Annotated in this window: 46 protein-coding genes; 31 read left to right on the plus strand and 15 right to left on the minus strand. The window is 66.5% G+C overall.

The window, feature by feature from the left end; all coding sequences use genetic code 11:
- Window positions 1-470 precede the first annotated feature (470 nt).
- Together AC1DS3_RS03235 and AC1DS3_RS03240 are read right to left on the minus strand one after the other, a co-directional pair.
- The gene (locus AC1DS3_RS03235) at window positions 471-788 is read right to left on the minus strand and encodes a hypothetical protein (RefSeq protein WP_441639870.1); all 318 of its coding nucleotides are present in this window, start codon (window positions 786-788) and stop codon (window positions 471-473) included.
- Window positions 789-803: 15 nt separating this feature from the next.
- Window positions 804-1,730: a hypothetical protein gene (locus tag AC1DS3_RS03240; RefSeq protein ID WP_477126679.1), complete on the minus strand. Its 927-nt coding sequence runs from the start codon at window positions 1,728-1,730 to the stop codon at window positions 804-806.
- Window positions 1,731-2,241: 511 nt separating this feature from the next.
- On the opposite strand from AC1DS3_RS03240, the gene AC1DS3_RS03245 reads away from it, so the two are divergent.
- Together AC1DS3_RS03245 and AC1DS3_RS03250 are read left to right on the plus strand one after the other, a co-directional pair.
- A complete protein-coding gene (locus AC1DS3_RS03245; protein ID WP_441639868.1) occupies window positions 2,242-3,675 on the plus strand; it encodes a TldD/PmbA family protein in 1,434 nt (477 codons plus the stop codon).
- Window positions 3,675-5,003: a TldD/PmbA family protein gene (locus AC1DS3_RS03250; RefSeq protein ID WP_477126680.1), complete on the plus strand. Its 1,329-nt coding sequence runs from the start codon at window positions 3,675-3,677 to the stop codon at window positions 5,001-5,003. The genes AC1DS3_RS03245 and AC1DS3_RS03250 overlap by 1 nt, the downstream gene beginning before the upstream one ends.
- Before the next feature lie 166 nt (window positions 5,004-5,169).
- Here the strand turns inward: AC1DS3_RS03250 and AC1DS3_RS03255 are convergent, their stop codons facing one another.
- On the minus strand, window positions 5,170-6,072 hold the full coding sequence (locus tag AC1DS3_RS03255) for a LysR family transcriptional regulator (RefSeq protein WP_477126681.1): 903 nt from the start codon (window positions 6,070-6,072) through the stop codon (window positions 5,170-5,172).
- Window positions 6,073-6,280: 208 nt separating this feature from the next.
- On the opposite strand from AC1DS3_RS03255, the gene AC1DS3_RS03260 reads away from it, so the two are divergent.
- The 7 genes from AC1DS3_RS03260 (at window position 6,281) to AC1DS3_RS03290 (ending at window position 12,294) form a co-directional block, all read left to right on the plus strand.
- The gene (locus AC1DS3_RS03260) at window positions 6,281-7,273 is read left to right on the plus strand and encodes a Bug family tripartite tricarboxylate transporter substrate binding protein (RefSeq protein ID WP_477126682.1); all 993 of its coding nucleotides are present in this window, start codon (window positions 6,281-6,283) and stop codon (window positions 7,271-7,273) included.
- Window positions 7,274-7,331: 58 nt separating this feature from the next.
- Window positions 7,332-8,333: a tripartite tricarboxylate transporter substrate binding protein gene (locus tag AC1DS3_RS03265; RefSeq protein WP_441639864.1), complete on the plus strand. Its 1,002-nt coding sequence runs from the start codon at window positions 7,332-7,334 to the stop codon at window positions 8,331-8,333.
- 86 nt (window positions 8,334-8,419) lie between these two features.
- The gene (locus AC1DS3_RS03270; protein WP_441639885.1) at window positions 8,420-9,334 is read left to right on the plus strand and encodes an SDR family NAD(P)-dependent oxidoreductase; all 915 of its coding nucleotides are present in this window, start codon (window positions 8,420-8,422) and stop codon (window positions 9,332-9,334) included.
- Window positions 9,335-9,338: 4 nt separating this feature from the next.
- Window positions 9,339-10,202, plus strand: coding sequence for a MaoC/PaaZ C-terminal domain-containing protein (locus AC1DS3_RS03275; RefSeq protein WP_441639863.1), 864 nt, complete (start codon window positions 9,339-9,341; stop codon window positions 10,200-10,202).
- Complete coding sequence (locus tag AC1DS3_RS03280) at window positions 10,199-11,443, plus strand: CaiB/BaiF CoA transferase family protein (protein ID WP_477126683.1); 1,245 nt, start codon at window positions 10,199-10,201, stop codon at window positions 11,441-11,443. Before AC1DS3_RS03275 ends, AC1DS3_RS03280 begins: the two co-directional genes overlap by 4 nt.
- A gap of 161 nt (window positions 11,444-11,604) precedes the next feature.
- Entirely contained in the window at window positions 11,605-11,823 is a 219-nt protein-coding gene (locus tag AC1DS3_RS03285; RefSeq protein WP_441639861.1) for an HP1242/YdcH family protein, read from the plus strand.
- Between the two features lie 36 nt (window positions 11,824-11,859).
- Complete coding sequence (locus AC1DS3_RS03290; protein WP_174423784.1) at window positions 11,860-12,294, plus strand: universal stress protein; 435 nt, start codon at window positions 11,860-11,862, stop codon at window positions 12,292-12,294.
- A gap of 139 nt (window positions 12,295-12,433) precedes the next feature.
- Here the strand turns inward: AC1DS3_RS03290 and AC1DS3_RS03295 are convergent, their stop codons facing one another.
- The gene (locus AC1DS3_RS03295; protein ID WP_441639860.1) at window positions 12,434-13,612 is read right to left on the minus strand and encodes an AraC family transcriptional regulator; all 1,179 of its coding nucleotides are present in this window, start codon (window positions 13,610-13,612) and stop codon (window positions 12,434-12,436) included.
- A gap of 335 nt (window positions 13,613-13,947) precedes the next feature.
- On the opposite strand from AC1DS3_RS03295, the gene AC1DS3_RS03300 reads away from it, so the two are divergent.
- From AC1DS3_RS03300 to AC1DS3_RS03340, 9 genes are all read left to right on the plus strand, one after another.
- Window positions 13,948-14,952, plus strand: coding sequence for a tripartite tricarboxylate transporter substrate binding protein (locus tag AC1DS3_RS03300; protein ID WP_441639859.1), 1,005 nt, complete (start codon window positions 13,948-13,950; stop codon window positions 14,950-14,952).
- 64 nt (window positions 14,953-15,016) lie between these two features.
- Window positions 15,017-16,009 (plus strand): Bug family tripartite tricarboxylate transporter substrate binding protein, encoded by a 993-nt coding sequence (locus AC1DS3_RS03305; RefSeq protein ID WP_441639858.1) that lies wholly within the window; start codon window positions 15,017-15,019, stop codon window positions 16,007-16,009.
- A 60-nt stretch (window positions 16,010-16,069) separates the two neighbouring features.
- Window positions 16,070-17,812 carry a long-chain fatty acid--CoA ligase gene (locus tag AC1DS3_RS03310; protein ID WP_441639857.1) on the plus strand — a complete coding sequence of 581 codons (1,743 nt, stop codon included), beginning with the start codon at window positions 16,070-16,072 and terminating at the stop codon, window positions 17,810-17,812.
- Between the two features lie 57 nt (window positions 17,813-17,869).
- Complete coding sequence (locus AC1DS3_RS03315; RefSeq protein ID WP_441639856.1) at window positions 17,870-18,856, plus strand: Bug family tripartite tricarboxylate transporter substrate binding protein; 987 nt, start codon at window positions 17,870-17,872, stop codon at window positions 18,854-18,856.
- A 60-nt stretch (window positions 18,857-18,916) separates the two neighbouring features.
- Window positions 18,917-19,696, plus strand: a complete 780-nt coding sequence (locus tag AC1DS3_RS03320; protein ID WP_477126684.1) for an enoyl-CoA hydratase/isomerase family protein — start codon at window positions 18,917-18,919, stop codon at window positions 19,694-19,696.
- Window positions 19,697-19,770: 74 nt separating this feature from the next.
- On the plus strand, window positions 19,771-20,958 hold the full coding sequence (locus AC1DS3_RS03325; RefSeq protein ID WP_477126685.1) for an acyl-CoA dehydrogenase family protein: 1,188 nt from the start codon (window positions 19,771-19,773) through the stop codon (window positions 20,956-20,958).
- Window positions 20,959-21,379: 421 nt separating this feature from the next.
- Window positions 21,380-23,302 (plus strand): PrkA family serine protein kinase, encoded by a 1,923-nt coding sequence (locus tag AC1DS3_RS03330; RefSeq protein ID WP_477126686.1) that lies wholly within the window; start codon window positions 21,380-21,382, stop codon window positions 23,300-23,302.
- 37 nt (window positions 23,303-23,339) lie between these two features.
- On the plus strand, window positions 23,340-24,617 hold the full coding sequence (locus tag AC1DS3_RS03335; protein ID WP_459374817.1) for a YeaH/YhbH family protein: 1,278 nt from the start codon (window positions 23,340-23,342) through the stop codon (window positions 24,615-24,617).
- Between the two features lie 90 nt (window positions 24,618-24,707).
- Window positions 24,708-26,234 carry a SpoVR family protein gene (locus AC1DS3_RS03340; protein WP_309406016.1) on the plus strand — a complete coding sequence of 509 codons (1,527 nt, stop codon included), beginning with the start codon at window positions 24,708-24,710 and terminating at the stop codon, window positions 26,232-26,234.
- Here the strand turns inward: AC1DS3_RS03340 and AC1DS3_RS03345 are convergent.
- Complete coding sequence (locus tag AC1DS3_RS03345) at window positions 26,143-26,586, minus strand: hypothetical protein (RefSeq protein WP_441639852.1); 444 nt, start codon at window positions 26,584-26,586, stop codon at window positions 26,143-26,145. The two genes, AC1DS3_RS03340 and AC1DS3_RS03345, sit on opposite strands and share 92 nt — an antisense overlap.
- A 530-nt stretch (window positions 26,587-27,116) precedes the next feature.
- Here AC1DS3_RS03345 and AC1DS3_RS03350 point away from each other — a divergent pair.
- The gene (locus AC1DS3_RS03350) at window positions 27,117-27,782 is read left to right on the plus strand and encodes a TetR/AcrR family transcriptional regulator (RefSeq protein ID WP_441639851.1); all 666 of its coding nucleotides are present in this window, start codon (window positions 27,117-27,119) and stop codon (window positions 27,780-27,782) included.
- Window positions 27,783-27,816: 34 nt separating this feature from the next.
- On the opposite strand, the gene AC1DS3_RS03355 is transcribed toward AC1DS3_RS03350, so the two are convergent.
- From AC1DS3_RS03355 to AC1DS3_RS03370, 4 genes are all read right to left on the minus strand, one after another.
- Window positions 27,817-28,818 carry an acyl-CoA dehydrogenase family protein gene (locus AC1DS3_RS03355; RefSeq protein ID WP_477126687.1) on the minus strand — a complete coding sequence of 334 codons (1,002 nt, stop codon included), beginning with the start codon at window positions 28,816-28,818 and terminating at the stop codon, window positions 27,817-27,819.
- A gap of 13 nt (window positions 28,819-28,831) precedes the next feature.
- Window positions 28,832-29,992: an acyl-CoA dehydrogenase family protein gene (locus tag AC1DS3_RS03360; protein WP_441639849.1), complete on the minus strand. Its 1,161-nt coding sequence runs from the start codon at window positions 29,990-29,992 to the stop codon at window positions 28,832-28,834.
- A 19-nt stretch (window positions 29,993-30,011) separates the two neighbouring features.
- Complete coding sequence (locus tag AC1DS3_RS03365) at window positions 30,012-30,473, minus strand: MaoC family dehydratase (protein ID WP_477126688.1); 462 nt, start codon at window positions 30,471-30,473, stop codon at window positions 30,012-30,014.
- Window positions 30,474-30,542: 69 nt separating this feature from the next.
- Window positions 30,543-31,751, minus strand: a complete 1,209-nt coding sequence (locus AC1DS3_RS03370) for a CaiB/BaiF CoA transferase family protein (RefSeq protein WP_441639847.1) — start codon at window positions 31,749-31,751, stop codon at window positions 30,543-30,545.
- A 156-nt stretch (window positions 31,752-31,907) separates the two neighbouring features.
- Between AC1DS3_RS03370 and AC1DS3_RS03375 the strand changes: the two genes are divergently transcribed.
- On the plus strand, window positions 31,908-32,798 hold the full coding sequence (locus AC1DS3_RS03375) for a LysR substrate-binding domain-containing protein (RefSeq protein ID WP_477126689.1): 891 nt from the start codon (window positions 31,908-31,910) through the stop codon (window positions 32,796-32,798).
- Here the strand turns inward: AC1DS3_RS03375 and AC1DS3_RS03380 are convergent.
- Complete coding sequence (locus AC1DS3_RS03380; RefSeq protein ID WP_477126690.1) at window positions 32,795-33,946, minus strand: helix-turn-helix transcriptional regulator; 1,152 nt, start codon at window positions 33,944-33,946, stop codon at window positions 32,795-32,797. The two genes, AC1DS3_RS03375 and AC1DS3_RS03380, sit on opposite strands and share 4 nt — an antisense overlap.
- 330 nt (window positions 33,947-34,276) lie before the next feature.
- Complete coding sequence (locus tag AC1DS3_RS03385) at window positions 34,277-36,550, minus strand: mechanosensitive ion channel domain-containing protein (RefSeq protein WP_477126693.1); 2,274 nt, start codon at window positions 36,548-36,550, stop codon at window positions 34,277-34,279.
- A 391-nt stretch (window positions 36,551-36,941) separates the two neighbouring features.
- Between AC1DS3_RS03385 and AC1DS3_RS03390 the strand changes: the two genes are divergently transcribed.
- From AC1DS3_RS03390 to AC1DS3_RS03415, 6 genes are all read left to right on the plus strand, one after another.
- Window positions 36,942-37,358, plus strand: a complete 417-nt coding sequence (locus tag AC1DS3_RS03390) for a signal protein (RefSeq protein WP_441639844.1) — start codon at window positions 36,942-36,944, stop codon at window positions 37,356-37,358.
- Between the two features lie 31 nt (window positions 37,359-37,389).
- A complete protein-coding gene (locus AC1DS3_RS03395) occupies window positions 37,390-37,635 on the plus strand; it encodes a GlsB/YeaQ/YmgE family stress response membrane protein (RefSeq protein ID WP_441639843.1) in 246 nt (81 codons plus the stop codon).
- 211 nt (window positions 37,636-37,846) lie between these two features.
- Window positions 37,847-38,629, plus strand: a complete 783-nt coding sequence (locus AC1DS3_RS03400) for an SDR family NAD(P)-dependent oxidoreductase (protein WP_477126691.1) — start codon at window positions 37,847-37,849, stop codon at window positions 38,627-38,629.
- A 64-nt stretch (window positions 38,630-38,693) separates the two neighbouring features.
- Window positions 38,694-40,271 carry a fatty acid--CoA ligase gene (locus AC1DS3_RS03405; protein WP_477126694.1) on the plus strand — a complete coding sequence of 526 codons (1,578 nt, stop codon included), beginning with the start codon at window positions 38,694-38,696 and terminating at the stop codon, window positions 40,269-40,271.
- Window positions 40,272-40,675: 404 nt separating this feature from the next.
- A complete protein-coding gene (locus AC1DS3_RS03410; RefSeq protein WP_441639842.1) occupies window positions 40,676-41,386 on the plus strand; it encodes a helix-turn-helix transcriptional regulator in 711 nt (236 codons plus the stop codon).
- A 27-nt stretch (window positions 41,387-41,413) separates the two neighbouring features.
- Complete coding sequence (locus tag AC1DS3_RS03415) at window positions 41,414-41,728, plus strand: DUF7696 family protein (protein WP_441639841.1); 315 nt, start codon at window positions 41,414-41,416, stop codon at window positions 41,726-41,728.
- A gap of 6 nt (window positions 41,729-41,734) precedes the next feature.
- On the opposite strand, the gene AC1DS3_RS03420 is transcribed toward AC1DS3_RS03415, so the two are convergent.
- On the minus strand, window positions 41,735-42,970 hold the full coding sequence (locus tag AC1DS3_RS03420) for an acyl-CoA dehydrogenase family protein (RefSeq protein ID WP_441639840.1): 1,236 nt from the start codon (window positions 42,968-42,970) through the stop codon (window positions 41,735-41,737).
- A 47-nt stretch (window positions 42,971-43,017) separates the two neighbouring features.
- Window positions 43,018-44,163 (minus strand): acyl-CoA dehydrogenase family protein, encoded by a 1,146-nt coding sequence (locus AC1DS3_RS03425; protein ID WP_477109505.1) that lies wholly within the window; start codon window positions 44,161-44,163, stop codon window positions 43,018-43,020.
- 323 nt (window positions 44,164-44,486) lie between these two features.
- Between AC1DS3_RS03425 and AC1DS3_RS03430 the strand changes: the two genes are divergently transcribed.
- A complete protein-coding gene (locus AC1DS3_RS03430; RefSeq protein WP_441639838.1) occupies window positions 44,487-46,031 on the plus strand; it encodes an AMP-binding protein in 1,545 nt (514 codons plus the stop codon).
- 218 nt (window positions 46,032-46,249) lie between these two features.
- A complete protein-coding gene (locus AC1DS3_RS03435) occupies window positions 46,250-49,021 on the plus strand; it encodes a winged helix-turn-helix domain-containing protein (protein ID WP_477109504.1) in 2,772 nt (923 codons plus the stop codon).
- Window positions 49,022-49,194: 173 nt separating this feature from the next.
- Here the strand turns inward: AC1DS3_RS03435 and AC1DS3_RS03440 are convergent, their stop codons facing one another.
- Complete coding sequence (locus AC1DS3_RS03440) at window positions 49,195-49,866, minus strand: nitroreductase (protein ID WP_441639836.1); 672 nt, start codon at window positions 49,864-49,866, stop codon at window positions 49,195-49,197.
- A gap of 28 nt (window positions 49,867-49,894) precedes the next feature.
- The gene (locus tag AC1DS3_RS03445; RefSeq protein WP_441639835.1) at window positions 49,895-50,782 is read right to left on the minus strand and encodes a crotonase/enoyl-CoA hydratase family protein; all 888 of its coding nucleotides are present in this window, start codon (window positions 50,780-50,782) and stop codon (window positions 49,895-49,897) included.
- 129 nt (window positions 50,783-50,911) lie between these two features.
- Here AC1DS3_RS03445 and AC1DS3_RS03450 point away from each other — a divergent pair, with 129 nt between their 5' ends.
- From AC1DS3_RS03450 to AC1DS3_RS03460, 3 genes are all read left to right on the plus strand, one after another.
- A complete protein-coding gene (locus AC1DS3_RS03450) occupies window positions 50,912-51,943 on the plus strand; it encodes an NAD(P)H-dependent flavin oxidoreductase (RefSeq protein WP_477126692.1) in 1,032 nt (343 codons plus the stop codon).
- Window positions 51,944-51,955: 12 nt separating this feature from the next.
- On the plus strand, window positions 51,956-52,420 hold the full coding sequence (locus tag AC1DS3_RS03455; RefSeq protein WP_441639833.1) for a PaaI family thioesterase: 465 nt from the start codon (window positions 51,956-51,958) through the stop codon (window positions 52,418-52,420).
- A gap of 180 nt (window positions 52,421-52,600) precedes the next feature.
- Window positions 52,601-53,779: an acetyl-CoA C-acetyltransferase gene (locus AC1DS3_RS03460; RefSeq protein WP_477109503.1), complete on the plus strand. Its 1,179-nt coding sequence runs from the start codon at window positions 52,601-52,603 to the stop codon at window positions 53,777-53,779.
- Window positions 53,780-54,057: the final 278 nt, after the last annotated feature.

Genomic DNA, 54,057 nt, shown 5'->3' on the forward strand with positions numbered 1-54,057 from the left:
CCGCAAGAGTAGTCGTATTTCTGCTTAACAACGCCATCGTCGCGCAGTGATTTCCAGCTTCTTGTGGGGGTATTTGATTTAAGTGTTGGTGTGGGAATAATCAAGTCCGCAATGGAATTAAGCGGAAGAAGAAGCGCTATCAAGGCAGTCAGCGATCTAATTTTAAATCCCTCGTAAAAAATAAATCAGGGCGATGTCAATGAAAATATACTCCAATTGTTGGTGGTAGGGTTAAATTTAACTGAAGAAATACTCTTTGATCAGAGAGAAGGAAATTAATATAATGAGTGGAATAATGACGGCCAAGTGCACAAGATTAAAAAGATAGGCGCCAGAGTTTACGTCGCAACCGCGCATGTCCTTAATGCTCCTGATGAAATCTTTTATTAAATTCAAGACTATCTCCAGTAACGATGTGAGGGTGGATCCTCCCATCGGCCTCTATGGACTATAACTCCTTTTTGGAAAAATCACCTCCTGATAAAATTACCAATACCTACGCCGGCGTGATATATCGGCATGTAAGCTGAAGTTTGATAGGCAACCCATAGGTGTCCCGCCACGGCTGGCGCGTAGTAGAGTGGCACCCAAATCCACGCGCCCTGCGTGTCTTGCATTTCCTGTTCAGTTAATCTAGCAACTTGCATCGGACGATCGACCTGCTTGAACGCGGAAACGAGATTTACTTCGATATTTTTTTGTGGAATATCGTAGCTGCCTGCGTTAGCCGTACTTGCAGCTCCTAGTGCCCCTGCCAATGCAAAAACCATAACTGTCTTCTTCAACATATCTACTCCTACCAATTAATTTGGGGTAGAGGATTGCGCCGATTTTACATGGCGCGCCGGAAACAAATCCCCCAATTTGATCTGTACCGACAAACCGATCTCCGTCCCACCCTTGCCTGAGACATCCGATCGACTTGTCAAGTTAAGGATGGTATTTTTGTTCCATAGATAGGCAAGGCCGAGATTGAGAGTTGAACTGGTATTTCTTTGGCCTTGGCGCATCCCATTTATTTTTTCTGCCGCCTGACTGCGCCAAGTCAACCCCGTACTGAGCGTGACCGCCTCGTTTACCGCAAACGAAACTTGAGGGTTGATGATGAATATGCTGCCTGGAATCGTCGAGTTTCCGCCGATGTCTCGCCTTCCCYGATGAAGAAATGCGGTGGTTAGCGAAAGAACCACGGGGTCTATGGCTCTATAGACTGTGGCCCCAACAGATAGTGATCTGCCGTAGATTGCACTATGATTATTCTTCTCCGCCAGTGCGAGCTCTGTGAAACCCAACAATGCGGGAAATTTTTCATCACGTAAAAATCGATAATTTAATCCGATCCATGCATCGTTAAAATTACTGTAGCTATTTGATGCTTCGCCACTTTCGCCCTGTGAACGAGAATATTCGGCTATCCAAGTGGCCTTTCCATACACTTCAGCATCCGCTGAAAGTCCGTAGCGCAATCCTATATTCGGAATTATAATGTCGCTATTAATCCGGCTTTCCCCAATGCTGGTCGGTAAACTAATGAACTGTGTCGGGCCAATCTGAATTGTTATCAACTCTCCAGCGGAGATTCCAGATCGGTTGTTATTTGCATAGGCCGTACCGAACTCAAGCTTAAATTCACCGCGATCTGTTAGTAAGCCCTCAATGTTCAGAGGCAGGTCTGCCTTTGTGGTGCCAGAATAAATTAACAAAAAAATGAAAATACCAATCCAACGCATGTCGCACCATGTTATTTTGTGATTGATTTATTACTGTGCCTCGCCAACAAGCGAAGCCAATCGAGGGAAAAGCTCCGCCAACACCTAATGGAATACGATAGGTGTTACTTTTAACTTGCAATAATTATTTTCCGACGAGTCTGAACTCTACCGGGAGTTCTAGTGCGAAGCTGAGCGGATCAATCCGTAAATCAGTCGCATATTTGATCGCTATTCGAGCTAAATCGCGAGTAACGGCGGTGAAACTCTATCACTCCTTGTCCATTAAAAGTTGCCGGAGCGGAAAAACCAGATATTTCTGAATGCGGTTGGGAATTTTCTGCATCGCGATCGGACATTGTCTGGCTCGGATCTACCGTGGCTGGCGGCTTCCGAAGAGCGTTCGAGAAGCTGCTGCTGGCATCGATAAAGTGCAAAGGTAGTAAGATTTACAGTTCATGGGTCATTGCTGCTTGCGTGTGAACGCAACCGCGTCAGGTTGACTCGTCCGCAACCGTGGCAGGAGCCCCCTTTGTTCGAACGCGCCAGACAGCACTTCGCAGCGCTCACCACCCGCGCCGGGTTTCACTCGTTGCGTCTCGTCCGCCAGACCGGCGAGCACTGCATAATGCGGCGCGGCATCGCCGAGCCGCCATCCTTCATGCAGGACATGGGCGCCATGCTCAGCGTGCGCGTGGATGGCGTGGAGGCCTACGCCGCCACCAGCGATCTCAGCGTGGCCGGATTGCAGCGCGCGCTCGACAGCGCCGAAGCACTCGCCCGGCGGATCGCCGGGCGGGGCCTGGTCGACCTGCGTGGGCTGGAGCCGCCGCAAGGCCAGGCCCGCTACGAATCCCCTGGCCTGCATGGCGCGTTCCCCGGGCTGGCCGAGCGCTTCGCCCTGCTGGCGGCGGTATCCGCCAGCGTGCCCGCCGATCCGCGGCTGGTGAACTGGCTGGTTTATCTCGATCACCAGCGCCACGAGCAGCTCTACCTGAATAGCGCAGGCGCCGAGCAATGGCAGGCGCTGCGCTTCGTCTATCCCGGCATCAGCGTGACCGCCTTCGACGGCAGCGACAGCCAGACCCGCAGCTTCGGCGGCTTCGGCAGCGGCCAGCAGGGCGGGGCGGAGGTCATCGCGCGGCTCGGCTTTGCCGGCGCCGCATCGCGGGTGGCGGACGAAGCCTTGCAGTTGCTGCTGGCGCCAAACGCGCCGAGCGGCCCTACCGACCTGCTGCTGATGCCGGACCAGATGATGCTGCAGATCCACGAATCCATCGGCCATCCGCTGGAACTGGATCGCATCCTCGGCGACGAGCGCAATTACGCGGGCACCAGCTTTATCGGGCTGGAGGATTTCGGCCGCTACCAGTACGGCTCGGACCTGCTCAATATCAGCTTCGACCCGGGCATCCCCGAGGAACTGGCCAGCTACGGCCACGATGACGAAGGCCAGCCCGCGCAGAAGGCATTCCTGATCCGGGATGGCCTGCTGTTGCGCCCGCTGGGCGGCGCGCTGTCGCAATGGCGCAGCGGGCTGCCGGGCGTGGCAAACAGCCGGGCCTGCAACTGGAACCGCCCGCCCATCGATCGCATGGCCAACCTCAACCTGGAGCCGGGCGACCGCACCATGGCGCAACTGGTCGGCGGCATTGAACGCGGCATCCTGATGTCGTCCAACCGTTCGTGGTCCATCGACGATGCGCGCAACAAGTTCCAGTTCGGCTGCGAATGGGGGCGCCTGATCGAGGACGGCGAGCTCAAGGGGGTGGTCAAGAACCCGAACTATCGCGGCGTTTCCGCGAATTTCTGGCGCAGCCTGGCTGCGGTTGGCGATGCCAGTACCTTCGAGGTGCACGGCACGCCGTACTGCGGCAAGGGCGAGCCCAACCAAGTGGTGCGCGTCGGCCATGCTTCGCCGGCCTGCGTGTTCAAGCAAGTGGAAGTCTTTGGAGGCGCCGCGTGATGGCGGATGCGCAGTCGTTGTTTGCGGCGCTGGCCGATGATGTGCGTAAGGCGCTGGGCGAGGGCGAGGCCTTCACGCTGTGGTACAGCGCGGAGGAGTCGGAGTTCATCCGCTTCAACCGCGCGAGGGTGCGCCAGGCTGGACAAGTGCGGCAGGCCACGGCCCGGCTCCAGCTGATCCGCGACGAGCGCCACGCCAATATCGGCGTCGCGCTGTCGGGCGATCCCGCGACCGATCGGCAGCGCCTCGCCGACGGCTTGCTGCGGTTGCGCGAGGCCATCGGCCAGTTGCAGCCGGACCCCTACCTGATGCTGGAGCGCGAGCCCTGGCAGCGCACGCTGGCCGATGCGGCCGCGCCGCCGGACACCGCCGAAGTGCTCGCGCAGATCGAAGAGGCCGCGCATGGGCTCGACCTGGTCGGCATCTACGCCGCCGGCCCGCTMTACCGTGGCTTCGCCAGCAGCTTCGGCGCTTTCGGCTGGCATGCCGCGCAAGGCTTCCACTTCGACTGGAGCCTGTTCCACGAAAACGRCCAGGCCGTGAAGGCCGACTACGCGGGCTCGCGCTGGGACGCCGCCGAGTTCGCCAGCCGCTTTGCACAAGCGCGCCAGCAGCTGGAGCACCTGGGCAAGCCGCAGCGCGTGCTGCCGCCCGGCGCCTACCGGGCCTACCTGGCCCCCGCGGCCCTCGATGAAGTGCTCGGCATGTGTTCCTGGGGCGGCTTCTCGGCCCGCGCGCTGGCGCAGAAGGAAAGCCCGCTGCAGCGGCTGTACGATGGCGGCGCCCGGCTTAGCCACTTGCTCGACCTGGACGAACGCGCAAGCGGCACACTGGCTCCGGCCTTCGGCCCCGAAGGCATTCCACGCAGCGACGTGACGCTCGTGCAAGCGGGGCGGCCAGCTGGCCGCCTGGTCTACCCACGCAGCGCGCGCGAGTACGATCTCGCTGCCAATTCCGCCAGTGCCGGTGAGGCGCCGCAGTCGCTTGCCATGGCGGCCGGCAAGCTCGCGCAGGACGACGTGCTAGCGGCGCTCGGCACGGGCCTCTATATCGGCAACCTCTGGTATCTCAACTGGTCCGATGCGCCGGCGGCCCGCATGACCGGCATGACGCGCTTCGCCACGTTCTGGGTGGAAGATGGCCGCATTCAGGCGCCGCTTGGCACGATGCGCTTTGACGACAGCATCTACAGCTTCCTGGGCGAGCACCTTGAGGCGCTGACCAGCGAGCGGCAGTTACGGGTGTCGAGCAATACTTATGGCGAGCGGCAGACCGATTCGGCGCTGTTGCCAGGTGCGCTGACTGGAAAACTCACGTTGACGCTCTGAGCGGGTGAGGCGCTAGCGCACAGGCTCCTCAGCTTTGCCTGAACGGCATCCTCGAACGCAAAAAGGGCTGAGTCACCATGGCCTCGTAAGCCGCCGGCTCAGGAATTCCTCGAAGTCCTGGACTTGCCCGCGGAATGACTACCTGCAAGCCGGCCGGGAGCCCCGCTCAAACCGGTTCCCGCGCCGCATCCGTCAAATACTGAATCAACGTCTCCGCAAACTGCGGCAACTCCCGCCCTGGCCGGCGCACCAGGCGCAGATCGCGCTTGGCCCATTCATCCTCAAGCGGAATAAACCGCAGCACCTTGCGGCTGGCATAACGCCGCGCGCAGCTATTGGGCACGATGGCAATGCCCGCGMCTGCTTCCACCATCCGGCACACGGCGTCGAAGCTGCCCAGCTGGATGCGCAGGCTGATGCGCTTGCCCATGCCGCTGGCGATGCGATCCAGGAAGGACTGGATGGCGCTGAACTGGTTCAGGCCCACGAAGCGGCAGGTATCCAGCAGGTCTGCAAAGTGCAGGCTGGTGAATTGCGGCAGCGGGTGGTTGACCGGCGCGATCACGATCAGTTCGTCGCTGCAGAGCTGCATGACCTCCAGGTCATTGGTGGCGACCTCGCCAGCGACGATGCCAAGATCCGCGGCGCCGGCACTGATGGCCGAGACGATGGCCTGCGAGAGTTGCTCTTCCAGTTCGACATCCACATCCGGGTTCTCCGCCAGGAAGCGCGACAGCGCGGTGGCGAGAAAGGAATTGGTGGCGGTAGTGTTGGCCAGCAGGCGCACGCGGCCTTTGACGCCTTTGGCATAAGGGCGCAGGTCGGAGTGCAGGCACTCCAGTTCGCGGAACACTTCGCGCGCATGGCGCAAGAGGGCGTCGCCGGCGGGCGTCAGGCGCACGCCCTTGACCTGGCGGATCAGCAACTGGGTCTGGAAGGCCTCTTCCAGTTGCTTGATGCGGGTGCTGGCGGCGGGCAGGGAAAGGAAGCTGCGCTCGGCGGCGCGGGTCAGGTTTTCGGTTTCGCCGACGTTGAGGAACAGGCGCAGGTCGGTCAGGTCGTAATGCATGTGTTTCGCTGGGCCAAAGGCCTCTTTTGTCAATCGTGAATAGCAATGTCCCCGCCGTCAATTTATCGTATTCGGMGTGGCAAGAGAACCATAAAGGCAGGCTCGTCCGTATTGCGCGGGCGGTTACCGGCTTGCCTCGTGCAAAGGCGGCACAAAACCCGGGCTGCCGGGCCACCGGGCCGCCGCGCAGCCACCCAGGAGACGACACATGACAGTTCGGCGCTACAGCGCAAGCAGGCTGGCGGGCGTGGCCACCATGCTGGGCGTGGCCACCTTGGCCACCATGGGCGGCGCTGCCGCGGCCGACTATCCGGACAAGCCGGTGCGCCTGATCGTGCCCGCAGCGGCGGGAGGCACCACCGATATCGCTTCGCGGCTGGTCGGCAAGCGTCTCTCCGAGCTGCTGGGCCAGCCCGTGGTGGTGGAAAACCGTGCCGGCGCGGCCGGCATCGTCGGCGTGCAGGCGCTGCGCCAGGCCGCGCCAGACGGCTATACGCTGATGATGGGCAATATCGGCCCCAATGCCATCAACTACGGCCTGTACAAGCAACTTCCCTACCGTGCCGAGGACTTCGCGCCGATCACCATGGTGGTCTCGGTGCCCAATGTGCTGGTGGTCAACGCCAAGGTGCCTGCCCGCAACGTGGCGGAACTGGTGGCGCTGGCCAAGTCCCAGCCGGGCAAGCTCTCGTTTGCCTCGTCGGGGACCGGGCAATCGGTGCACCTGTCCGGCGAGCTGTTCAAGAAGCGCACCGGCATCGACATCATCCACGTGCCGTACAAGGGTGCCGCGCCGGCCGTGGCCGACCTGGTTGCCGGGCAGGTGACGATGATGGTGGACAACCTGCCCAGCTCGCTGCCGCATATCCAGTCCGGCAAGCTGCGCGCGCTGGCGGTGACCAGCGCCACGCGCGTGGCGGAGTTGCCCGATGTGCCCACCATGAAGGAAGCCGGCCTCGATGACTTCCAGGTGACCGCGTGGTTCGKCCTGGTGGCGCCGGCGGGCACGCCGGCCGCGGTGGTCGCGCGCCTGCAAAAGACAGTGGCCGGCATCCTGGCCGAGCCCGAAGTGAAAACGCGCCTGGCCGATCTCGGCGGCGTGCCGGGCGGCGACACGTCCGCGCATTTCGCCAGCTTCATCGACGCGGAGCGCGTGCGCTGGGCCAAGGTGGTGAGGGACACCGGCATTCCACAGCAATGAGGGCGAGCCCGAAGCATGGCACGCAACACCACAGCACAACGCAACGACAGGGGAAGGCATGGAAGCAATGAAAGCGCGCCACCGCAGGTCATGGCTACAGGCCGTGCTGATTGCCCCGCTCGCGGTGGGGCTGCTGGGCGCGAGCGCTTCGGCGCTGGCCGACAGCTGGCCCAACAAGCCGATCCAGTTGCTGATTCCCTATCCGCCGGGTGGCAGCGCCGACCTGCTGGCGCGCCCCGTGGCGGCCAAGCTGCAAGAGCGGCTGGGCCAGCCCGTGGTGCTCGACTACCGGCCCGGCGCCGGCGGCACCATCGCCTCGCAGCAACTTGCGCGTGCCAAGCCGGACGGCAACACGCTGATCCTGGTGCTGGCCGCGCATGCCATCAATGCCAGCCTCTATCCCAAGCTGCCGTATGACACCCGCAAGGATTTCGCGCCGGTATCGCTGGTGGCCAACCTGCCGCTGATTCTGGCCGGCAGCCCCTCGCTGAAGGCCAGGACCGTGCCTGAGTTGATCGCCGCGGCCAAGGCCGCGCCGGGGCAGCTCACGTTTGCCTCCGCGGGCAACGGCAACACGGGCCACCTGGCCGGCGAGCTGTTCGACAGCCTGGCCGGCGTCAAGATGACCCACGTGCCGTACAAGGGCAGCGCGCAGGTGGTCAACGCCATGCTGGCTGGCGAGGTGCAACTGACCTTCGACAGCATTTCCACCTCGATGCCGCATATCCGCAGCGGCCGCCTCAAAGCGCTGGCCGTGACCAGCGCCAGGCGCGCCACGCTGGCGCCGGACGTGCCCACGCTGTCCGAGGCCGGCGTGCCCGGCTTCGACATCAATGGCTGGTACGCGGTGCTGGCGCCGGCCGGCACGCCGAGCGCCATTGTCGAGCGGCTCAGCAAGGAGATCGCGGCTGTATTGACCCAGCCCGAGCTGCGCGCGAACCTGGCCGCCAACGGCTATGAGCCGGTGGGTTCCACGCCGGCGGCGCTGGGCGCGCATATCGATGCGGAGATCGCGCGCTGGAGCAAGGTCGTGAAGGACTCGGGCGCACGCCTGGAATAAGAGATCAACCAGAAAAGATCAACCAAAACCCGGCCTGGCGCGTGCCAGGCCGCCGAGCAAACAAAGGTGCAGACAGGGGTATGAACATGAGTGGAGTGATGGCAGGCAAGGTAGCGCTGGTGACTGGCGCGGGTGGTGGCATCGGGCGCGGCGTAGCGCTGGAACTGGCCAAGGCCGGCGCCAAGGTGGTGGTCAACGACATCGGCGTATCGCTCACAGGTGAAGGCGGCGATGCCGGCCCCGCGCAGCGCGTAGTCGATGAGATCGTCGCCGCCGGCGGCATTGCGGTAGCCAACACCGATAGCGTATCGAGCTGGCAGGGCGCCAACGCGATCGTGCAATGCGCGATCGACAACTTCGGCCGCATCGATGCCGTGGTCAACAACGCCGGCAACCTGCGCGACCGCATGTTCTTCAAGATGAACGAGGAAGAATGGCGCTCGGTGATCGACGTCCACCTCAACGGCACGTTCTTTGTCAGCCGCGCCGCCGCCAACCACTTCAAGGACCAGGAGAGCGGCGCCTACGTGCACATGACTTCCACCTCCGGCCTGATCGGCAACCTGGGCCAGGCCAACTACTCGGCCGCCAAGCTTGGCATTGCCGCGCTGTCGAAGTCGATCGCACTGGACATGGCTCGCTTTAACGTGCGCTCGAACTGCATCGCGCCGTTCGCCTGGAGCCGCATGACCAGCTCGATCCCCTCCGAGACCCCGGARGARAAGGCGCGCGTCGCCAAGCTGCAAAAGATGGAAGCCAACAAGGTCGCGCCGATGGCCGCCTTCCTCGCCAGCGATGCCGCGCATGAAGTCAACGCGCAGATCTTTGCCGTGCGCGCCAACGAGATCATGCTGATGAGCCAGCCGCGTCCGGTGCGCTCGGTCCACATGAGCGAAGGCTGGACCCCTGAATCCATTGCCGAGATCGCCATCCCCGCCATGCGCAACAGCTTCTACAAGCTCGAGCGCTCGCCCGACGTGATCAGCTGGGACCCGATCTGACGCTATGCCGCTCGACTACAACCGCATCAAGAACTGGGACTTTCCGGAGGTCACGCAAACCTACGGCGAGAAGGATTCCATCCTCTACGCGCTGGGTCTTGGCCTGGGCGAGCAGCCCACCGATCCGCGCCAGCTGCGCTACGTCTATGAAGCGCAGCTCAAGGCCTTTCCAACGCAGGCCGTGGTGCTGGCCTATCCCGGCTTCTGGATGCAGGACCCGGCGAGCGGCATCGACTGGGTGCGCATCGTCCACGGCGAGCAGCGCCTGCGCCTGCACCGTCCGCTGCCGGTGTCCGGCACCGTGCGTGCGCGTGCACGGGTGACCCATGTCATCGACAAGGGGGCCGACAAGGGCGCGCTCGTGATCGTGGAGCGCACGCTGGTGGATGCGGCCACCGGCGCCGAACTGGCCACCGTGAACCACACCACCTTCTGCCGCGCAGATGGCGGCTTTGGCCAGGGCGATACCGCGCCCGAAGCACTGCCGGCAGCGCCGGCCCGCGCGCCGGATGCGGTTCGCAGCCAGGCGATCATGCCGCAGGCCGCGTTGTTGTACCGCCTCAATGCCGATCCCAACCCGTTGCATGCCGATCCGGAAGTGGCGCGCGCGGCGGGCTTCGATGCGCCCATCCTGCACGGCCTGTGCACCTATGGCGTGGCGGCGCGCGCGCTGGTCGATACCTTCGCCAGCGGCGACGGCGATCAGCTGCTCGAACTCAATGTGCGTTTTTCCCGCCCGGTATTTCCCGGCGAAACCCTCGAAGTGCGCATGTGGCGCGAAGGCGGTGGGCGCGTGCTGTTCGACGCCCGCGTGCCCGCGCGCGACGTCACCGTGCTCAGCAACGGCGTAGCGGAGTTCCGTGCATGACAACAAGGGCAACAACCATGAAGAGCGCGCTCGACGGCGTACGTGTGCTGGACCTCTCGCGCATCCTGGCCGGCCCCTGGTGCGCCCAGAACCTGGCCGACCTCGGCGCCGAGGTGATCAAGGTCGAGCGCCCCGGCGTGGGCGACGACACCCGCTCCTGGGGCCCGCCCTGGCTGCCCGACGGCGACGGCAAGCCCTCGCGCGATGCGAGCTACTACGCCGGCGCCAACCGCGGCAAGCGCTCGGTCACGCTGGATATCGCCAGCGCGCAAGGGCAGGCCATCGTGCGCGAGCTGGCGGCAAAATCGCAGATCGTACTGGAGAACTATAAGGTCGGCGACCTGAAGCGCTATGGCCTGGACTATGACAGCCTCAAGGCCATCAACCCGGCGCTGGTCTATTGCTCCATCACCGGCTACGGCCAGGAGGGCCCGAGCGCGCACAAGCCCGGCTACGACTTCATCTTCCAGGGCATCGGCGGCCTGATGAGCATCACCGGCGAGCGTGACGACCTGCCCGGCGGCGRCCCGCAGAAGGTCGGCGTGGCCGTGGTCGACATGCTCACCGGCATGTATGCCACCGTGGCCGTGCTGGCGGCACTGCGCCATGCCGAGCGTACCGGCGAGGGGCAGCGCATCGATATGGCGCTGCTCGATGCGGTGGTGGCGATCGGGGCGACGCCAATCCTGGCGCAGAAGATCACCGGAAAGACGCCACAGCGCTTCGGCAATGCGCATGCGAACATGGTGCCGTACCACGTGTTTGCCACGGCGGATGGCTACATGATCGTGGCCGCTGGCAACGACGGGCAATGGCAAGGGTACTGCCGGGGCGTGGAGCGCCCGGACCTTGCCACGGACGAACGCTTCACCACCGGCACCGGGCGCATCGTCAATCGCGATGTGCTGGTGCCGCTGCTCGAATCCCATATGCGCACTGGCACGACCGCGCATTGGGTGCAAGCGCTGGAGCGCGAGGGGATTCCTTGCGGGCCGATCAACGACTATGCGCAGGTGCTGGAGGATCCGCAGGTCAGGTACCGTGAACTGCAGGTGGATATGGTGCGCAGCGACGGCGGGGTTTGTCCCACGGTGAAGAGCCCGTTGCGGCTTTCGGCTACGCCGGTCAGGTATGACGCGGCGCCGCCGCGGCTGGGGGAACATACCGAGGCGGTGCTGGGCGAGGTGCTGGGGATGTCGGCGCAGAGGATTGCGGCGTTGCGGGGCCAGGGCGTGGTTTGAGTGCCGTTGCGGCGAGCGGATGCCATTCCCGGATTCGCTGGCCGCTACGTCCCTGGTTCCCAGCCCACCGGACATGATCCATATCAAGCCTCGCGTGCCCGGTTAACGGCACAATGTCCCTGAACTCCCCAGCGTCCCAACTCCCATCCAAGGTGAGGCCCATGTTTCCTGAATTCCGCGATCAGATATCCATCCTCAAGACCCAGGACGCCCACTTTGCGCGGCTGTTCACCCGCCACAACGAACTGGACCATGAGATCAAGAACATGGAGGCGGCAAAGGTTCCCGCAGATGGCACCGCCATCGAGATCCTCAAGAAGGAAAAGCTGCACCTGAAGGACCAGCTCTACGTCATCCTGCGCAAGGTCTCGGCTTCCTGAAGCCCATTTCAAATCCGCCAATCGAAAGGTCATCCCATGTTCAAACATATCCTGCTCCCCATCGACGGATCGGAACTCTCGCAAAAGGCTTTCCCGGCCGCCGTCGAGTTCGCGCGGACGACCGGCGCCAAGCTGACCCCGTATATGTGCCTCGAGGAGTATCCGTTCCTGATGTCCAGCGACGCGGGCCATGAGAAGAAGTCGGTCTTCGAGCATCGCATCGAGGCCGCGGCGCGCGAGGAGCTGGCCAAGGTGGAATCGGCCGCGGCACTGGCCGGCGTGCCGTGTTCGGGCGCCACGTCCATTGCGTCCGCGCCCTATCGGGGCATCATCGGCATGGCGAAGGAACTGGGCTGCGACGTGATCTTCATGGCGTCGCATGGGCGGCGTGGCATCAGCGGCCTGCTGCTCGGCAGCGAGACCCAGAAGGTGCTGACGCATAGCGATATTCCGGTGCTGGTGTTCCGCTGAGCCGGCCAGGGGATTTGTGATTTGTTGCGACGCACTAGCGGCGCAATCTCCCCGCGTCACACGGATCCCGCCGACCCGAGCGCTCGCCGGCGACTCGACGGGATCTTCATCTTCATCTTCATCTGCCGCGCCCAGGCACTCAGGCCGCGGACTCCATCATCTGCCGCTGCCGGTATTCGCCCGGCGCCACGCCCGTCCATTTCTTGAACGCGCGATGGAACGTGCTGGGTTCTGAAAACCCCACGCGCAGGGCCACCTGCTGCAGTGCAAGGTCCGTGTGTTCCAGGAAGGCGATGGCCGCGTCGCGGCGCAGGCTGTCCTTGATGCTCTGGTAGCCGCGCCCTTCGTCGCGCAGGCGGCGGCGCAGGGTTTGCGGCGTCAGGCGCAGGGTCTCGGCCATTTGTTCCAGCGAGGGCAGTTCGTCATCGAGGTGGCAGCGCAGGTGGCGCCGGATGCGCTCGGCCAGGCAGGAGTCATCGCGGTAGCGGGTGAGCAGGTTGCGCGGCGTGTCGTTCAGGAAGGCTTGCAGGCTGCTGGCGTCCTGGACTACGGGCAAGCGCAGCCAGCTGGCGTCGAAATGCAAGGCCGTGTGCGGCTGGCCATAGCGGACCTGGGTGTTGAATACCCGTTCGGTGTCGGTGAGCCGGGATGGCCCGCGCGCCGGTTCCGGCGCGCGCGCGGCCAGGTCGACGCCGGCGAGGGGGATGCGTTGCGCCACCAGCCAGTTGGCCACCCCGTAAGCCTGGAAGGCGAAGGTGGACTCCGCGTACTGGCGGCACGCCGTGGCGGGCGCGCGAGGCAGCAGGAGCAGGGTGGCGCGGCCGTCGCGCTGTTGCAGCCGCGGCACGAAATCGGCCAGGTGCAGGCGATACTGGTTCAGCCCGGCGCGCATGGCGTCTTCCAGCGTGGCGCAGTGGATCAACGCCTGGCAGGCCTGGGCGAACACGCCCGGCGCCACGGGCCGGCTGAGCAAGCCCCAGAACTCGTCGCGCGTGACGCGCCGCATCGAGCGCATCAGCGCGGCAAACTGGCCCTCGCTCACGCGCGCGTTGGGCGACTGCAGCAGCGCGGGCGAAATGGCGGCGCGGCGCAGCAGGGCGTCGATGTCGCAGCCAAGGCGGCGTGCGCCTTGCACGATCTGGTGCAGCTGCAGCACGGAAATGGTGTGGCGCGTGGGCGGCTGGGCGGCGTCGGCGCGCGGCGCCTCTTGCTGGCGCGCGCTTAGCGCGCCAGCTGCGCCCGGTGTGCCTGGCGGGAGGGAACTGAGCGGCACCGTCATCGATGGCGGTGCGGATGCCCTGAGTGCGGCGATTTGCATGGTCTCCTCGTCTCAACGGACTCCCCGGTCCTGTTCCGGATCTACCCTGGGCTGCATCTCGCTGCAGTGCACCGCTGCATCGCTGCACTGCAGCGCAACGGGCGGGCTCGCCGGACCGCTGCCGGTTCTGTGCCGGCTATGTGCGCCAGTTGACCCGATGCTGCGCCCCAGCACAATCCGGATTTACCAAAGGCAGGCTTTTCCCTGAACGATTCGGCCAATCATTTTGGGCCGAAAGGTCATTGTCCACGCAGTGCACCATCGCGCAATCTCATCCCTTGCCGGCCTGCGCACCCGCAGGGCGCGGCATGGCGGTTCACGAGGGGGGAGGCAGGATGCAGATAGAACGTCGCAGGACCCTGTTACGGCTTGGCGCGGCCTCGTTGGCCGCTGGCGGCAGCATCTCCGGGATCGCCAGCGCGCTCGCGCAAGGCGCACTGCCCACCGGATACCCCGCCAAGCCGGTGCGGCTGGTGGTGCCTTATCCGGCGGGCGGCGCCACCGACGTGCTCGCCCGCGCCATTGCCGCGCCGCTGGGCCAGCAGTGGCAGCGCACGGTGGTGGTGGAAAACCGCCCGGGCGCCAGCGGCATGATCGGTGCCGATGCGGTGGCCAAGGCGCCAGCCGATGGCTACACCTTGCTGCTCACGCTGACCAGCGTGGTGCAGTTGCCCAGCCAGTATGCAAAGCCGCCCTTCGACCCGATGCGCGACCTGGTCGCGCTGTCGGAGCTGGCGACTTCGCACCTGGTGCTGGCCGCCAGTTCGTCCATGCCGGGCAGCCTCGCCGAGGTGGTGCAGATGGCGAAGGGCAAGCCGAAAGGATATTCCTACGGCACCTACGGTACCGGCAGCGGTGCGCACCTCTATATGGAAGTGTTTACCGGCGCCGCCGGGCTGGACATGATCCATGTCCCCTACAAAGGCGAGGCGCCGCTGCTCAACGACCTGCTGGGCGGCCAGGTGTCGGTGGGCACCATCTCCGTGATGGGGATCAAGCCGCATGTGCGCACCGGCCGCCTGCGCGCGCTGGCGGTGGTGGGCAACACCCGGGCGCCCATGCTGCCCGAGGTGCCGACCTTCCAGGAACTGGGCTACAGCGGCCTGGACGGGCCTGGCTGGTTCGGCCTGTTTGCCCCGGCCGGCACGCCCCGGCCGATCGTGGACAAGGTGTCGGCGGACGTGAACGCCATCCTGGCCACGCCCGATATCCGCCAGCGCATGACCGACCTTGGCGTGATCGTCAAAGGAACCCGGCCGATGGAGTTCGCCGAGGTGGCGCGCGCCGACCAGGCTTACTGGAACGGCGTGATCCGCAAACTCAATATCCGGCTCGACTGAGCCTGCAGCATTTCCCAACTCTCTCTTTCTCTCTTGCCCGTTCGGGGCGGATTCAGGAGCAGCGATGCAGCACACGCGCCGCAAGGCATTGCAGCAGATCGGAGCCGGCGCCCTCGCCGCCGGCGGCCTGGGCCTGGGGCTGAGCCCGGTGCGTGCCGGCGCTTTCCCGGCCAAGCCCGTGCGGCTGGTGGTGCCCTACCCCGCGGGCGGCGCCACCGATGTGCTGGCACGCGCCATTGCCGAGCCGCTCGGCAAGATGTGGCAGCGCCCCATCGTGGTGGAAAACCGCCCGGGCGCCAGCGGCATGATCGGCGCCGACGCCGTGGCCAAGGCCGATGCCGACGGCCATACCGCGCTGCTTACCATCACCACGCTGGTCCAGGCCCCCAGCCTCTACGCCAAGGCGCCGTTCGACCCGGTGCGCGATTTCGCCCCGGTGTCCAATCTTGGCACCACCAGCCTGGTGTTTGCGGTGCACAACTCGGTGCCCGCCACAACGCTGGCCGAGTTCATCGCGCTGGTGAAGTCCAGGCCAAAGCAGTTCAACTATGGCTCCTACGGCACTGGTTCAAGCGGCCATCTCTACTGCGAGGTGTTCAACGAGGCAGCGGGCCTGGACATGACCCACGTGTCGTACAAGGGCGAGGCGCCGGAACTGAACGACCTGCTCGGCGGGCAGATCCCCGCGGCGATCATCTCGGTGATGGGCGCGCGCCCGCACACGGCAACCGGCCGCCTGCGCGCGCTGGCGGTGACCGGCCCCGCGCGCGCGCCGCAACTGCCAGACGTGCCGACCTTTCGCGAGTCTGGCATCGCGGGCATGGATTCGATGGGCTGGTTCGGGCTGTTGCTGCCGGCCGCCGCGCCGCGCCCGGTGATAGAAAAGTTCTCCTCGGACGTCAACCGCGTTCTGGCCATGCCAGCTGTGCGCGCGCGCATGAACGACATGGGCGTGGTGCTTGCCGGCAGCACGCCCGATGCCTTCGCCGAGACCATGCGCAGCGATTACGCGCGCTGGGGCAAGGTCATCCGCACCCGGAACATCCGTCTTGACTAACGCCGCCTCGATGCCCGCCAGGCCGGTGGTGGCCGGCAATTTTCCCACTTTATGTTTCTTATGAATCAAGCTGCTTCTGCTACCCACGCTCCGGCCTACCGTTCTCCCCACTGGCCGCCAGGCATGCCCGCCGAGGTGTGCGTGCCGCGCACCAGCCTGGCCTACAACGTCGAGGTGGCCGCCCGGCGCTATCCGGACAAGACCGCGATCCAGTATTTCCACACGGGCATCTCTTACGCCAGCCTGCACGCGCAGATCGAGCGCATGGCCGGCTACTTGCAGCAGGCTTGCGGCGTGGCGCCGGGCGACCGCGTKATGCTGTTCAGCCAGAACTGCCCGCAGTTCATCGTGGCCTACTACGCCATCCTGCGCGCCGAGGCGGTGGTCGTGCCAGCCAACCCGATGTGGCTGACCGGGGAGCTCGAACACGTGGCCGCGGACAGCGGCGCGGTGGCGGCTTTTGTCGCGGCGGAGCTTTATCCGCAGATCGCGCCCCTGCATGGCGCCAGGCTGGCGCATGTCATCGTGCATCAGTACGGGGACATGCTCGAGGCGGCCGGCGGCACAGGCGGCGTGCCCGCCTGGCTTTACGAGCGCGCCCCGCCGCCCGCCTGCGCGCCCGCGGGCGCCACGCTGGCGACCTGGACACAGGCCGATGCCGCCGGCCATGCCCCGCGCGCGCATGAAGCCGGCTACGACACGCTGTGCATGCTGGCCTACACCTCGGGCACCACGGGCCATCCCAAGGGCTGCATGCATACGCACGGCACGCTGATGAGCGCGGCGGTGGGCTCGCAGCTGTGGCGCAGCGCCAGCCCGCAGAGCGTGTGCTTGTCGGTCGCGCCGATGTTTCATCTGCTGGGCATGCAGAACGGCATCCACGCGCCGCTTTACCTGGGTGCCACCATCGTGCTGCTGCCGCGCTGGGATCGCGCGCTGGCAGCAGACCTGATCGAGCGCTACCAGGTTTCCACCTGGGGCGCGCCGCCCGCCATGCTGGTGGATTTCTTCGCGCAGCCGGGCATCGGCGAGCGCAACCTCTCCAGCCTTGCCTACCTGGGCGGCGGTGGGGCCGCCATGCCGGACGCCGTGGCCACCATGCTGCAGGAGCGCTTTGGCCTGCCTTACGTGGAGGCGTACGGACTGACCGAGACCGCCGCCTTCCTCCTGTCCAATCCGCGCCACCGGCCCAAGCGCGAATGCCTGGGCATCGCTACGTTCGGCGTGGACGCGCGCGTGATCGACCCGCACACGCTGGCCGAGCTGCCGCAGGGCGAACTGGGCGAGATCGTGACCCATGGCGCGCAGGTGACGCGCGGCTACTGGCGCAACCCGCAGGCCGACGCGGAATCGTTCATCGAGATCGATGGCAAGCGCTTCCTGCGCACCGGCGACCTCGGCTTCATGGATGAGGAAGGCTACTTCTTCATGCGCGACCGGCTCAAACGCATGATCAACGCATCCGGCTTCAAGGTCTGGCCGGCGGAGGTGGAGAACCTGCTCTACGGGCATCCCGCCGTCCACGAAGCCTGCGTGATCGCCGCGCGCGATGCGCGCCGCGGCGAGACCGTCAAGGCCGTGGTGGCGCTCAAGCCGGCCGCGCGCGGCACGCCCGAGGCCAGCGCCGAGCAGATCATGGCGTGGTGCCGCGAGCGGCTGGCGGCGTACAAGGTGCCGCGCATTGTCAGCTTCGTCGATGCCTTGCCCAAATCGGCCACCGGCAAGATCCAGTGGCGGGCGCTGCAGGAGCTGGAGCAGGACCAAGGCGGGGATCAACCGGCCGCCGCCGGCAGCGTGGCCTGAGCCAGAGCAACGAGAACCACGAGAACCACGAGAACCACGAGAACGATGAGAGACATCATGAAGACATCGAGACGAAACTGGCTGGGCCAGGCGGCCGCGCTGGGCGGCGGTGCGTTGCTGGGCGGATGGCAGTGGCCCGCGCAGGCGCAGGGCACCTATCCGGCGCGGCCCATCCGCATGGTGGTGCCGTATCCCGCCGGCGGCGGCACCGATACCATCGCGCGCATGATCGGCCAGCGCCTGACCGAGGCCTGGGGCCAGCCGGTGGTGGTTGACAACAAGCCCGGCGCCAGCGGCATGCTCGGCAACGACATCGTGGCCAAGGCGCCGCCCGACGGCTACACGATGCTGCTCGGCATCACCGCCATGATCCAGTCGCCCAGCCTGTACAAGCGCATTCCGTACGACGTGGCCCGCGATTTCGCGCCGGTTTCACTGCTGGCCAGGTCCTCCGACCTGTTCGTGGTGCCCAACCGGGTGCCGGCCAGCACGCTTGCCGAGTTCGTGGCCCTGGCCAAGGCCGGCAAGCTCAGCTACGGCTCCTACGGCAACGGCACCTCGTCGCATTTGCATGGCGAGCTGCTCAAGATGCAGGCGCACGTGGACCTTGCACACATTCCATACAAAGGCGCCGCGCCGCTGATGAGCGACGTGCTGGGCGGGCAGGTGGATTCGGCGTTCGTCGACGTGACCTCGGCCAACAGCTATCTAAATAGCGGCAAGTTCAAGATCCTCGCCATCACGGGCACCCAGCGCTACAAATCGATTCCCTCGGTGCCGACGTTCGCGCAGGCCGGCTTCACCGGGTTTGAGCCGAGCGGCTGGTTCTCGATGTTCCTGCCCGCCAATACGCCGCGCGACGTGGTTACCCGGCTCTCTACCGAGATCGCCCGCATCGTGCGGCTCCCGGACATCTCGCAAAAGCTGGCGGCGATGGGGCTGCAGCCGGTGGGCTCGTCCCCGGAGGAACTGGCCGCCGTGATCGCGACGGACACGCCCAAGTGGGCGCGCATCGTCCGCGACGCCAACATCCAGCTCGACTGAGGCGCCGATCGTATGACTGCTACAGCATTTATTCACCGAGGCCACCCAGAGGAGCTCGCCATGGAGACCATTCGCTACGCCGTTGCCGACGGGGTTGCCACCCTGACGCTCGACTTCCCGAAGCGCAAGAACGCCCTGAACGGCACCATGMGCCGCGAGATCGGCGAGGTCGTGCACCAGTTGCGCCAGGACACCAGCGTGCGCGCGCTGATCCTGACCGGCGCGGGCACGGATTTCTGTTCCGGCGGCGACATCAGCTCGATGCAGGGCGAAATCAGCGCTGACCAGGGCCGCCAGCGCCTGGCGGCCATCCATCCCTGGCTGGAAGACCTGATCCACCTCGACCGTCCCGTGATCGCGGCGGTAGACGGCGCGGCCTATGGCGCCGGCTTCAGCCTGGCTCTMGTGGCCGACATCATCCTGGCCACGCCGCGCGCGCGCTTTGGCCTGCCTTTCMTGCGCCTGGGCCTGATCCCGGATTGCGGCGTGTTCTACACGCTGCCGCGCATGATCGGCCTGCAGCGCGCCAAGGCGCTGATGTTCTCCATGCGTGAACTGAGCGCCGCAGCGGCGCTKGAGCAAGGCATCGTGATGGAGATCGTTGCGCCGGAGGCGCTGCAGGCGCGCGCGCTGGCGCTTGCCTCGGCCTTTACCGAAGCCTCGCCGGTAGCGGTTGCGCTGACCAAGAAGGCGCTCAATACCTCGCTGAACCAGGACCTGCACAGCATGCTGGAGATGGAGGCGGACGGCCAGGGTATCGCTTTCGCCACCGAGTACCGCAAGGRGGCCGCCTCGCGCTTCCTGGAAAAGCACCCGCCGCGCTATCGCTGGCCCGACTGAACAACCACATGGCAACAACTGCGTGGTGCTGCAGCGCAACACCCGCAACACCGGCAATCATCAAGGAGAACAACATGGGAAATTCCGACAAGAACATGGCGATGGCCGCCCGCAAGGTGCCCTGGATGAGCGAAGACCTGGTCATGTTCCAGGACACCGTCCGCCGCTTCGTGGAGCGCGAGCTGGTGCCGAACGAGGCGCGCTGGGCCGAGCGCGGCTACATCGACCGCGAAGTCTGGAACCGCGCCGGCGAGGTTGGGCTGCTATGCGCCAGCATTCCCGAGGAGTACGGCGGCGGCGGCGGGAACTTTGCCCACGAGGCTGTAATCTGTAACGAAATGGCACGCGCCATCGCCACCAGCYTGGGCAATGGCGTGCACAGCGGCATCGTGGCCCATTACTTGCTCAACTACGGTACCGAGGCGCAGAAGCGCAAATGGCTTGCGCAGATGGCTTCAGGCGCCATGGTGGCCGCCATCGCCATGTCGGAGCCTGGCGCGGGCTCGGATCTCAAGTCGGTACGCACCCGAGCGGTGCGCGAGAAGACCCAGAACGGAGACATCTATCGCATCAACGGTGCAAAAACCTTCATCACCAATGGCTATCACGCCGACCTCGTTTGCGTGGTAGCCAAGACCGATCCCGATGCCGGCGCGAAAGGGGTCTCGCTCATCATGGTCGAGACCCGGGACCAGCCTGGCTTCAGGCGCGGCCGCATTCTGGAAAAAATTGGGCAGAAAGGCCAGGACACCGCCGAGTTGTTCTTCGACGACGTGTGCGTGCCGGTGGAGAACCTGCTGGGCGACGAGGAGGGCAAGGGCTTCTATCAGCTGATGCAGCAACTGCCGCAGGAGCGCATGATCATCGCGCTTGGTGCGGTGGCGAGCATGCAGCGCGCGATCGAGCWCACCACCGACTACGTGCGCGAACGGCAGGTGTTTGGAAAACCGCTGATCGATATGCAGAACACGCGCTTCAAGCTGGCGGAGTGCAAGACCGAGGCAACCATCGCCGCTACCTTCGTCGATGATTGCATGGTGCGCTTGCTGAAAGGCGAGCTCGATGCGCCCACCGCGGCCATGGCCAAGTGGTGGTGCTCGCAGAAGAACTGCGAGATCATCGACGAATGCCTGCAGCTGCATGGCGGGTATGGCTATATGCTCGAGTACCCGATCGCGCGCATGTATGCGAACGCGCGGGTCAGCAAGATTTATGGCGGCTCCAACGAAATCATGAAGGAGCTGGTGGCACGCACGCTGTGACGCGTGTGCGCGGGGCCATGTGGCAAGCCTCTCATGCCAACGTCGTAGTGCGTTGGAAGTAGGCCGGCCGCAAAGCCCCGCCCAGCGCGGGTTGCGAGGGGAAAAGCGCGTGTTTCGTTACAAAAGCAGGTGTGCACGGAATAACGGAAAGGTGTAATGTGTGTCACAAGACATGGTTCAAATGCCCGTCGCGAGTGGGGCCTGGAGTGGTAGTACGGTGAGCCGAGCTGATTCGTTGCGCCATTGCAAAGTTCGTCAACCGACTCTCAGCTCTCGCCGTTATTTGACTATGATTAAGTAAAGATTTCGCAACATGGCAGCACCGCCAAGCCGGGGTGGCGGAACCGCAAGCGCTGCCGCGAAATCTTGAGTTGTAGTAGATCTACCTTCGCCTCGGACGGGTCTCTGACGGGAGTGAGGTATGGACATTTTCGGCCACTACGCCACACGCTTCGAAGGTCGCAAGGAAGAGGAATACAGCATCCAGGAGTACCTGGATATCTGCAAGAAGGATCCTTCCGCCTATGCAACCGCATCCGAGCGCATGCTCGCCGCCATTGGTCAGCCCGAACTGGTGGATACCCACCACGATCCTCGGCTGTCCCGCCTGTTCTTCAACAAGGTCATCAGGGTCTATCCGGCCTTCCGCGAGTTCTACGGCATGGAGGACACGATCGAGCAGATCGTCGCCTTCTTCAAGCATGCCGCGCAAGGGCTCGAGGAGCGCAAGCAGATCCTTTACCTGCTTGGGCCTCCGGGGGGGGGCAAGTCCTCGCTCGCGGAAAAGCTCAAGGCGTTGATGGAGCAGATTCCCATCTACGCATTGAAGGGTTCACCTATCCATGAATCGCCGCTCGGGCTGTTCTCGCCCGAGGAAGACGGCAAGATCCTGGAAGAGGACTACGGCATCCCGGTGCGCTATCTCAACACCATCGCCTCGCCGTGGGCGGTCAAGCGCCTGCATGAGTTCAACGGCGACATCACGCGCTTTCGCGTGGTCRAGCTGCGCCCGTCGGTGCTGTCGCAGATCGCGATTTCCAAGACGGAGCCGGGCGATGAAAACAACCAGGACATCTCCTCGCTGGTCGGCAAGGTAGATATCAGGAAGCTGGAAGATTTCCCGCAGGACGATCCGGACGCTTACTCGTATTCCGGCGGGCTGTGCCTGGCCAACCGCGGGCTGCTTGAGTTCGTGGAAATGTTCAAGGCGCCGATCAAGGTGCTGCACCCGCTGCTGACCGCCACCCAGGAAGGCAACTACAAGGGTACCGAGGGCTTCGGCGCGATCCCCTTCGACGGCATCATCCTGGCGCACTCGAACGAAGCCGAGTGGACAACCTTCAAGGCCGACAAGAACAACGAGGCTTTCCTCGACCGGATCYACATCGTCAAGGTGCCGTACTGCCTGCGCGTGTCGGAGGAGGTGAAGATCTACGACAAGCTGTTGCGCAGCAGTTCGCTGTCGGCCGCGCCTTGCGCGCCCAACACCTTGAAGATGATGGGGCAGTTCGCCGTGCTCACCCGCATCAAGGAGCCGGAGAATTCGAACATCTTCTCCAAGATGCGCGTCTATGACGGCGAGAGCCTGAAGGATGTCGACCCCAAGGCCAAGTCGTACCAGGAGTATCGCGACTACGCTGGCATCGACGAAGGCATGAACGGCTTGTCCACGCGTTTCGCCTTCAAGGTCTTGTCCAAGGTCTTCAACTTCGACAATACCGAGGTGGCCGCCAATCCGGTGCACCTGCTCTATGTGCTCGAGCAACAGATCGAGCGCGAGCAGTTCCCGCCGGAGCAGGAAGCCAAGCTACGGTCGTACATCAAGGAGTACCTGACCGCACCGTTCGTGGAGTTCATCGGCAAGGAGATCCAGACTGCTTACCTGGAGTCGTACTCCGAATACGGCCAGAACATCTTCGATCGCTACGTGGTGTTTGCCGACCTATGGATCCAGGACCAGGAATATCGCGACCCGAACACCGGCGAGATTCTCGATCGCAACGCGTTGAACGACGAACTTGAAAAAGTCGAGAAGCCCGCTGGGATATCCAACCCCAAGGACTTCCGCAACGAGATCGTCAACTTCGTGYTGCGCGCGCGGGCCAACAACGCGGGCAAGAACCCCGCGTGGACCAGCTACGAGAAGTTGCGCATGGTGATCGAGAAGCGCATGTTCTCCACCACCGAAGATCTGTTGCCCGTGATCTCGTTCAACGCCAAATCCTCTCGCGAGGATCAGGACAAGCACGCGAACTTCGTCAACCGCATGGTTGAGAAGGGATACACCGCGAAGCAGGTCCGCTTACTTGTGGAGTGGTATTTGCGCGTAAGAAAATCATCGTAACGGCGCCTGAACGAGGCCTCTAAGCGAGGGCAAGCATATGGCCACGGTCATCGATCGGCGCGAGAACGGCGGCAACAAGAGTGCCGTCAACCAGCAACGCTTCATCAAGCGCTACCGCGAACAGATACGCCAGGCGGTGGCGAAGGCGGTGTCCGGCCGGAAGATCATGGACATCGAGCAAAGCGGGCAGGTGTCCATTCCGGTCAAGGACATCTCCGAGCCAGCTTTTCACCACGGCCAGGGCGGCCGGCGGGAGTGGATCCACCCGGGCAACAAGAAATTTGTCCGGGGGGACAGCTTCGACCGCCAGCAGCAAGGCGGGGGTGGAGGCGGCTCCAAGGCGAGCGATTCGGGTGAAGGCGAGGATGATTTCGTCTTCAGCCTGTCGCGCGAGGATTTCCTCAATTTCTTCTTCGAGGACATGGCGCTGCCGGACATGGCCAAGCGCCACCTTGCCAAGATCGCCGAGGTCCGCAAGGTCCGGGCTGGCTTCTCGATCGACGGCACGCCGTCCAACCTGTCCATCCTGCGCACGATGCGAAGCTCGCTCGGGCGCCGCATTGCCTTGTCCAGTCCTTACCAGAAAAAGCTCGCGTTGCTGGAGCAGGAGTATGGCGAGGTRCTGGAGCAGGACGGGCCTTACTCGGCACGGGCGCTGGAGCTGATGAAGGAGATGCGTCACCTGCGCGCCTGCGTGGAGCGCGTGCCCTTTATCGAAAAGCTCGACCTGCGCTACAACAACCGCGTGCTGAAAAAGCGCCCGCAGGCACAGGCGGTGATGTTCTGCCTGATGGATGTGTCCGGGTCCATGGATGAGAGCCGCAAGGATCTCGCCAAGCGCTTTTTCATGCTCCTGTACCTCTTCCTCAAACGCAACTACGATCGCATCGACGTGGTGTTCATTCGTCATCACACGGTGGCGAAGGAAGTGAACGAGGAAGATTTCTTCCATTCGCGCGAATCCGGTGGTACGGTCGTATCGAGCGCGCTCAAGCTGATGGTCGAGGTAATTCAAGACCGCTATCCCGCCAGCCAGTGGAACATCTATTGCGCCCAGGCCTCGGATGGCGACAACTGGGCGGGTGATTCGGAGTTGTGCGGGCGCTTGCTGCGCGAGTCCATCCTGCCGCTGGTGCAGTACTACGCCTATGTGGAAGTGGCTTCGGAGGAGCCGCAGAACCTGTGGGAAGAGTATCTGGCGGTCAAGGACCGGCATGAGAACTTCGCCATGCAGCGCATCATCGGGGCGGACGAGATCTACCCTGTGCTGCATGACCTGTTCCAGAAAAAAGCGGCATGGCCATCCAGCCGCTGAGGTCGCCCTGGTTTTTGGCAGGTGTTTTCCCCTCTCCCGCAGGGCGGTAGAGAGGCGCAACCCTAGCTTTACCCGCAACGGGGGTCGTAAATGGCATATCTCTCTACCGGCTCGGAGTGGACCTTTGAGCTGATCCAGCGTTATGACCGCGAAATCGCACGCATTGCCGGGGATTTCGGTCTGGACACCTATCCCAATCAGGTTGAGATCATTACCGCGGAGCAGATGCTCGATGCCTATGCGTCGTCCGGCCTGCCGGTGGGCTACAGCCATTGGTCGTACGGCAAGCATTTTCTCGCGTCCGAGCGCAGCTACCAGCGCGGGCACATGGGCCTGGCCTACGAGATCGTCATCAACTCGAATCCCTGCATCGCGTACCTGATGGAGGAGAACACCATGCCCATGCAGGCGCTGACCATCGCGCACGCCTGCTACGGCCACAACTCCTTCTTCAAGGGCAACTACCTGTTCCGCACCTGGACCAACGCCGATGCCATCATCGACTACCTGCTGTTCGCCAAGAACTATGTAGCCGAATGCGAGCAGCGTTACGGCGAGCAGGAAGTGGAACTGCTGCTCGATTCCTGCCACGCGCTGCAGAACTACGGCGTGGACCGCTACAAGCGGCCCAAGAAGCTCTCCATTGCCGAGGAGCAGGCGCGCCAGACCGAGCGGGAGAACTACCTGCAGACGCAGGTCAACGACCTGTGGCGCACCCTGCCCAAGCATCGCGCGCACGCGCTGGAAGACGATGAAGGGTTCGAGCGCGATGCCGCCTTCCCGCCGGAGCCGCAGGAAAACCTGCTCTACTTCATCGAGAAGAACGCGCCCAAGCTGGCGCCGTGGCAACGCGAGATCGTGCGCATCGTGCGCAAGATCGCGCAGTACTTCTACCCGCAGCGCCAGACCAAGGTCATGAACGAAGGCTGGGCCACGTTCTGGCACTACACCATCTTGCACCAGCTGTATGAAGAAGGCCTGGTCAACGACGCCTTCATGATGGAGCTGCTGCAGGCGCATACCAATGTGATTTACCAGCCGCCGTATAACAGCCCTTATTACAGCGGCCTCAACCCGTACACCGTGGGCTTCCTGATGTTCCAGGACCTGCGCCGGATGTGCGAGAACCCGACCGAGGAAGACTACCGCTGGGCGCCGGAATTTGCCGGCAGCGACTGGCGCAAGACGCTCGACTTCGCCATGCGCAACTTCAAGGACGAAAGCTTCCTGCTGCAGTTCCTGTCGCCGCGGGTGATCCGCGAGCTCAAGCTGTTCTCGGTGCTCGACGATGACCGCGAAGGCAAGCTGCGCGTGACTGCCATCCATGACGACGAGGGCTACAGGAACATCCGCCAGTTGCTGGCCAACCAGTACGACTTGTCGAACATGGAGCCCAACATCCAGATCACCAATGTGGATGTGGGCGGAGACCGCTCCCTGACCTTGCGCCACCTGCAGAACGACCGCCGTCCGCTGGCGCAGAACTTCGACGAGGTGATCCGCCACGTCACGCGGCTGTGGGGCTTTACGGTGCGCCTGGAAGTGGCCTATGAAGATGGCCGGCGCGAATCCAAGTACGAATGCAAGCCGGAACGCCGGCATCGCAAGGCGGCTTGAGCGGGCATGGCAGCGTCAGCCCGCGCGGGCGGTGGATGACACCGCCCGCATGATGGCCTGCGCGGCCCACAAGCCGGTCGCCGCGGCCGACCGGCACCGTGGGCATCGCCTGCGCCCAGCGCGTGACCAGGCAGTCCTGCAATTGCCGCGAGATGCCCGGCAGGTAATGTTCGACCTCGGGCAGCACGCCGGCGAGGATCTGCGCATCGCTCGCGCCCAGCTGATCCGCGGCGGCGCGGTCTTCCAGCATGACCTGGATGACTTGCCCATGGCCGCTGGCGGGATGCGCTAGCGGGCGCTTGCCGGCGTCCAGCGCCAGCGCGGCCACAAAACGGCGCTCGGCACGCGGCACCAAGACGCCGTAGACGCCCGGTCTCCACCCGCAACGTGCGTGCCAGCGCGCGTGGCAGGCTTTGCATGCCGCCGGCCAGCGAAGTGTTGGCGCAGCGGCGCCAGCCGAAGCCGCTGGCCATCAGCATCAGCGCGGCGGAGGACGACTCGGGCGTGAGGAAATAGAACCCCTGCGACAGCGGCTCCGTGACATAGGCGAGCGCCTCGCGGCAACCACGCTGGCCAAGCCATTCGCTGGTGGAATCCGCATCGTAGCGCGCCCATTGGCCAAGGTCGTCAAGCGGCAGCGTGCGCAGCGCGCGGCCTTCGCGGCCTAGCGCCAGCCCCAGGCCCAGCCAGGCTGGCAATCCGAGCAAGCCGCTGCGCAGCGGGTCCAGCCGGCTCTGCGCGCGCACGCGGCGCAGGCCGGGCGAATGCACCGGCAGCGCCGATGCGGGCGGAACGGGCGGAACGGGTGGAGTGGGTGGAGCGGGCAAAACGGGTGAAGGCGAGGGCGAGGCGTGCATGGTCTGGGACTTGTCCGGTTAGCCCGTGCCCGAACCGCCGAAGCGCAGCCAGCCCTCGCAGCAGCGCGCGCAACATACTGTCCAAGTCATCTTGCAAGCCGCGGCGAAACTGTTCGCCGAACACGAGATGCGCGCCCAGCCCGAGCCCACCACCGAGCAGATCGCCGCGCTGGCAGGGGTCGCGGTTGGCTCGCTTTATCAGTACTTTGCCGACCGCGCGGCAATTGGCCGCGCCTTGATCGAGCAACAGCGCGAGGCGGCCATGGTGGCCCTGGAAACGATGCTGGCCGAGCGCCTGGCCGCCATGCCGGCAGCGGCGGGCCTGCCGGAGCCGCAAGCCGCGCGCGCCGCGCTGCGGGCTTATGTGCAGGCCTATGTGCTCAGCTTCGGTGGCTACGATGCGCATAGCCGCGCCCTGGCCCGCCTGGCCTGGCGCCATGATCGCGACGAGGATGCCGTGGCGGCGCTGCGCCTGGCCAGCGAAGGGATCGGCGCGCAGTTGCAGGCATTGGGCATGAGCGCGCTGCGCTTGCCCGCCCCGGTCCAGATGTTCGCGCTCACGCGGGCCTTGTCCGGGGTAGTACGCTCGGCCGCGCTGGAGCGCTCGCCCTTGCTCGGCAGCCCGGCCCTGGAGGACGAGCTGGTTCGCCTGTGCTGGAGCCTGCTGCAGCGCGAGCCCGACGCCTGCTGATCTGGCCGGCCCCGGCCCCGGTCCCGTCCGGGGCTCAGGCCGCGTCGGTGCTCCAGCTTCGCGTCAGATCGACMACGCCCGTTCCGGGCTGGCCGCACACCGCCTCGCMCACCACCCTTGCCCAGTAAGTCTGCGACCCGTCCGCCAGCTGCCAGGCATGCAGGCGGCGGGTGTAGATCTGCAGGTCGTACTCCTCGGTGATGCCGATGGCGCCGTGCACGGCATGCGCAATGGCGGCCACTGGCGTGACCGCTTCGCTGGCGTTGAGCTTGCCGATGGCCGCGCGCAGCGGGTCCGGCCGCCAGCCGCCGCCGGCGCAGGCGATCTGCGCGGCCATGCGCGCGGCGGTGACATGTTCTGCCATCACGCTGATCTGGTGCTGGATGGCCTGGAACTTGCCGATGGCGCGGCCGAACTGCTGGCGGTCGTTGGCATATCGCAGCGTCATGTCGAACACATGCGACAACGCGCCGGCCAGCTGCACAGCGTGCAGGCAAGCTCCGATCTGGCGCAGCGTGCCCGCGGGCAGCGCAAACCGTAGCAAGCCGTCCGATGCGGGGCGCAGCAGCACCACGGCCAGATCCGCATGGGCGCCGGTCGGGCGGACTTGCGCGCGGGCGCGTGGCAGCAACAGGCATTGCGTGCCTTCCTGCACCAGGAACCAGGCCGCCTGCGCGCCGCCGGCCACGAGAACCGCATCCGTGGCGCTGTCTTCCATGTCGAAGCTCGCCAGTGCGATGGGCTCGGCCGGCACCGCCAGCCCGGCCGCGTGCAGCAGCGCGCGCGCGAACAGGGTCTGGCCCAGCGGCAAAGGCAGCGCGCGGCGGCCCAGCGCGAACAGTACCGGCGCCAGTTCATCCAGCGGCAAGCCCGCCCCGCCGGCCGCCTCGGGGAGCAGGCAATCGGCAAAGCCGCTGTCTTGCAGTGACTGCCACAGGGCCAGGTGATCTTCGCCGCGTTCGATGGCGCGGATGACGGCGGGCGTGCAGCAGTCACGCAGCACGCTGTCGAGCGCGTCCGAGTAAGCGTTATGCATAGGGAACTCCGGTTCAGCGCAGGCCAAGGCCCCGGGCGATCATGCCGCGCAGGATCTCGCGCGTGCCGCCGCGCAGCGAATAGGACGGGGCGACCTGGCTGACGTAGGCCAGGGTGCGGTACAGGTCGGGATCGGCGGCCAGGCGCGGGTCGTCGCCGAGCGCGGCCTGCGCCAGCGCCGGAATGGCCTGCTCGAACTCCGTGCCCAGGTCCTTGACCAGCGCGGCTTCCACCACCGGGCTCTCGCCTGCGGCAAGCCGGGCGGTCACCGCCAGCGACATGGCCCGCAGCACCGCCAGCCTGCCTGCCAGCCGGCCGATGGTGACGGTGTCGCGCCGCGCGGGCGGCGCGCGCCGCATCGCCGCAATCCAGGTTTCGAGCAGCACCACGCTGGAATACAGCCGCTCCGGCCCGCTGCGCTCGAAGGCCAGCTCCGCGTTGACCTGCTCCCAACCGCTGCCTTCGCGGCCCACCAGCGCCGCTTCAGGCAGCATCACGTCCTCGAAGCTGACTTCGGAGAAATGCGCGTCGCCGGCCAGGTCGCGGATCGGGCGCACGGTCACGCCCGGCGCCGAGAGATCGATGATGACCTGCGACAAGCCGCGCTGACGGTCTTCGCCCGTGCCGGAGGTGCGCACCAGCGCCAGCATGTAGTGGCAGCGATCGGCATTGGTCGTCCAGATCTTCCGGCCGTTCAAGCGCCAGCCGCCATCCGGCTGCGGCACCGCGCGGGTCGCGACGCTGGCCAGGTCGGAGCCAGCGTTGGGCTCGCTCATGCCGATGCAGAAGAAGGCCTCGCCCTTGCAGATGCGCGGGAGGTAGAAAGCCTTCTGCGCGTCGCTGCCGTAGCGCAGGATCAGCGGCCCGCTCTGGCGGTCGGCGATCCAGTGGGCCGAGACCGGCGCGCCGCACGCCAGCAGCTCCTCCACCAGCACGAAGCGCGAGAACGGATCGAGCCCGGCGCCGCCATATTGCGCGGGCAAGGTGATGCCCACCCAGCCGCGCCGCGCCAGCGCGCGGCTGAAACCGGCGTCGAAGCCCATCCATGAACGGGCGCGGACCTCGGGCGCAAGGGCTGGCAGGTGTTCGGCCAGGAATGCCTTCACCTCGCGCCGGAAGGCGGCAGCGGCCGGCGGCAAGGCAGTCAGCTGGAACGTGCTGGGCAGTGAAGTCAAGACGGGCGTCTCCGTGTGGCTAGCGGCCGGCCAGCAAGCGCCGGGCGGAATAAGTCATGACACGCTCATGGMGCTGGTTGAAGACTTCGATGTCCGAGTCCACCACGGCGCGGCCGTTGCGCGAAGTGGGGCGGATGCCGGTCACCGTGACCGTGGCCCAGATGGTGTCGCCCACCATCACCGGGGCGTGGATCTTCTGCGTCAGCTCCAGCATGGCCAGCCCCGTGCCCTGGATCATGGTCTGCAGGATGAAGCCTTCGATCATGGCGTAGGTCAGCGCGGCGGGCACGGGCCGGCCATGGATGGCGCCGCCTTCATAGCCCGTCTCGATAAAGATCGCCTCCAGCATGCCGGTGACCGAAATGAAGTTGATCAGGTCGGTCTCGGTCACGGTGCGGCGGAAGGTCTGGAAGGCCTGGCCCTCCTTGATGTCTTGCCAATAAAAGCCCTGGCCGAGGCGGGGTAGTTGGGTATGGGGCACGGCGTCTCCTGGTGAGGGCCGCCATCGGCGGCCGGCTTCCTTTATGTTAGGAGCGGGAATGCGGCAGGGTTAGGCATTAGTGGCCGGCGACGCACAATAGGCCGCGCCGGTGCGGCCCAGCTCATCGATCTGCTCGCCGCTCAGGCCTGCCTCGCCAAGCAGGCTGCGGGTGTGCTGACCCAGGCGTGGCGGCAGCGCGCTCGGCGCGCGCTGGCCGTCAAAGCGCACCGGCGCGCCGGCGAAGCGCAGCGTGCCCATGACCGGGTCGTCCAGCGTGTCGAAGAAGCCGGTGGCGCGCAGGTGCGGGTCATCCACCAGTTCCGCGAGCTGGTTGACCCGCGCCACCGGGATCTGCAGCGTTTCGCATAGCGCCAGCCAGGCGCCGGTGGTGCGCGTGCGCACGATCTCGCCGGTCAGCTCGTACAGGGTTTCGATATGCTGCGTGCGCGCGGCGATGCCGCCAAAGCGCGGGTCGGCGGCCAAGTCGGGCCGGCCCGCGGCGGTGAAGAAGTCGCGCCAGTGGGCATCGGTGTACGGCATCATGCAGACGTGGCCGTCGGCGCTCTGGTAGGGCCGGCGCAGCGGCGCCAGCACGCGCGGATAGCCGGTGGGCCCGCGCGGCGGCTCGAAGTGCTGGCCATAGAGATGCTCGACCAGGTTGAAGGCCACCATCGATTCGAACATCGGCACTTCCACCAGCGCACCCTTGCCGCCCTGGCGCTCGCGCCCGGCAATGGCGGCCGAGATCGACATCGCCGCCACCAGCCCGCTGGTCTTGTCGGCCGCGATGGTGGGGAAGTAGCGCATGGTGCCGGTCTGCGCGGCCATCAACGCGGCATTGCCCGACAGGCCCTGGATGATGTCGTCGTAGGCCGGGCGGCCGCCATAGGGGCCATCCTCGGCAAAGCCCAGCAAGCTCACGTAGACCAGGCGCGGGTGGCGCGCCATTACGTCGGCGGGGTCCAGCCCAAGGCCGGCCAGCTTCTGCGGGCGCATGCTGTGCATGAACACATCGGCGCTGGCCAGCAGGCGCTCCAGCGCGGCCTGCGCCGCGGGCAGCTTGAGGTTGAGCACCACGCTTTTCTTGCTGCGGTTCACGCCCAGGAAGATGGCCGACATGCCATCTTCGGCGGCCGGGCCGGTGCGCCGCGTGGAGTCGCCCTCGGGGGGCTCCACCTTGATGACTTCGGCGCCGAGGTCGGCCAGCCACTGGCTGGCGTAAGGGCCCATCACGACCGTGGACAGGTCGATGACGCGGATGCCTGAGAGGGGCAACATGCCTGGGTGTCTCCTGTCTGTTCTTGTGCCTGGCTTGCGCCGGGCCGGGTGCCCGGGCGCGCGCCAGATGCCACAGGGTAGATCAGGCGGGTCGCTTGCGTCTAATATTAGATTTTTAGGATTCGATATCTCCCAGATATCAATGCGGACATCAGCGTGGACCTTCGTCAACTTCAGCAGTTTGTCGCCCTGGCCGAAACCGGCAACTTCCACCGCGCGGCCGAGCGCCTGCACATGGCGCAGCCGCCGCTCTCCATCTCGATCCGCAAGCTCGAAGATGCGCTCGGCACGCCGCTGTTCGTGCGTACCTCGCGCGGGGTGCGGCTGACCCAGGCCGGCGAAGCCGCGCTGCATGACGCGCGGCGCGCGCTGTTCCATGCCGGCCAGGCTCGTGCGGCGGCACTGGCGGCGGCGCATGGCGAGCGCGGCGCACTGCGCGTGGGCTTCGTGGGCTCGGCAACCTACGCCTTGCTGCCCAAGCTGATCACGGCGTTTCGGGCCGCGCACCCGGGGATCGAGCTGATCCTGCATGAATCCACCTCGGCGTCGATCCTGGACCGGCTGGAACGCCATCAGCTCGATGCCGGGCTCGTGCGCTTTCCCATCTTGCACAGCGGCGGCTACACGCTGATGCCGCTGGAGAACGACGAGTTCGTGGCGGCGGTGCCAGCCGATAGCCGCTTTGCCGAGCGCGACGCGATTGCGCTCAAGGCGCTCGCCGGGGAACCCTTCATCATGCATCCCAGCGCCGAGGTGCCCAACCTGCAGGCCATCGCCATGCTGCTGTGCCAGCAAGCCGGGTTCGTGCCGCGTGTGACGCAAGAGGCGGTGCAGGTGCAGACCATCGTCAGCCTGGTGGAAAGCGGCCTTGGGGTGGCGCTGGTGCCCAGCGTGGCGGCGCGCTATATCAACCGGCGCGTGCGTTTCCTGCGGCTGGCCAGCCCGCGGCCGGCGGCGCGCATCGGCATCGCGCTGGCCACGTCCACGGATAGCGATGACCGGCAGGTGCAGYGCTTGCTGGAGGTGGCCAGCGCCGTGGTTGCCTAGGCCAGCGGATCAGGCGGGCGCGCGCGCTCCAGCGCCACGCCCGGCAGCAGGTGCAGCAGGCGCACCAGCTCGCTTTGGCGATGGGTGCCGGTCTTGCGCAGGATGTCGCGAATATGCACGCGCACCGTGTGGGGCGAGACGAATTCGTGGTCGGCGATCTCGGTCAGGGTTTCGCCGGCGGCAAGGCGGATGGCAATCAGGCTTTCCTTGCGCGACAGGCCGAACAGCGACGTCAGCACCGAACTGTCGAGCACCGAGCGCGATTCCGAATTGCCCATCAGCACCATCGCGAACGGCAGTTGCCACGGGCCTTCCACCGGCTGGCGGGCCACCAGCGGCAGCACGATGATGGGTACCGGCTGGCCGCCCGACGTAATGTGCATCCACGAGCCGGCCGCCGCCTCGCCGCCACGGGATTGCATGGCGCGGTCGAGCAGCTTGTGCAGGGTGGCGTGCAGGGTCTGGTCGTGGGCCTTGAGCACGCCGTTTTCCAGCGCGAGCTGGCTGTCGGCCTGCACCAGCGCCTCGGCCCAGATATTGGCGTAGCGCACGCGCATATCGGCTTGCAGCACCATCACGCCGAAGTCGAGCGTGTMCAGCCCGGCMAGGCCAAGGGCCGCCAGGCCGCTCAACTCGAAGTTGCGCTGTTGCATGCGCGCGGCGCGGGCCCAGTGCGGCAGCACGCGCGCGAGCCGCTTGCTGCGGTGGCTCAAGCCCTCCGCCCCGTCGAAACCGGAGTCCGGGCGGCTGCCCCGGTCCGTGCCGCCCATCAGCACGCAGACCTCGGCGGTATCGAGCAGGCGCACGCCATGCTCCAGGTCGGCGCCATGCGCCGGCGCGCGCCAAGGCGCGCCGTCCCGCAGGTTGCCAGGGTGATCGCCCGCGAGCGCGCGCCTGGGCAGGCTTGCCAGCGCATGCAGGCCTTCCGGCACGTAGGTGCCCTGCGCCGGGAAGCAGCCATGCGGGGTGACGCCGAGGCGCGCTTGCCCGGACAGTTTGTCCCAGACCAGGTAATGCGGGCTTTCGATGTCGGTATAGCGGGAGAAGAGATCCAGCGCGGCTGGCATGGCAGTGACGTCAAGCGCCGACTCGTAGATCGAATCGATCAGACGATGGAAGTCTTCATCCGCCGACGGATGTTCGCCCATAGTGTTTTCCCCGGTGGCTCTCGCCTGATCCTGCTTTTCTCTTTTTATTGGCCCGCTGGTAGCGGTACGGCTGGCTCGCTGTGGCCGGCTCCGAAGTGGCAGGTGCCATCGGACGGGGTCGGGCGCCCGGTATGCCGGGTATGTCAGCGCTGCGTGTTGCCGTGTGGCGGCATTATGCGGATGCGGGCATAACTTCGCAAACGGGGAATGTTGCCTGGGCAATTATTAAAAATTATTTCAGCGCCGAAATGCCCGCGAAACGGGCCATGGCCGCGCAAAGCGTACCCGTTTCTGCGTGCGCGTTGCGGGCCCCATAGTGACTCAGCCGGCTCAGCCTGGCCCGGGCGCGCCCTTTGAAAGCGCCGCAGCGCCCCCGGCGCCGGCCGCCAGCTCGCTGGCCTGCGCGCCCTGCGCCGGGGGGAGCCCCGGCCCGCCCTCGACCTGCACCGTCACCCGCTGCGTGGCCATGCTGATGCCATGCTGGTCGAACTTGCGCTTGAGCCGCACGTTGAACGCGCGCGTGATTTCCGCCTGGGTCAGCGGGCGGGTCCTGAACTGGGCCAGCACCACCGAGCCGTTGGGGTCGAAGCGATCGAGGCCCAGGATGTCGAGTCCGGAAAGCAGGTTGCGCGCGTAGCGGAAATCGCGCGCCACCTCGGCGCCGGTCTCGCGGATCAGCTCGATGGCCTGGTCGAGGTCGCTGCCGTACGCCACGCCGATGTTGAACACGGCAACGGCATAGCCGCGCGACATGTTCTTGATGGCCTTGATCTGGCTGTAGGGCAGGATATGAAGCGCGCCCTTGCMGTCGCGCAGCTTGACGGTGCGGATGGTCATGGCCTCCACCGTGCCGATATGGTCGGGCAGTTCCACCGAGTCGCCGATGGCGATCGAATCCTCCACCACGATGAACAGGCCGGTGATCAGGTCCTGCACCAGGCTTTGCGCGCCAAAGCCAATGGCCAGGCCGACCACGCCGGCGCCGGCGAGCAGCGGCGTCACGTTGACGCCGAGGTTGGCCAGCACCACGATCAGCGTGATGACCAGCAGCGCGACGAACAACGCATTGCGCACCAGCGGCAGGATGGTCCTGGCGCGCAGGCTGGGCGGCTGCCCGCGGCCGTGCGCGGGCGTCAGCGTCTGGGTGATGGCCGTATCGATCAGCAGCCACATCAGCCACGACAGCAGCACGGTGGAGGTCACGCTGAACACGGCCTCGCCGATGCGCTTGCCGAGCGTGGTGGATTCAATCACCGAGAGCAGCGACACGCCCCAGATCCGGCTGGCCAGCTCGAAGTAGGCGAACCAGATCACCACCCGCACCAGCGCGACCGCGAAACGCCCGAAGCGTGCCAGGTAGGCCGAGCGCTGGCGGTCGCGAAAGCGCGGCGCGCGGTGCGTGGCCTTGGGCGAGCGGCCGGTGATCAGCGTCAGCAGCAGCGCGGCGACGAACAGCGCCACCGAGCCCACCGTGCGCCGCAGGAAGATGTCGGCGTAGCCGGTGGCTAGCAGCGTGCCGGCCACCGAGGCCACCACCACCGCCAGCACCGGCAGGTGCCAGCTCGCGCCTACCAGGCGCAACAGGTCCATGATTGCGGGATGCTCCTGACGGAAAACCAACGGCCGGTTGCTGATGATCTGGCCGATCTGCCGGCGAAAGCGCAGTGTGAAGGCGCCGATCAGCAGCGCCGCGGTGATGTTGGCCGCAGTGGAGGTCAGCGCCGACAGGTTGGTGCCGAGCGCGGCGATCACGCGCGCGTCGGTGGTGACGTCGCCCAGCGCCGCCAGCGCGCCGGTGGCGAACAGCAGCCTGCGGGAGTGCAGCAGCAGGTCGCGCACCGCGTGCGCACGGTGCGCCGAGGTAAACAGCGCGAAGATGACCTGGCACACCGCACCCATCACGGCGCCGGCCACCACCGAGTAGGCAATCACCATGCCGGCCATGCTGGCGGGCGAGCGTCCGAACATTCCGCTCGAGAGCAGCATCGCCAGGGCGAAGGCCACCACCCACGGCGCCACCCTGCGCAGCATGTAAAGCCCGACGTCCATCCAGGACGGCACTGCGGGCAGCTCATAGCGCACCGCTGGCTGCAGGCGCCGATTGCGCACGCGTCTCACCGCCTCCCGCAACAGCCATCCGGCGAAGAACCAGGCCGCGAGCACGGTGGAGAACTCCCGTGCCGATTGCCAGGGCGAGCGCGTCCCGTTGATGGTCAGTGCGGCCAGCCACTCCTCGCCCGCGAAATCGATGCGCCAGCGCCAGTAGTGCCACGGCCCCTTGTCCTTGCCGAGCGACGCATCGAGATGGTCGACCGCCTCGGCCAGCGCCCCGAGCAGGCCGGGCTGTGGCGCCGACGCCGCACTGGCGCCGCCTATGCCCTTGCGCAGCGTCTGCAACTGGTCGACCAGGGCCTTGCGGTCCTTGTCGCTCTGCAGCGTGGTGATGACCTGGTCGAGCGACTGCGCGAGCGGCTCGCTGGCCGCGGGCTGCGAGGCCGGCGCGGACTCAGCCTTGACGACCGCCGCCAGCGAGCCCAGTCCGGCCGGCGCCGCCAGTGCCGGCTGCGCTGCCAGCGCGGCCAGCGCCAGCCAGATCATCAGCATCGGCAGCCGCGCGCCGGGCCGGCATGCGGCCGGTAATGTGAATCGGGACCTGATCACGAGCGTCATCTCATGCGGGTAGAGAGTGCCGGGCAACCCCGGGGGATGCCTGACACTGTAGCGCATTGCGGATACCGCACATGCCGTGGATTCGTGCGGCGCCGCAATCGGTGTTGCCGCCCGCGCCGGGCACCCGGCAAGGCGTGTCGCATGGCCGCAGCAGCGGGTGGCGTGCAGCGGGCGTACCATGGCAGCGAGCCTGTGCCGCCCGGTTGCGGTCAACGCAGTGACGGTGCGGGCCGTTGAGTGAGGTATTGCGTGTCGGTCGRGTTGCGGCTGTATGCAGCCCTGTCGTTTCGTTGTCCCAATGGCATTGTTACCGCAGGAGCCTGTCATGAATGCTATGAAAGCCGTGAACGCTGTTACCGCAGTTACCGCCTCGCCTGCCTCGTTCGGCCGGCGCGCCGGCTTGCCCATGCTGCTGGCCGCGGCGCTCATCGCCTCGGTCCCGCACCTGGCGCGCGCTCAAGCCACGCCAGCCACGCCAGCCGCACCCGCCGCTGCCGCGCCGATGGCCAAGCCTGCCGCGCCCGCGCCCTCAGCCTCCATGCCGATGGCCAAGCCGGCCGCGCCCGCCGCCGCCGCGGCCCCGGGTGGCGGCCCTGGGCAGGTATGGGCCAACAAGTCTTCCAAGGTCTATCACTGCCCTGGCACGAAGTACTATGGCAAGACCAAGAACGGCGCTTACATGAGTGAGGCCGACGCCACCGCGCAAGGGTTCCACGCGGACCACGGCAAGGCATGCAAGTGAGCCGCKGGAAGCGCCGCCGGGAGGGCATGACATGCACCTGATCTGGATCATTCTCATCGGTTTTCTCGCCGGCCTGGTGGCGCGCATGCTCACGCCCGGGCGCGGGCCAAGCGGCTTTTTCCTGACCGCCGGCCTCGGCATCGTCGGCTCGCTGGCCGCGACCTTCCTTGGGCAGGCGCTGGGCTGGTACCGCCAGGGCCAGTCCGCTGGCTTTATCGGCGCCGTGCTGGGCGCTGTGATCCTGCTGGCGCTGTATCACCTGGCAACGCGGCGCTAGACGGGCCGCGGATTCTTCAAGTGGCCAATGCTGCTGCCCGGGGGGCAGCAGCATTCGCGCCGCGCGCTGGCGTGCTCACGCTTTCATGCGCTTCACGTGCTTCACGTGCTTGATGTGCTTTCATGCATTCGTCGCTTCGGACGATGCGTTGCGCGCTGTCATCCCTGAATCTCCATACCACCAACACACATCAGGAAAACGTGGAGACAAGATGGAACTCAATGCATCGGTAACGGCAGTGATCACGGGCGGCGCGTCGGGCCTGGGCGAAGCCACCGCGCGGGCGCTGGCGGCGCACGGCGTGCGCGTCGCGCTGTTCGACATGAACGCGGAAAAGGGCGAGGCCGTGGCGCGTGAGCTTGGGGGCGTGTTCTGCCAGGTCAACGTGACGTCGGAAGCCGAGGTCGAAGCCGGCTTCGCCAAGGCGCGCGCCGCGCTCGGCCAGGAACGCATCCTGGTGAATTGCGCCGGCACCGGCAACGCCATCAAGACCGCATCGCGCGCCAAGGAAGCGCCGGACCAGATCCGTTTCTTCGCCTCGGATGCGTTCGAGCGCATCATCCAGATCAACCTGATCGGCTCCTTCCGCTGCCTGGCGCGCTCGGCCGCCGGCATGCTCACGCTGGATGCGCGTGACGGCGATCGCGGCGTCATCATCAATACCGCCTCGGTGGCGGCGCAGGACGGGCAGATGGGCCAGGCGGCGTACTCCGCCTCCAAGGCCGGCGTGGTCGGCATGACCCTGCCGATTGCGCGCGACTTGTCCGGCGAAGGCATTCGCGTCAACACCATCATGCCCGGCATCTTMAACACGCCGCTCTTGCAAGGCGCGCAGGAACATGTCAAGGCTGCGCTGGCCGCCTCGGTGCCGTTCCCCAAGCGGCTCGGCGCGCCGGAAGAGTTTGCCTCGCTCGCGCTGGAGATGTGCCGCAACAGCTATTTCAACGGTGAAGCGGTGCGGCTCGATGGCGCCATCCGCATGGCCCCGCGCTGATCCGGCAGTTCACAACAATAAAAAGGACGCGCGCATGCAGCAGGACCGAGAGGAGGAGACGCTGATGGACTTCAGTTACCTGACCACACTGCCGCATGCGCTGCGCCACTTCGCGCAGCGGCGGCCCGATGCGGTGGCCTATGCCTTCGAAGGCAGGCTGACCACGTATCTGGCGCTGGACCGCCAGAGCGATCGTGTGGCCCAGGCGCTGGCCGCAGCGGGGGTCGGGCCCGGCGAGCGCATCGGCTATATCGGCAAGAACAGCGATCACTACTTCGAGCTGCTGCTGGGGGCAGCCAAGGTGGGCGCCGTGATGGCGCCCGCGAGCTGGCGCCTGGCGCCGCCGGAAGTGGGCTATATCGTTGGCCACTCCGATGCCGCGCTGCTGTTCGTTGGGCCGGAATCGGCAGAGCTGGTGCGCAAGCTGCTGCCCACGCTGCCGCTGGTGCGCGAGGTGGTCGCCATGGAGGGCGGCCAGCCGGACTGGCCCGCCTATGTGACGTGGCGCGACGCGCATGCGCCCACGCCACCGGCGCACCAGCCCGCCGCGCACGACGTGGTGCTGCAGCTTTATACGTCGGGCACCACAGGCCGCCCCAAGGGTGCCATGCTGACCCACCGCAACCTGACCGCCGGCACCGAGGCCAGCGAGCGAGAAGATATCTCGTGGTCGCGCTGGACGGACGACGATGTCTCGCTGGTGGCCATGCCGGTGGCGCATATCGGTGGCTCGGGCTGGGGCCTGCGAAGTTTGCTCGCGGGGGCCAAGGGCGTGGTGGCGCGCGATTTCGATCCCGGCGCGGTGCTGGACTTCTTTGAGCGCGAGCGCATCAGCAAGCTGTTCCTGGTGCCCGCCGCGATGCAGTTCGTGCTGCGCGATCCGCGCGCGCGCCGCATCGACTACTCCCGCCTGAAGACCTTGCTCTATGGCGCGGCGCCGATCCCGGCAGCCTTGCTGCGCGAAGGCATTGAAGTCTTCGGCTGCGGGTTTGCGCAGCAGTACGGCATGACMGAGACCACCGGCACGGTGGTGGCACTGGCGCCGGAAGACCACACCACCGACGACGTGCCGCGCATGCGGGCCGCCGGCAAGCCGCTGCCCGGCGTGGAAGTGGTGGTGGTGGACTGGGAAGGCCGGCGCCTGCCGCCAGGCGAAGTCGGCGAACTGATGATCCGCTCGCCGCAGAACATGGCCGGCTACTGGAAGCAGCCCGACGAAACCGCGCGCACCATCGACGCCGACGGCTGGCTGCGCACCGGCGACGCCGGCTWTCTSGAYGCCGASGGCTATGTCTACATTCACGACCGGGTCAAGGACATGATCATCAGCGGCGGCGAGAACGTGTATCCCGCCGAGGTCGAGAGCGCGATCTATGGCCACCCGCAGGTGGCGGATGTGGCCGTGATCGGCGTGCCCGACGAAAAATGGGGCGAGGCGGTCAAGGCCATCGTCGTGCCCCATCCCGGGCAGGCGCCGGATCGCGACAGCATCGTGGCGTGGGCGCGCGAGCGGCTGGCCGGCTACAAGATCCCCAAGAGCATCGAGTTTGTCGATGCGCTGCCGCGCAACCCCTCCGGCAAGCTGCTGCGCAGGAAGCTGCGCGAGCCGTATTGGGAAGGGTACAACCGGCGGGTCAACTAAGGCTGGCGCACAGGTATGCAAGAGCGCAGCGCTTCAGTGATCATCGGGGCACATTCCTTAGCGCCTCCACCTGCCCCACGGAACGCGTTACGTAACGCGTAACACGCAGCCGGCCCGCCGCTCGCGCATTCGCGGCTGGCAAGGGGCGCCACCAGGTCCTTCAGCCTGGCATGCCCTCCCGCCAGCCGTTATGGCGCCTGCCTTCCCGGCCGGTGCCACCCCTGCCGCAATCCCCTTCGCACCCGCTGCGCTCAACGCCTTGCCGCTGGCACACGGCTTGCAGTATTGCCTGTGACAACGCTGCCGCGAATACCAGCCAAGCCGGATGGGCACGTCGTTGCCAAACGGGGAGAAGGGGAGCAGATGGAACCGGAACGCAGCAGCTCGCACGGAGGCACGCCGTCATGAATGCACTCCTGCTTGAAGACAACCCGCTCTTGCGGCTCGGCCTGCTGCGCATGCTTGGCGGCGTCGAGGCCTTGGGCCATGTGATCTGCGTGGATCCGGCCGATCTCGCCATGCTGCAGGGGCAGATGCACGACATCGAGCTGGTGATCCTCGGCTTGCCGCCGGCGCAGGATCGCGCGCGCGCATTGCTGGAGACCGCACGCACCGTCCTATCGGCGCAGTACCTGCTGCTGCTGGTCGATGGCACGTTACCGTCCGTGTTGCCGCCGGACCTGGCGTGGGGCATCTGCGCGTGGCTGCCGAAGGCGTCATCGCCGGCGGCGATCGAGGCGGCGATCCGGCTGGTGCTGGCCGATGACGCGCGCTGGCACCAGCCGGCCCCATGCCCCACGGCGCTGTTGCAGGCGCTGGCGACGGAAGGCGCCCGCATCGACCTGCTGCGCGACGAGGCGCGCATGTTGAAGCTCACGCCGCGCCAGTACGAGGTGCTGGTCCTGCTGTCGCACGGCTATCCGCTCAAGACCGTGAGCCGCGTGCTCAATATCTCGGTGGCGACCGTGAAGAGCCATGTCGCGCTGCTGTACCAGCGCCTGCAGGTCAGCAACAGGAGCGAAGCCATCCATGCCGCGCGCCAGCGCGGCGCCAGGTTCCAGACCGGCAGCAGCCACGGCTGCAACGATCATGGCACGGCCCACGCCTGGCCCTAACCCCGGTTTCCCGTTCAGGAGAGCACCATGCGCAATCACACCGTGAGGGACGCGGACGTCGCCGCCGCCATCGACGCCACCCTGCTGCGCCGCCGGCAACAGTTCGACGGCCAGCCAGCCGCATGGCATGTGCTGTGCGAAGCGGCACACGTCGCCACGCTGGGCGAACCGGCGCGCCGGGCCTTCATTGCGCGCGTGGCGGCCAGCCGTGGCGCCGACATCGCCCTGCGCCTGCTGCTCAAGGCGGAATCGATCCGGGCCACGGTGACCGAGGCGCTGGAAGCCGGCGACGAGCTGGACGCCGGCCAGGAGCGCAGCCCGGCTGGCGGGCAGCTGCACTGACCTGGCTTACAGCCCTAGCACCAGCTTGGCGATGATGTTGCGCTGGATCTCGTTGGAGCCGGCGTAGATCGATGCCTTGCGGTAGTTGAAATAGCGCGGCGCCAGCGGCGCGGCGTAGTCGGGGCCCACCTGTGGCCCCGTGGCGCGGCCTTGCAGTTCGCCCCAGCCGTCCTGCACAAAGGGCAGCGCGTACGGGCCGGCCGCTTCCACCGCCAGCTCGCTGATGGCCTGGATGGTCTCGGTGCCCACCAGCTTGAGCATGCTGGAGGCGGCGCCGATCGAGGTGCCCGACGTCACGTTGGAGAACAGCCGCAGCTCGCTTGCCTCCAGCGCGGCCGCGCGCACGTGCAGCTCGGCCAGCTTGCGGCGAAAACCCGGATCGTCGAGCAAGCGCCCACCATTCTCGCCGGGCTCCATTTCCGCGATGCGCGCCACCTTGGCCAGTTGCTGGCGCAGCATCGGGCCGTAGCTGCCGCCGCGCTCGAACTCAAGCAGGTACTTGGCGTAGGTCCAGCCCAGGCCTTCCTCGCCGATGCGGTTTTCCACCGGCACGCGCACATCTTCAAAGAAGACCTGGTTGACTTCCTGCTGGCCTTCGACCGGGCCATCCAGCGTGGGCAGCGGCGCCACCGTGATGCCGGGTGTGCGCATGTCCACCAGCACGAAGGAGATGCCGTCCTGCCTGCGCGCGTCGCGGCTGGTGCGCACCAGGCAGAACATCCAGTCGGCCCACTGCGCGTGCGTGGTCCAGATCTTGGAGCCGTTGAGGATGTAGTGCTCGCCGTGCGCATCGTCCCCGCGCTCGGCGCGCATCTGCAGCGAGGCCAGGTCGGAGCCGGAGTTGGGTTCCGAGTAGCCCTGGCACCACCAGATGTCCGAGCGCAGGATGGGCGGCAGGAAGCGCGCCTTTTGCTCCGGGCTGCCGTATTTCATGATCACCGGCGCCACCATCTTCAGGCCCATCGGCGACACGGTCGGGCAGCCGGCGGCGGCCGTCTCGGCCTGGAACAGGTAGCGTTGCGCCGGGGACCAGCCAGGGCCGCCATATTCCTCGGGCCAGTTGGGCGCGGCCCAGCCGCGCTCGAACAGCTTCTTTTGCCAGCGCACCTGGCCTTCCTTGTCGAGGTAGCCATTCTTGGTGCGCGCCATCAGGGCCTTGAGGCCGGGGTCGAAGGCTTCCTTGATCCAGGCACGGACCTCGTCGCGGAACTGCAGCTCTTGCGGGGAGAAATCGAGATTCATCGATGGGCCTCGGGATGTTCGTCAGTGCGGGGCAGGCATGCGCAGGCTCACGCGGCGACCGGATACAGCAGGTCGGCGTAACGGCGCAGGTGGTGTTCGGCGGAGCCAAACTGCAGGTCGATCGCGGTGACGCGCTTGAAGTAATGGCCAACCGCCAGTTCCTCCGTCACGCCCATGCCGCCATGGATCTGCACCGCGGCCTGGCCAACGAACCGGCCGGCCTGCCCGGCCTGCGCCTTGGCGGCGCTGGCCGCCAGCGCACGCTGCGCGGGCTGCGCGCCAGCCTGCATGGCGGCGACTTGCGTCAGCGCCACGGTTTGCTCCAGTTGCACATACATGTCGGCCATGCGGTGCTGCAGCACCTGGAAGGTGGCAATCGGTACGCCAAACTGCTTGCGCTGGCGCGCGTAATCGACCGTGTCGCCGAGCATGCGGCTCATGGCGCCGCCAGCTTCGGCGCACAGCGCTACCGCGGCCTCGTCGCTCAGGCGCTCGATCAGCGCCAGCGCTTCGCCCTCGGCGCCGAGCAAGCCGCCATCCGGCACGAAGACGTTGTCCAGGCGGATGTCGGCCGCCCGGGCGCCATCCACGGTGGGGTATTCCTGCAGCGTCACGCCGGGTGCGTTGCGCGCGATCCAGAACAGGCTGATGCCGTCCCGGTCGCGCCGGGCGCCGCTGGTGCGCGCGCTCACCACCAGGTGCGTGGCCCACGGCGCGGCCACCACCACCGCCTTGTGGCCGCCAAGGCGCCAGCCGCCTGGCGCGCGGGCGGCGCTGGTCTCTACATCGTGCAGGCAGTAACGGCTGCGCGGCTCGGCGTGCGCCCAGGCCACGGTGGCCTCGCCGCCGATGATGGCAGGCAGCCAGTTGGCGGCAAGCGTCTCGCTGCCATGCAGCAAGGCGCCGCCGCCGAGCACGACGGTAGACAGGTAGGGCTCGACCACCAGGTGGCGGCCAAACTGCTCCATCACGATCGTGTGGTCGACGGCATTGCCGCCGAGCCCGCCAAAGCGTTCCGGGAACGCGGCGCCCAGCAGCCCTAGCTCCTGTGCCAAGGCTTGCCAGCAGGACGCCCGCCAGCCAGCCGGCGAGCGGATTGCCGCCTGGCGGGCTTCGAAGCTGTAGTGGTCAGCCAGGTAGCGCGCGAGCGTGTCGCGCAACATCGATTGTTCTTCGCTGAGTTGGAAATCCACGGTGGTTCCTTGGCGCGGTTGCTGGGGCACTTGCCATTATGTGAAGGGGCCGCCGGTTCGCATCGTCGGATGCGACGAATCGACTTGGCGCGTGGCGCGCCGCACGGGTGGCCGCACTGGYGTTTGCGGCATTGCACCAAGGCGCGTTCGTCGCTTCGGACGATGCCCGCGCGGGGTGCCTGTCCCGACAATGTGCCGCACGCAATGCCATCCCGCCGGTTCCGCGATACCGAAGCCTCCAACGCATCCAGTCACCCAGTCACCCAGTCACCCAGTCACCCAGTCACTCAGTTCGGCCACACCCACTTCCAGGAGGGTCAGTCATGCACCCGCATGTTCATGCGCAGCGCACCCCGGACAAGCCGGCCATCATCATGGCCGGCGGCACCGTCGTTACTTACCGCGAGCTTGACGAGCGCTCCAACCAGGCGGCGCGGCTGTTCCGCGACCATGGGCTGCAGCCGGGCGACCGCGTGGCCTTCCTGCTGGAGAACCACCCGCGCCTGTTCGAGCTGTGCTGGGGCGCGCAGCGCTCGGGGTTGATCTACGTGTGCATCAGCACGCGCCTGAACGTGGACGACGCGGCGCATATCGTGGCCGACAGCGGCGCCAGGATGCTGGTCACCTCGCACGCGCAGGCCGCCGTCGCGCAGGGGGTGGCGGCCAAGGTGCCAGGCCTGGTCGCGCGCCTGATGATGGATGGCGCGGCGCCGGGCTTTGCCGCCTACGAGACGGCGCTGGCGCAGTACCCCGGGTGGCGCATCGAGGACGAATGTGCAGGCACCGACATGCTGTACTCCTCCGGCACCACCGGCCGCCCCAAGGGTGTCTTCACGCCGCCCGCCAACCCGCAGATCGACGTGCCCGGCACCATGGTGCTGATGTGCCAGTCCCTCTACCAGTTCGGCACGGACACGCGCTACCTCTCGCCGGCACCGCTCTATCACGCCGCGCCGCTGCGCTACAACATGGCGGTGCAGCAGCTCGGCGGCACCTCGGTGGTGATGGAGCATTTCGACGCGGAAGCATTCCTGCGCTTGCTGGCACAGCACCGCATCACGCACACCCAGGTCGTGCCGACCATGTTTTCGCGCATGCTCAAGCTGCCCGAGGATGTGCGCCTGCGCCACGACGTGTCCTCGCTGCGCTTTGCCGTGCATGCCGCCGCGCCTTGCCCGGTGGCCGTCAAGGAGCAGATGATCGACTGGTGGGGGCCGATCATCTGGGAGTACTACGCCGGCACGGAGGGCAACGGCTCCACCGCCGTGGGCTCGGCCGACTGGCTCACCCATAAAGGCACGGTGGGCCGCGCCTCCGTTGGCCAGCTGCGCATCTGCGACGACAGCGGCGCGCTGCTGCCGCCGGGCGAGCCCGGCACCATCTACTTTGCCGAGGGCCGCAGCTTCGTCTACCACAACGACCCCGGCAAGACCGCGCAGTCGCGCCACCCGGTGCACGCCGGCTGGACCACGCTGGGCGACGTCGGCTACGTGGACGAGGAGGGCTTTCTCTACCTGACCGACCGCAAGGCCAACATGATCATCTCGGGCGGGGTCAATATCTATCCGCAGGAGGCCGAGAACCTGCTGATGACCCATCCCGAGGTCATGGACGTGGCAGTGATCGGCGTGCCAAACGAGGACTTTGGCGAGGAGGTCAAGGCGGTGGTACAGCCACTCGACATGGCGCGCGCCAGCCCGGCCCTGGCCGACGAGCTGCTGGCCTTCTGCCGCACCCATCTGTCCGCCATCAAGTGCCCGCGCTCGGTGGACTTTGCCGCCGAACTGCCGCGCCTGCCCACCGGCAAGCTGCTCAAGCGGCTGCTGCGCGAGCGCTACTGGGCGGGGCGGGAGAACAAGCTGGTATAGCCTGCTTGTGTAGCCGGTATTGCGGCCGGCATCGTGGCCGGCATTGAGGCCGCCGGCCCGGCATCGCGGCCGCGCCGCATGCCGGGCGGGCGTTTACGCCATAATCAGCCGTTCGATCCCTGGCGCATGTGGCGCCAGCAGCCGGCAACCATAAGCCGGTGCCGATCGCGTGGCATCCACCGCTCGTGGATGCCACCGCCAACAGGAAGACACGGCGAATGGCAACAATCGAGGAGACCAGCGCGGGCCAACGGGGCGCCGCCCGCGCCGCCACGCTGGTGGCGAAGCTGCGCCCGCCCATGCTGACCCCGTTCCAGGTGGAGCGCCGCGCCATTTGCGACGCGGTGTGCGCGGCCGGCTTCGTCAAGCTGGTGCTGGTGCGCGCGCCGGCCGGGTTCGGCAAGACCACCGCCATGCTGCAATGCCGGGCGCGGCTGGACGCCGAAGGCGTGGCCACCGCCTGGCTCACGCTGGACCGCGCGGACAATGACGCCACGCGTTTTCTCGGCTCGCTTGAAGCTGCCTTCGAGCTGGTGCTGCGCAAGGGCGGCGCGCCGCTCGCCGCGGCCCTGCCTGCGCCGCAGTCGGCCGGCGAGCACGCGCTCGCGCTGATCGACCGCATGGCGGCCCACGACCGCCCCTTCACGCTGTTCCTGGACGACTTCGAGGCCTTGCAGAACCCCGCCGTGGCCGGCCTGGTCTGGCAGGTGGTGGAGCAATTGCCACCCGGCGCCCGCCTGGTGGTGGGCACGCGCTGGGTGCCGGAGTCCGGGCTGGCGCGGTTGCGTGCGCGTGGCGAGCTGCTGGAGATCGAGCCGGCCCAGCTGCGCTTCACCGCCGAGGAGACCGATTCCTTCCTGCGCCGCGCGCGCGGCCTGGCGCTACAGCCCGCCGCCATTTCCACGCTGCACCGGCGCACCGAAGGCTGGGCCACCGCGTTGTGGCTGGCGTCGGTGGCGCTGGAGCGGCGCGGCCAGCCGGATGCCTTCATCGCCGGTTTTTCCGGCTCGAACGCCGCGATTGCCGATTACCTGGTGGAGGACGTCTACCTGCACCTGCCCGACGCGGTGCGCGCTTTCCTGTTGCGTACCTCCATCCTCGACCAGCTCAGCGGGCCGCTGTGCGATGCCGTGAGCGGCACCGCCGACAGCGAGGAGATCCTCGCCTGGCTGGAGCGGGCCAACCTGTTCCTGATGCCGCTGGATGGCGAGCGCCACGGCGGCGCGCAGGCGCCCGTCCAGACCCATCAGCCCAATGCACGCTGGTACCGCTATCACAGCCTGTTCTCCAGCTTCCTGCGCGCGCAGCTGCAGCAGGCCATGCCGGACGAAGTGCCCGCCTTGCAGATGGCCGCCTCGCGCTGGTACGAGCAGCAGGGCCGGCCGGTGCCGGCCATCGAGCATGCGCTGGCGGCCGGCGCGGTGGCCCACGCGCTGCCGCTGCTGGCGGGCAAGGTGGACGAGTTGCTGGCGCAGGGCCGCATGCGCCTGCTGACGCGCTGGCTGGACGCGGTGCCGGCCGATGCGCTGGGCGCGTGGCCCAAGCTGCAGATCGCCCATGTGTGGGCGCTGTCGTTTACGCGCGGCCCGGCCGACGCCATTGCGCTGCTGCAGACCATCCCGCTGGCCGGCGCCGAGGGCGACCTGCTGGCGCATGTGCGCGCGTTGCGCCATATGCTGCTGAACATGATGGACCGCTTCGACGAGGCGCGTGCCTGCAGCCGCGACGATCCGCTGCCGCTGCCCATGGGCTATCCGTTCCCGGACTCCATCCTTGCCACCTCGATGGCGCGCATGGCCGCCGTCACCGGCGACTACCGCGAGGCGCGGCGCCTGCTGGGCGTGGCCCGGCAGGTGGTGCGCGGCTCCGACAGCAACTTCAACAAGATCTTCTCGGAATCGGTGGAAGGATTGATCGACCTGCGCCAGGGCCGCCTGCAGCAGGCGCTGGCGCGGTTTCGCATCGCCGCCAGCACCATGCTGCCGAACCGCTACGGCCCCACCAACGGCAACGCCATGGCCGGCATCCTGCTGGCCGATGCGCTCTACGAGATCAACGAGCGCGAGCGCGCGGAGCGCCTGCTTACCGTGTACGTGCCGCTCGCGCGCGACCTCGGCCTGCCCGACCAGATCATCACCGGCCACACCGTGCTGGCCCGCATTGCCTGCGATCGCGGCGACGTGGACGGCGCGCACGAATGGCTGGCCGCCCTCGAGCACCTTGGCCATCATCGCGGCCTGCCGCGGCTGGTGCTGGGCGCCATGCTCGAGCGCGCCCGCCTGGCGCTGCTGCAAGGCAATCAGCATGCCGCCGAGCAAGCGCTGCAGCACGCAGCCGACCCGGCGCTGTGGCGCGCGCGTCCCGGCCTGAGCGCGGTCAGCTCTTTCGCCAACGACCTGGAAGACGTGGTCATGGGGCGCCTGCGGCTGGCGCTGTTTACCGAGCCCTCCGTGCACACGCGAGAGGCCATCGAGACGGAGCTCGCCGCCACCGAGCGCGCGCAACTGATGCGCAGGGCGCTMAAGCTGCGCATTCTGCTGGCGCTGGCTTGCCAGCGCTGCGGCGAAGCTGCCCAGGCGTTGCAGGCGATGGGAGAAGCGCTGCGCTTCGGCGCGGCGGAAGGCTTCATCCGCATCTTCGCTGACGAAAGCGCGGACGTGCGCCGGCTGGTGGCCGAGGCCTGCCTGCGCCAGGGCAGTGCGTTGCCCGCGGGGTATGTGGAGCGCCTGCTGCAAGCCTGCGGCGGCGCGCCGGAGCCGGTGGACCCGGCCGCCATGCAGGCGCGCCATGGGCTGCTGGAACCGCTCACGCCCAAGGAGCAGAAGGTGCTGCAGCTGCTCGCCGAAGGTTTCTCCAACGTGGCGATGGCGGATCGGCTCTTTGTCTCGGAAACCACCGTGCGCACCCACCTGCGCAATATCAGCGCCAAGCTGCGGGCCAGCAACCGCACGCAGGCGGTTGCCATCGCGCGGCAACTGGGTTTGCTGTAAGGAAGCGCAGGCGGCCAAGCGGGCCCAGGCAGCGTCCGGGAAGATGGACGCCCCTGCTGCGGGGCACTCGGGCGGGCTGCTGGCTTGTGGCTTCTCGCGCAAGCCGACGATGAAATCGGCATGGTCATGGCATTCAGCCGTTCACCAGTTCACCAGTTCACCAGTTTATCGGTTCAGATGCCGATGAACTCGGCATACTCGGTGAGCGGCGCGCGCGTGGCACGCAGCTGGTTGACCGCCGCTGCCGGATCCTCGTAGCCGATCGCCATGCCCGTAAACAGCATGCGTTCGGCGGGAAGGCAGAGAAAGCCCGCAATGGTCTCCGGATACATCGCCCAGCATTCTTGCGCGCAGCTGTCCAGCCCATGCTCGCGCAGCAGCAGCATCACCGTTTGCAGGTACATGCCCAGGTCCGACCATTGCGGCGGGCCCATGCGGCGGTCCACGGTGCAGAACAGCGCCAGCGGCGCGCCGAAGAACGTGAAGTTGTTGGCAAACTGGGCAAGGCGCGCCGGCTTGTTCTCGCGCGGGATGCCCAGGCAGCGATAGAGCTCCTCGCCCACCTGGAAGCGCCGTTCGCGATAAGGCGAGACCAGCTCGCGCGGGTAGACGTCGTACTCGGTCCCTTCGCCGCGGGGCGCGCCGGCGACGCGCTCGCGCATGGTGGCTTTGAGCCGTGCCAGCGGCTCGCCGCCCACCACGTGCAGGTGCCACGGCTGCAGGTTGCCGCCCGATGGCGCGCGCGCGGCCTGCTCCAGCACGTCGCGGATGATCTGCGGCGGCACCGGCGTGGGAAGAAAGCCGCGTACCGATTTGCGGCTCCGGACTGCCATGCTGACTTTCACGCTGCTCTCCTTGGGGCTCAACCGGGGGTCAGATGAAGGGCGGCTCGTTGCCCCAGTCGAAGAAGTCCGGCATGTCCTGCGACACGCGCTCGGGGAAGCTGGCCGGGCGTTTTTCCAGGAAGGCGCTGACGCCTTCCTTGACGTCGGCCGACTGGCCGCGCGACTGGATCGCGCGGCTGTCCAGGCGGTGCGCCTCCATCGGGTGGCTCGCCCCGGCCATGCGCCAGATCAACTGGCGCGAGATGGCGACGGATACCGGCGCGGCATTGTCGGCGATCTCCCGGGCCAGCGCCTGCGCGGCCGGCAACAGGTCCTCKGGCGCGTGCAGCGAGCGCACCAGCCCGCGCTCCAGCGCCTCCTGTGCGGAGAACACGCGGCCGGTGTAGCACCATTCCAGCGCGGTGGAGATGCCTACCACCCGCGACAGGAACCACGACGATGCCGCCTCGGGCGTGATGCCGCGGCGCGCGAACACAAAGCCGAACTTGGCGTCGGTGGAGGCCAGGCGGATGTCCATCGGCAACTGCATGGTCACGCCGATGCCCACCGCCGGGCCGTTGACCGCCGCGATGACCGGCTTGAGGCTGCGGAAGATGCGCAGCGCCACGCGTCCGCCGCCATCGCGGTGGGCGGCTTCCTTGCTGGCGCCGTAGCGCTTCTCGTAATCGAAGGTAGAGCCGCCGGAAGACAGGTCGGCGCCGGCGCAGAAGGCGCGCCCGGAGCCGGTGACGATCACCGCGCGGACGTCGTCGTCGGCGTCGGTGGCGTCAAAGGCGTCGATCAGGTCCTGCATCATGCGCGGGGTAAAGGCATTGAGCTTTTCCGGGCGGTGCAGGGTGATGGTGGCGACGCCCTTGTCGACGGCGTATTGCAGGGTCTCGAAGCTGGGGGGGGCGGCTGGTTTCGGGGTGCTCATGGCTGGCCTTGGCTGTCTCGAAATGGGTGTGGATAAGGTAGTGCAGAATCGGGCGCCTGCAATCGTCGAATCCGACGAGGTAGGCACGGCAGCGCCGCCGTAGACTGGCGCCAGAACGCCTGGCGGCCCATGCCCGGCAGAAGACAGACCAGAGACGATACAAGACCCGAAGCCAGAAGGAACGACATGAAGACGCGCATTACCGAATTGCTGGGCACCCGCTACCCCATTATCCAGGGCGGCATGCAGTGGGTTGGCTACGCCGAGATGGCCGCCGCGGTCTCCAATGCCGGCGGGCTTGGCGTGCTCACCGCGCTGACCCAGCCCACCCCGGAAGCGCTGGCCGCGGAGATCCGCCGTACCCGCGAGCTGACCGACCAGCCCTTCGGCGTCAACCTGACGCTGCTGCCCTCCATCAACCCGCCGCCGTACGCCCGCTACCTCGACGTGATCATCGAAAGCGGCATCAAGGTGCTGGAGACGGCGGGCAACAACCCCAAGGAGCATATCGCGCGCGCCAAGGCGGCCGGCATCAAGGTGATCCACAAGTGCGTGGCGATCCGCCATGCGATGTCGGCCGAGCGCCTGGGCGTGGACGCGGTGTCCATCGACGGTTTCGAGTGCGCGGGCCACCCGGGCGAGGACGACGTCCCGGGCATGGTGCTGATCCCGCTGGCCGCGCGCCGGCTGGGCATTCCGGTGATTGCATCGGGCGGCATCGCTGACGGGCGCGGCATGGCGGCGGCACTGGTACTGGGCGCGGAGGGCATCAACATGGGCACGCGCTTTTGCGCCACGCGCGAGGCGCCGATCCACCACAACGTCAAGCAGGCCCTGGTGGACGCCAGCGAGCGCGACACCAACCTGATCTTCCGCACGCTGCACAACACCGCGCGCGTGCTCAAGAACGCCATCTCMGATGAGGTCGTCACCATCGAGCKCCAGCCGGGCGGCGCCCAGTTCGAGGACGTCAAGCACCTGGTGGCGGGCGTACGCGGCAAGGCCGCGCTCGCCGCCGGCGAGACCGATGGCGGCATCATCAGCGCCGGCCAGTGCGTGGGCTTGATCGACGACATCCCGACCTGCGCCGAGCTGATCGAGCGCATGGTGGCCGAGTGCCGCGAGCAGCTCGGGGTGGCCTCGCGCTACTTCGCAGCATAAGGCGGCGCCTCCATGGCTGAAGCCAATCAACCTTCCGATGCCGGCTCGGGCGCAGGGCAATCCGAAGGGGCCGAGGCGGCGCCGCCAGGCTTTGTCGCCTTGCGTGGCGCCAAGGGCTTCCTCGAGAACTTCGGACAGATCTACGTGGACCGGGCGCGGCGCGTAGTGGCCATCCGCATCGGGCCGCATCACCTCAACCCGCTTGGCATCCCGCACGGCGGCATGCTGGCCACGCTGGCCGACACCGCCATCGGCATGATGATGGCGCTGGAGACCGACCGCAAGCAGCCGGCGGTGACGGTCAACCTCAGCATGGACTACTTCGATGCCGCGCGGGTGGGCGACTGGGTGGAGGCGCACGTCGAGTTCGACAAGCTGGGCTCGCGGCTGCGCTTCGGCGGTTGCCGCCTGATGGCCGGGGAGCGCTGCCTGCTGCGCGCCACCGCCATCTTCTCGGTGCTCACGCCGCGCACATGATGCGCCGCCGCCGCTTGGCGCGTCGGCGGCGCTGCGCAATCGTCGCTTCCGACGACGCCGGGCGCCCCGCTGCTGCGCCAGAATCCGCAACAGGATAGCGAGGCTTGGCCGTGCCCTTCCCGGGACGCGGCCATCACGGGCGGGTTCGCCCCGGAACGACGAACGACAAGAGGAGACGACATGGCAGAGGCATACATCGTAGCGGCCGCGCGCACCGCGGGCGGGCGCAAGGGCGGCAAGCTGGCAGGCTGGCATCCGGCGGATCTCGCCGCGCAGGTGCTGAACGCGCTGGTCGAGCGCAGCGGCGCCGATCCGGCACTGATCGACGACGTGATCATGGGCTGCGTCGGCCAGGCCGGCGAGCAGGCCGGCAACGTGGCGCGCAACGCCGTGCTGGCCTCGAAGCTGCCGGAAAGCGTGCCCGGCACCTCGGTCGACCGCCAGTGCGGCTCGTCGCAACAAGCCCTGCACTTTGCCGCGCAGGCGGTGATGTCCGGCACCATGGACATCGTGATCGCCGCCGGCGTGGAAAGCATGACCCGCGTGCCGATGGGCCTGCCCTCCACGCTGCCCTTCAAGAACGGCTTCGGCAGCTCGATGAGCCCGGCCATGCAGGAACGCTATCCCGGCGTGAAGTTCAGCCAGTTCACCGGTGCCGAGATGATGTCGCGCAAGTACGGCCTCACGCGGGACGACCTGGACCGCTACGCGCTGGAAAGCCACCGCCGCGCCATCGCCGCCACGCAGGCCGGCCGCTTCAAGGACGAAATCGTGCCCGTTGCCGTACGCACCGCCGACGGCAGCGCCAACGGCGAGCTGCATACGGTGGACGAAGGCATCCGCTTTGAAGCCAGCCTGGAATCCATCGCCAGCGTCAAGCTGATCGAGGAAGGCGGCACCGTCACCGCCGCCAGCGCCAGCCAGATCTGCGATGGCGCGGCGGGGCTGATGGTGGTCAACGAAGCCGGCCTGAAGAAGCTGGGCGTCAAGCCGCTGGCACGCATTCACCATATGTCGGTGCTGGGCCATGACCCGGTGATCATGCTGGAAGCGCCGTTGCCGGCAACGCTGCGGGCGCTGCAGAAGGCCGGCATGAAGATCGGAGATATCGACCTGTTCGAGATCAATGAAGCGTTTGCGCCGGTGCCGCTGGCTTGGTTGCAGACCACGGGCGCGGATCCGGCACGGATGAATGTGAATGGCGGGGCTATTGCGTTGGGGCATCCGCTTGGTGGCTCGGGGGCTAAGCTGATGACCACGCTGGTGCATGCGCTGCATGCGCAGGGGAAGAGGTATGGGTTGCAGACGATGTGTGAGGGTGGGGGGATGGCGAATGTGACTATTGTTGAGAGGTTATAGGGTTGATTGTTGGGGGGGTCTTCGTCGCTTTTATTTTGCGGCGATGGCTTTTGGGCCCAAGGGCGGCACATTGGGCTCTTGTTGCCTTGGTCGGTATTTCTTTGATCGGCGATAGCTTTTGCACCCAAGTGCCATACGACATCCCCCTGCGGGGGCTGCCGGTCACTTTTCTTTGACCGGCAAAGAAAACTAACGAAAAGAAAGCCGCCCTGCCGGGAGCAGAGCAATAAGGCTTTTTGGGCCTCGGTGGTTGCGTCGTACGGCCCGGAGTGTTGGCT

The organism is Cupriavidus sp. 01L46, from assembly GCF_056399905.1.

Bases quoted from the DNA above. Each gene is read 5' to 3' on its own strand.
- AC1DS3_RS03235 (WP_441639870.1), bottom strand. From the start codon at position 788: ATGTTGAAGAAGACAGTTATGGTTTTTGCATTGGCAGGGGCACTAGGA.
- AC1DS3_RS03315 (WP_441639856.1), top strand. From the start codon at position 17,870: ATGAAGACATCGAGACGAAACTGGCTGGGCCAGGCGGCCGCGCTGGGC.
- AC1DS3_RS03305 (WP_441639858.1), top strand. From the start codon at position 15,017: ATGCAGCACACGCGCCGCAAGGCATTGCAGCAGATCGGAGCCGGCGCC.
- AC1DS3_RS03390 (WP_441639844.1), top strand. From the start codon at position 36,942: ATGAATGCTATGAAAGCCGTGAACGCTGTTACCGCAGTTACCGCCTCG.
- AC1DS3_RS03395 (WP_441639843.1), top strand. From the start codon at position 37,390: ATGCACCTGATCTGGATCATTCTCATCGGTTTTCTCGCCGGCCTGGTG.
- AC1DS3_RS03410 (WP_441639842.1), top strand. From the start codon at position 40,676: ATGAATGCACTCCTGCTTGAAGACAACCCGCTCTTGCGGCTCGGCCTG.
- AC1DS3_RS03370 (WP_441639847.1), bottom strand. From the start codon at position 31,751: ATGTTGCCCCTCTCAGGCATCCGCGTCATCGACCTGTCCACGGTCGTG.
- AC1DS3_RS03415 (WP_441639841.1), top strand. From the start codon at position 41,414: ATGCGCAATCACACCGTGAGGGACGCGGACGTCGCCGCCGCCATCGAC.
- AC1DS3_RS03455 (WP_441639833.1), top strand. From the start codon at position 51,956: ATGGCTGAAGCCAATCAACCTTCCGATGCCGGCTCGGGCGCAGGGCAA.
- AC1DS3_RS03460 (WP_477109503.1), top strand. From the start codon at position 52,601: ATGGCAGAGGCATACATCGTAGCGGCCGCGCGCACCGCGGGCGGGCGC.
- AC1DS3_RS03275 (WP_441639863.1), top strand. From the start codon at position 9,339: ATGCCGCTCGACTACAACCGCATCAAGAACTGGGACTTTCCGGAGGTC.
- AC1DS3_RS03290 (WP_174423784.1), top strand. From the start codon at position 11,860: ATGTTCAAACATATCCTGCTCCCCATCGACGGATCGGAACTCTCGCAA.
- AC1DS3_RS03430 (WP_441639838.1), top strand. From the start codon at position 44,487: ATGCACCCGCATGTTCATGCGCAGCGCACCCCGGACAAGCCGGCCATC.
- AC1DS3_RS03285 (WP_441639861.1), top strand. From the start codon at position 11,605: ATGTTTCCTGAATTCCGCGATCAGATATCCATCCTCAAGACCCAGGAC.
- AC1DS3_RS03265 (WP_441639864.1), top strand. From the start codon at position 7,332: ATGGAAGCAATGAAAGCGCGCCACCGCAGGTCATGGCTACAGGCCGTG.
- AC1DS3_RS03340 (WP_309406016.1), top strand. From the start codon at position 24,708: ATGGCATATCTCTCTACCGGCTCGGAGTGGACCTTTGAGCTGATCCAG.
- AC1DS3_RS03300 (WP_441639859.1), top strand. From the start codon at position 13,948: ATGCAGATAGAACGTCGCAGGACCCTGTTACGGCTTGGCGCGGCCTCG.
- AC1DS3_RS03295 (WP_441639860.1), bottom strand. From the start codon at position 13,612: ATGCAAATCGCCGCACTCAGGGCATCCGCACCGCCATCGATGACGGTG.
- AC1DS3_RS03420 (WP_441639840.1), bottom strand. From the start codon at position 42,970: ATGAATCTCGATTTCTCCCCGCAAGAGCTGCAGTTCCGCGACGAGGTC.